The sequence below is a fragment of the Streptomyces sp. NPDC023541 genome, from assembly GCF_055559995.1.
The window spans coordinates 27,457-82,658 of sequence record NZ_JBVHJO010000011.1; the positions used below are offsets into that span (position 1 = coordinate 27,457).

At 71.4% G+C, this 55,202-nt stretch carries 52 protein-coding genes and 1 tRNA gene (1 of these 53 running past the window's edge); 29 read left to right on the plus strand and 24 right to left on the minus strand.

Features of this window, described 5'->3' with window-relative positions; genetic code table 11:
• Window positions 1–413 precede the first annotated feature (413 nt).
• Window positions 414–1,259 (plus strand): helix-turn-helix domain-containing protein, encoded by an 846-nt coding sequence (locus tag ACZ3X1_RS25405; RefSeq protein ID WP_390074996.1) that lies wholly within the window; start codon window positions 414–416, stop codon window positions 1,257–1,259.
• Complete coding sequence (locus ACZ3X1_RS25410; RefSeq protein ID WP_467281075.1) at window positions 1,235–1,447, plus strand: DUF397 domain-containing protein; 213 nt, start codon at window positions 1,235–1,237, stop codon at window positions 1,445–1,447. The genes ACZ3X1_RS25405 and ACZ3X1_RS25410 overlap by 25 nt, the downstream gene beginning before the upstream one ends.
• A gap of 337 nt (window positions 1,448–1,784) precedes the next feature.
• Here ACZ3X1_RS25410 and ACZ3X1_RS25415 read toward each other — a convergent pair whose 3' ends face one another.
• Genes ACZ3X1_RS25415 through ACZ3X1_RS25425 form a run of 3 tightly spaced genes read right to left on the minus strand, consistent with a single transcriptional unit; the run spans window position 1,785 to window position 4,538 of the window.
• Complete coding sequence (locus ACZ3X1_RS25415) at window positions 1,785–2,336, minus strand: pyridoxamine 5'-phosphate oxidase family protein (RefSeq protein WP_356812085.1); 552 nt, start codon at window positions 2,334–2,336, stop codon at window positions 1,785–1,787.
• Between the two features lie 35 nt (window positions 2,337–2,371).
• Window positions 2,372–3,100: a vWA domain-containing protein gene (locus ACZ3X1_RS25420; protein ID WP_467281076.1), complete on the minus strand. Its 729-nt coding sequence runs from the start codon at window positions 3,098–3,100 to the stop codon at window positions 2,372–2,374.
• Between the two features lie 34 nt (window positions 3,101–3,134).
• Window positions 3,135–4,538 carry a hypothetical protein gene (locus ACZ3X1_RS25425; protein WP_467281077.1) on the minus strand — a complete coding sequence of 468 codons (1,404 nt, stop codon included), beginning with the start codon at window positions 4,536–4,538 and terminating at the stop codon, window positions 3,135–3,137.
• A 179-nt stretch (window positions 4,539–4,717) separates the two neighbouring features.
• Here ACZ3X1_RS25425 and ACZ3X1_RS25430 point away from each other — a divergent pair, with 179 nt between their 5' ends.
• From ACZ3X1_RS25430 to ACZ3X1_RS25440, 3 genes are all read left to right on the plus strand, one after another.
• Window positions 4,718–4,918, plus strand: a complete 201-nt coding sequence (locus tag ACZ3X1_RS25430; RefSeq protein WP_467281078.1) for a hypothetical protein — start codon at window positions 4,718–4,720, stop codon at window positions 4,916–4,918.
• A gap of 116 nt (window positions 4,919–5,034) precedes the next feature.
• On the plus strand, window positions 5,035–5,769 hold the full coding sequence (locus ACZ3X1_RS25435) for a glucose 1-dehydrogenase (protein WP_467281079.1): 735 nt from the start codon (window positions 5,035–5,037) through the stop codon (window positions 5,767–5,769).
• Window positions 5,770–5,811: 42 nt separating this feature from the next.
• Window positions 5,812–6,363, plus strand: coding sequence for a hypothetical protein (locus ACZ3X1_RS25440; RefSeq protein WP_467281080.1), 552 nt, complete (start codon window positions 5,812–5,814; stop codon window positions 6,361–6,363).
• A gap of 42 nt (window positions 6,364–6,405) precedes the next feature.
• Here the strand turns inward: ACZ3X1_RS25440 and ACZ3X1_RS25445 are convergent, their stop codons facing one another.
• A complete protein-coding gene (locus ACZ3X1_RS25445) occupies window positions 6,406–6,867 on the minus strand; it encodes a hypothetical protein (protein WP_467281081.1) in 462 nt (153 codons plus the stop codon).
• A 54-nt stretch (window positions 6,868–6,921) separates the two neighbouring features.
• On the opposite strand from ACZ3X1_RS25445, the gene ACZ3X1_RS25450 reads away from it, so the two are divergent.
• Window positions 6,922–7,650 carry a class I SAM-dependent methyltransferase gene (locus ACZ3X1_RS25450; RefSeq protein ID WP_467281082.1) on the plus strand — a complete coding sequence of 243 codons (729 nt, stop codon included), beginning with the start codon at window positions 6,922–6,924 and terminating at the stop codon, window positions 7,648–7,650.
• On the opposite strand, the gene ACZ3X1_RS25455 is transcribed toward ACZ3X1_RS25450, so the two are convergent.
• Together ACZ3X1_RS25455 and ACZ3X1_RS25460 are read right to left on the minus strand one after the other, a co-directional pair.
• The gene (locus ACZ3X1_RS25455) at window positions 7,631–8,632 is read right to left on the minus strand and encodes an acyl-CoA dehydrogenase family protein (RefSeq protein WP_356812095.1); all 1,002 of its coding nucleotides are present in this window, start codon (window positions 8,630–8,632) and stop codon (window positions 7,631–7,633) included. The genes ACZ3X1_RS25450 and ACZ3X1_RS25455 overlap by 20 nt on opposite strands.
• Window positions 8,632–9,777: an acyl-CoA dehydrogenase family protein gene (locus tag ACZ3X1_RS25460; RefSeq protein WP_356812096.1), complete on the minus strand. Its 1,146-nt coding sequence runs from the start codon at window positions 9,775–9,777 to the stop codon at window positions 8,632–8,634. Before ACZ3X1_RS25460 ends, ACZ3X1_RS25455 begins: the two co-directional genes overlap by 1 nt.
• 95 nt (window positions 9,778–9,872) lie before the next feature.
• On the opposite strand from ACZ3X1_RS25460, the gene ACZ3X1_RS25465 reads away from it, so the two are divergent.
• The 5 genes from ACZ3X1_RS25465 to ACZ3X1_RS25485 all read left to right on the plus strand — a co-directional run bounded on the left by ACZ3X1_RS25465 (window position 9,873) and on the right by ACZ3X1_RS25485 (window position 14,793).
• On the plus strand, window positions 9,873–10,655 hold the full coding sequence (locus ACZ3X1_RS25465; protein ID WP_467281083.1) for an SDR family oxidoreductase: 783 nt from the start codon (window positions 9,873–9,875) through the stop codon (window positions 10,653–10,655).
• A 22-nt stretch (window positions 10,656–10,677) separates the two neighbouring features.
• Window positions 10,678–11,343: a TetR/AcrR family transcriptional regulator gene (locus tag ACZ3X1_RS25470; RefSeq protein WP_467281084.1), complete on the plus strand. Its 666-nt coding sequence runs from the start codon at window positions 10,678–10,680 to the stop codon at window positions 11,341–11,343.
• Window positions 11,344–11,371: 28 nt separating this feature from the next.
• Complete coding sequence (locus ACZ3X1_RS25475) at window positions 11,372–12,529, plus strand: acetyl-CoA C-acetyltransferase (protein WP_467281085.1); 1,158 nt, start codon at window positions 11,372–11,374, stop codon at window positions 12,527–12,529.
• Between the two features lie 261 nt (window positions 12,530–12,790).
• The gene (locus tag ACZ3X1_RS25480; RefSeq protein ID WP_030028954.1) at window positions 12,791–12,994 is read left to right on the plus strand and encodes a cold-shock protein; all 204 of its coding nucleotides are present in this window, start codon (window positions 12,791–12,793) and stop codon (window positions 12,992–12,994) included.
• Between the two features lie 101 nt (window positions 12,995–13,095).
• A complete protein-coding gene (locus ACZ3X1_RS25485; RefSeq protein WP_467281086.1) occupies window positions 13,096–14,793 on the plus strand; it encodes a DEAD/DEAH box helicase in 1,698 nt (565 codons plus the stop codon).
• Window positions 14,794–14,894: 101 nt separating this feature from the next.
• Here ACZ3X1_RS25485 and ACZ3X1_RS25490 read toward each other — a convergent pair whose 3' ends face one another.
• From ACZ3X1_RS25490 to ACZ3X1_RS25510, 5 genes are read right to left on the minus strand one after another with little or no spacing between them, the layout of a single operon-like run.
• Window positions 14,895–15,830, minus strand: coding sequence for a tyrosine-protein phosphatase (locus ACZ3X1_RS25490; RefSeq protein ID WP_467281087.1), 936 nt, complete (start codon window positions 15,828–15,830; stop codon window positions 14,895–14,897).
• Between the two features lie 30 nt (window positions 15,831–15,860).
• Entirely contained in the window at window positions 15,861–16,952 is a 1,092-nt protein-coding gene (locus tag ACZ3X1_RS25495) for an NAD(P)H-dependent flavin oxidoreductase (RefSeq protein WP_467281088.1), read from the minus strand.
• Between the two features lie 4 nt (window positions 16,953–16,956).
• Entirely contained in the window at window positions 16,957–17,709 is a 753-nt protein-coding gene (locus ACZ3X1_RS25500) for a CoA-transferase subunit beta (protein ID WP_467281089.1), read from the minus strand.
• Window positions 17,706–18,557 (minus strand): CoA transferase subunit A, encoded by an 852-nt coding sequence (locus ACZ3X1_RS25505; RefSeq protein WP_467281090.1) that lies wholly within the window; start codon window positions 18,555–18,557, stop codon window positions 17,706–17,708. The genes ACZ3X1_RS25500 and ACZ3X1_RS25505 overlap by 4 nt, the downstream gene beginning before the upstream one ends.
• A complete protein-coding gene (locus ACZ3X1_RS25510) occupies window positions 18,554–19,303 on the minus strand; it encodes an enoyl-CoA hydratase family protein (RefSeq protein ID WP_356812104.1) in 750 nt (249 codons plus the stop codon). Before ACZ3X1_RS25510 ends, ACZ3X1_RS25505 begins: the two co-directional genes overlap by 4 nt.
• 56 nt (window positions 19,304–19,359) lie before the next feature.
• Here ACZ3X1_RS25510 and ACZ3X1_RS25515 point away from each other — a divergent pair, with 56 nt between their 5' ends.
• Together ACZ3X1_RS25515 and ACZ3X1_RS25520 are read left to right on the plus strand one after the other, a co-directional pair.
• Window positions 19,360–20,124: an SDR family oxidoreductase gene (locus ACZ3X1_RS25515; protein WP_390075026.1), complete on the plus strand. Its 765-nt coding sequence runs from the start codon at window positions 19,360–19,362 to the stop codon at window positions 20,122–20,124.
• 1 nt (window position 20,125) lies between these two features.
• The gene (locus tag ACZ3X1_RS25520) at window positions 20,126–21,037 is read left to right on the plus strand and encodes an SDR family oxidoreductase (protein ID WP_467281092.1); all 912 of its coding nucleotides are present in this window, start codon (window positions 20,126–20,128) and stop codon (window positions 21,035–21,037) included.
• An 887-nt stretch (window positions 21,038–21,924) separates the two neighbouring features.
• Here ACZ3X1_RS25520 and ACZ3X1_RS25525 read toward each other — a convergent pair.
• Both ACZ3X1_RS25525 and ACZ3X1_RS25530 read right to left on the minus strand, forming a co-directional pair.
• Entirely contained in the window at window positions 21,925–22,626 is a 702-nt protein-coding gene (locus ACZ3X1_RS25525; protein ID WP_467281094.1) for an HAD family acid phosphatase, read from the minus strand.
• Window positions 22,627–22,761: 135 nt separating this feature from the next.
• A complete protein-coding gene (locus ACZ3X1_RS25530) occupies window positions 22,762–23,658 on the minus strand; it encodes a hypothetical protein (protein ID WP_467281095.1) in 897 nt (298 codons plus the stop codon).
• 171 nt (window positions 23,659–23,829) lie between these two features.
• Here ACZ3X1_RS25530 and ACZ3X1_RS25535 point away from each other — a divergent pair, with 171 nt between their 5' ends.
• From ACZ3X1_RS25535 to ACZ3X1_RS25570, 8 genes are all read left to right on the plus strand, one after another.
• Complete coding sequence (locus tag ACZ3X1_RS25535; protein ID WP_356812109.1) at window positions 23,830–24,582, plus strand: S1 family peptidase; 753 nt, start codon at window positions 23,830–23,832, stop codon at window positions 24,580–24,582.
• A 235-nt stretch (window positions 24,583–24,817) separates the two neighbouring features.
• On the plus strand, window positions 24,818–25,117 hold the full coding sequence (locus ACZ3X1_RS25540; protein WP_467281096.1) for a response regulator: 300 nt from the start codon (window positions 24,818–24,820) through the stop codon (window positions 25,115–25,117).
• 460 nt (window positions 25,118–25,577) lie between these two features.
• The gene (locus ACZ3X1_RS25545) at window positions 25,578–25,799 is read left to right on the plus strand and encodes a hypothetical protein (protein ID WP_467281097.1); all 222 of its coding nucleotides are present in this window, start codon (window positions 25,578–25,580) and stop codon (window positions 25,797–25,799) included.
• On the plus strand, window positions 25,796–26,152 hold the full coding sequence (locus ACZ3X1_RS25550) for a chorismate mutase (RefSeq protein WP_356812111.1): 357 nt from the start codon (window positions 25,796–25,798) through the stop codon (window positions 26,150–26,152). Before ACZ3X1_RS25545 ends, ACZ3X1_RS25550 begins: the two co-directional genes overlap by 4 nt.
• A gap of 32 nt (window positions 26,153–26,184) precedes the next feature.
• The gene (gene pepN / locus ACZ3X1_RS25555; protein ID WP_356812112.1) at window positions 26,185–28,698 is read left to right on the plus strand and encodes an aminopeptidase N; all 2,514 of its coding nucleotides are present in this window, start codon (window positions 26,185–26,187) and stop codon (window positions 28,696–28,698) included.
• Between the two features lie 411 nt (window positions 28,699–29,109).
• On the plus strand, window positions 29,110–30,492 hold the full coding sequence (locus tag ACZ3X1_RS25560; RefSeq protein WP_467281098.1) for a pyridoxal phosphate-dependent decarboxylase family protein: 1,383 nt from the start codon (window positions 29,110–29,112) through the stop codon (window positions 30,490–30,492).
• The gene (locus ACZ3X1_RS25565) at window positions 30,489–31,898 is read left to right on the plus strand and encodes a lysine N(6)-hydroxylase/L-ornithine N(5)-oxygenase family protein (RefSeq protein ID WP_356812114.1); all 1,410 of its coding nucleotides are present in this window, start codon (window positions 30,489–30,491) and stop codon (window positions 31,896–31,898) included. Before ACZ3X1_RS25560 ends, ACZ3X1_RS25565 begins: the two co-directional genes overlap by 4 nt.
• Window positions 31,899–32,000: 102 nt before the next feature.
• Window positions 32,001–33,500 carry a peptidase M16 family protein gene (locus ACZ3X1_RS25570; RefSeq protein ID WP_467281099.1) on the plus strand — a complete coding sequence of 500 codons (1,500 nt, stop codon included), beginning with the start codon at window positions 32,001–32,003 and terminating at the stop codon, window positions 33,498–33,500.
• A gap of 63 nt (window positions 33,501–33,563) precedes the next feature.
• Here the strand turns inward: ACZ3X1_RS25570 and ACZ3X1_RS25575 are convergent, their stop codons facing one another.
• The gene (locus ACZ3X1_RS25575; protein ID WP_356812116.1) at window positions 33,564–35,366 is read right to left on the minus strand and encodes a bifunctional metallophosphatase/5'-nucleotidase; all 1,803 of its coding nucleotides are present in this window, start codon (window positions 35,364–35,366) and stop codon (window positions 33,564–33,566) included.
• A 128-nt stretch (window positions 35,367–35,494) separates the two neighbouring features.
• Here ACZ3X1_RS25575 and ACZ3X1_RS25580 point away from each other — a divergent pair, with 128 nt between their 5' ends.
• The 5 genes from ACZ3X1_RS25580 to ACZ3X1_RS25600 all read left to right on the plus strand — a co-directional run bounded on the left by ACZ3X1_RS25580 (window position 35,495) and on the right by ACZ3X1_RS25600 (window position 39,712).
• On the plus strand, window positions 35,495–36,199 hold the full coding sequence (locus ACZ3X1_RS25580; RefSeq protein WP_467281100.1) for an SIMPL domain-containing protein: 705 nt from the start codon (window positions 35,495–35,497) through the stop codon (window positions 36,197–36,199).
• A 146-nt stretch (window positions 36,200–36,345) separates the two neighbouring features.
• Complete coding sequence (gene pyk / locus ACZ3X1_RS25585; RefSeq protein ID WP_356812118.1) at window positions 36,346–37,773, plus strand: pyruvate kinase; 1,428 nt, start codon at window positions 36,346–36,348, stop codon at window positions 37,771–37,773.
• 65 nt (window positions 37,774–37,838) lie between these two features.
• Window positions 37,839–38,423: a hypothetical protein gene (locus tag ACZ3X1_RS25590; RefSeq protein ID WP_467281101.1), complete on the plus strand. Its 585-nt coding sequence runs from the start codon at window positions 37,839–37,841 to the stop codon at window positions 38,421–38,423.
• 192 nt (window positions 38,424–38,615) lie between these two features.
• Window positions 38,616–39,074: a MarR family winged helix-turn-helix transcriptional regulator gene (locus ACZ3X1_RS25595; RefSeq protein ID WP_356812122.1), complete on the plus strand. Its 459-nt coding sequence runs from the start codon at window positions 38,616–38,618 to the stop codon at window positions 39,072–39,074.
• A 50-nt stretch (window positions 39,075–39,124) separates the two neighbouring features.
• Complete coding sequence (locus ACZ3X1_RS25600; RefSeq protein WP_356812123.1) at window positions 39,125–39,712, plus strand: GNAT family N-acetyltransferase; 588 nt, start codon at window positions 39,125–39,127, stop codon at window positions 39,710–39,712.
• Between the two features lie 119 nt (window positions 39,713–39,831).
• Here the strand turns inward: ACZ3X1_RS25600 and ACZ3X1_RS25605 are convergent.
• Window positions 39,832–39,904: transfer RNA gene (locus ACZ3X1_RS25605), tRNA-Leu, on the minus strand.
• A 99-nt stretch (window positions 39,905–40,003) separates the two neighbouring features.
• Here ACZ3X1_RS25605 and ACZ3X1_RS25610 point away from each other — a divergent pair.
• Window positions 40,004–40,657, plus strand: coding sequence for an ANTAR domain-containing response regulator (locus ACZ3X1_RS25610; protein WP_356812124.1), 654 nt, complete (start codon window positions 40,004–40,006; stop codon window positions 40,655–40,657).
• Between the two features lie 72 nt (window positions 40,658–40,729).
• Here the strand turns inward: ACZ3X1_RS25610 and ACZ3X1_RS25615 are convergent, their stop codons facing one another.
• From ACZ3X1_RS25615 to ACZ3X1_RS25650, 8 genes are all read right to left on the minus strand, one after another.
• Entirely contained in the window at window positions 40,730–41,446 is a 717-nt protein-coding gene (locus ACZ3X1_RS25615) for an ABC transporter ATP-binding protein (protein ID WP_046775340.1), read from the minus strand.
• A complete protein-coding gene (locus ACZ3X1_RS25620) occupies window positions 41,443–42,507 on the minus strand; it encodes an ABC transporter ATP-binding protein (protein ID WP_390075189.1) in 1,065 nt (354 codons plus the stop codon). Before ACZ3X1_RS25620 ends, ACZ3X1_RS25615 begins: the two co-directional genes overlap by 4 nt.
• 5 nt (window positions 42,508–42,512) lie before the next feature.
• Window positions 42,513–44,237 (minus strand): branched-chain amino acid ABC transporter permease, encoded by a 1,725-nt coding sequence (locus ACZ3X1_RS25625; RefSeq protein WP_362632794.1) that lies wholly within the window; start codon window positions 44,235–44,237, stop codon window positions 42,513–42,515.
• Window positions 44,238–44,242: 5 nt separating this feature from the next.
• Window positions 44,243–45,175, minus strand: coding sequence for a branched-chain amino acid ABC transporter permease (locus ACZ3X1_RS25630; RefSeq protein ID WP_030846419.1), 933 nt, complete (start codon window positions 45,173–45,175; stop codon window positions 44,243–44,245).
• A 108-nt stretch (window positions 45,176–45,283) separates the two neighbouring features.
• Window positions 45,284–46,516, minus strand: coding sequence for a branched-chain amino acid ABC transporter substrate-binding protein (locus ACZ3X1_RS25635; RefSeq protein WP_136234319.1), 1,233 nt, complete (start codon window positions 46,514–46,516; stop codon window positions 45,284–45,286).
• Window positions 46,517–47,058: 542 nt separating this feature from the next.
• Window positions 47,059–47,460, minus strand: a complete 402-nt coding sequence (locus ACZ3X1_RS25640) for a hypothetical protein (RefSeq protein ID WP_467281102.1) — start codon at window positions 47,458–47,460, stop codon at window positions 47,059–47,061.
• Window positions 47,461–47,677: 217 nt separating this feature from the next.
• Window positions 47,678–48,169 carry a PaaI family thioesterase gene (locus ACZ3X1_RS25645; protein ID WP_467281103.1) on the minus strand — a complete coding sequence of 164 codons (492 nt, stop codon included), beginning with the start codon at window positions 48,167–48,169 and terminating at the stop codon, window positions 47,678–47,680.
• 54 nt (window positions 48,170–48,223) lie between these two features.
• Window positions 48,224–50,494 (minus strand): FdhF/YdeP family oxidoreductase, encoded by a 2,271-nt coding sequence (locus ACZ3X1_RS25650; RefSeq protein WP_467281104.1) that lies wholly within the window; start codon window positions 50,492–50,494, stop codon window positions 48,224–48,226.
• A 197-nt stretch (window positions 50,495–50,691) separates the two neighbouring features.
• On the opposite strand from ACZ3X1_RS25650, the gene polA reads away from it, so the two are divergent.
• The gene (gene polA, locus ACZ3X1_RS25655; protein ID WP_467281105.1) at window positions 50,692–53,415 is read left to right on the plus strand and encodes a DNA polymerase I; all 2,724 of its coding nucleotides are present in this window, start codon (window positions 50,692–50,694) and stop codon (window positions 53,413–53,415) included.
• A 40-nt stretch (window positions 53,416–53,455) separates the two neighbouring features.
• Here the strand turns inward: polA and ACZ3X1_RS25660 are convergent, their stop codons facing one another.
• Window positions 53,456–54,337, minus strand: a complete 882-nt coding sequence (locus tag ACZ3X1_RS25660) for a DUF4184 family protein (protein ID WP_467281106.1) — start codon at window positions 54,335–54,337, stop codon at window positions 53,456–53,458.
• Between the two features lie 184 nt (window positions 54,338–54,521).
• On the opposite strand from ACZ3X1_RS25660, the gene ACZ3X1_RS25665 reads away from it, so the two are divergent.
• Window positions 54,522–55,202 carry the 5' portion of a lytic transglycosylase domain-containing protein gene (locus tag ACZ3X1_RS25665; RefSeq protein WP_467281107.1) on the plus strand. It continues 588 nt past the right edge of the window, so the window shows 681 of its 1,269 coding nt (coding positions 1–681); its start codon is at window positions 54,522–54,524; the stop codon falls past the right edge of the window.

Sequence of the window (55,202 nt, forward strand, 5' to 3'; positions counted from 1 at the left end):
GGGCCGCCGGGAAGCACCCCCGCTCCGCGAAGGGCGGGACCCCTCATACGGTCCGTACAACGGCGTACGGAACACCCGACACGGCGCCCGCCACGACTCCTTCTTGACGCCGTGCTCGCACCGCTCGGCCGCAGGCGGCCTCCCGGGCTTCGCCCGGCTGCGCCGGCCTCCGACCGGCGGTGGGGAGGCCGGGCCGCCGGGAAGCACCCCCGCTCCGCGAAGGGCGGGACCCCTCATACGGTCCGTACAACGGCGTACGGAACACCCGACACGGCGCCCGCCACGTCCCCGACCAGGGGTGGCGGGCGTCGTGGCGTTGTGTAGTCGTATCAATGCGTTCCGCTGAACCGCCGGTGCGGCCGGGACTACGCTTGTCGCGGAGCGAGGGCACTGCGGAAGCGGGGAGTTGGCTCATGGCCAGGCCGAATGACGAGGGTGGGGCGCAGACGCCGGAGGAGTTCGCCCGTGAGGAACTGCGGGGGAAGCGCGAGGCGGCGGGGTTGACCCAGGAGGGGCTGGGCGAGCGGATCTTCGCCACGGGGGCGTACGTGGGGATGATGGAGAGCGGGCGCCGTCGACTGCGCCCGGAGATCGCCAAGCTCATCGACAGGGAGCTCAACACGGGAGACTACTTCTTCCGTCTGGCCAGGGCGTTCAAGTCCAAGCACAGCGAGTACTTCGCCGACGCGGCCGAGTTGGAGGGGCTGGCGACGGCGATCTACGAGTACGCTCCCACTCTGGTTCCCGGGTTGCTCCAGACCGAGGCCTACGCCCGAGCGGTGATCCGGGCCACGAGCCCCACCGCACTCGCCGAGCGTGTTGATGCCCTGGTTGCGGCACGCACTGAACGGGCGCGACTCCTCGGCGATCCCGAGGCCCCTGAGATGTGGGTGGTCCTCCACGAGACGGTCCTGCGGACGGCAGTCGGGGGCCCTGCAGTGATGGCAGCTCAGCTACGGCACATTGCTTCCTACGCCCGTGCACACCGGATCATGGTGCAGGTCGTGCCGTTCGCTGCCGGGGCTCACGGGGCAGTGGGCTCGATGATGACCCTCATGCAGTTTGCCGAAGCGCCGGACGTGGCGTACACCGAGGGCCCTTACGCGGGCCAGTTGCTCGACTATCCGGCCCTGGTTCAGCGCCACTGGAAGTCGTACGATCTTGCCAGGGCTGCTGCGCTGTCGCCGGAGGTGTCCCTGAGCCTGGTCGAGTCGGTGGCGGAGGAGTACGCGACATGCGCGCAGACGCGGACGGTCTGACCTGGCGCAAGTCCTCGTACAGCAACGGGGACGGCGGCAGCTGCGTAGAGGTGTCCGATGATCTCCTCCCCGGCCTGGTCCCCGTCCGCGACAGCAAGCAGGCCGGCATCGGCCCGGTCCTGGTGTTCCCGGCCGGCGTGTGGTCCTCGTTCATCCTGGGCGTGAAGTTTGAGAAGACCGCGACCTAGTCCTCGTTGACGGCCTCAGGCCGGCGTCCCAGTCGGTGCCGCTGAAGGGGCGTCGCTCCGGGAGGGCTGTCGGTAGAAGCAGAGCACCCGTGGTCGCCGGCCGCTGGTCAAGCTCGGGGCCGGCGGCCTGATCGCCGTCGCCGTGACCGGGCTGCTCGGCCTCATGGTGACCTGGTGGGCGCCTCCCATCGACCGCGTCAACCGGGGCCGGTTCACCCCGCTCATGTTCAGCGGCCCGGCCGGCGCCCGCGCCTGGTGGCTGCGCCGCCGGACGGTGAGGGCGGCCGAAGCCAACGCAACCGGCTTCGGCCGCTTCTTCGGCCCTACTCGCCCGGCCCTACTCGCCCGCGGCGGGGACCCCGCCGCCTCCGGGCTCGTCCTCCGGCGCCGGGTCCTCGCGCGGCGGTTCGTCGTCGTTGCCCCGGCGCTGGGTGCGCAGGCCGTGGTCCGGTGCCCACGACCGCACCACCAGGTCGTCGCCCTCGATGCCGATGTGGACGACCTCGGTCAGGTCGGCGTAGAAGAGGTGGAAGGGGTGCGGGGTCTCCGTCTCCTCCGCGTAGCGGTGGAGTTCGGGCGGGTCCACGAGCTCCACCGCACGCCCGGAGATCCGTACGTCGCCGTCCGGCATGGTCTCGCCCTCGCCCGGATTGGTGTGCAGGGCGAAGCGCGGGTCGCGCTGGAGGTCCTTGGCCTTCATCGAGCCGGCCATCATGCCGAGCCACAGCTCCCCGCCCCGGATGTCGACGTTCAGCCCGGCCACCCGGGGGGAGCCGTCCTTGCGGAGGGTGGCCAGGACGTGGTGGGGGTACTGCGCGAAGCGGGCCTGGACGGTCGCCGCGAAATCGGGTTCCGCCTTCTCGAAGACTGCCCAACTGGTGTGCGTCATACGTCCATAAAAGCGCGGGCACAGGCGGGCCGGGCTCAGGCGCGCACGATGCCCGCACCGCGTGCCGCCGCCAGCCAGGCGGGGAACTCCCCGACGAGGCGGTCGTACAGTTCGCCGTCGGGTACGGTGCGCGGGTCGAGGCCCGCGTGGAAGTAGCCCGCGTTGTCCACGGGCCGTTTCGCCGGGACCGGCAGCTCGTCCAGCCGGCGCAGGAAGTCGAACTGCGTGCTGCGGGTGTTGCCGAAGCCCACGAACTGCCAGAAGAGCGGCAGGCGGGCCGCCTTGCACAAGTACTTCTCGGCCGCGAGCTTGTTGATCGGGCCGCCGTCGGTCTGGAAGACGACCAGGGCGGGGGTCGTCGAGCCCGAGTCCAGGTAGTGGTCGATGACCGCGTCCATCGCCGCGTGGTAGGCGGTCTTGCCCATGTGGCCCAGGCGGGAGGCGATCTCGGTGACCCGCCCCTCGTGCCCGGCCAGGGAGATCTCCTCCACCGCGTCGACCTCGGTGGAGAAGAAGACCACCGGCACGCGGGCGTCGTCGTCGAGGTGCGCGGACAGGCCGAGCACCCGGTCCGCGAGGGCCTGCACGCTGCCGTCCCGGTAGTAGGGGCGCATCGATCCGGAGTGGTCCAGGACCAGGTAGACGGCGGCGCGTCCGCCCTCCATGCCGTGCTTGCGCAGGGATATCCCGGCGCTCTTGTAGAGGTTCACGAGGGCCGGAGCCGACTCCTCGACCTTGCGGAGGCTGATGGCGCTGCTCGTCATGGGGCGAGGGTATGTCGAAGGCCGCGGGCCCCGGTCACTTCGGGCGTCGTACCTGGGCCTCCCTGAGGAGTTGCGGGTACGGCGTCTGGGCCATGGAGCCGCGTACGAATGCCAGACCGTACCGATCCGCAGCCCGCCTCTGTTCGGTGGGCGTGTTCAGATTGAAGACCTTCTTCTTGTCCGGGCTTGCGACATCCACGTAGACGACCGGCCTGCTGCGGTACAACCACCAAACGGTCACACGCTCCCGGCCGCGAGTCATGTTCAGGAGCTCGCTGCTCTGGGATATTTTCGACTGGTATCGGAAGTAGTCCTTGTTGGTCGGCTCGGGCCCTGGGGGCTCGTCGTCCTTTCCCTCCTTCTTCAGCTTTCCCCGCCACTTCCCGGACCTGCCGTAATCGGCGTCCATGGTCATTCTGTCCTGCCTGAACGCGTAGGCCGATATCTGGGCCGTGACCGCCTCGTAGTTGAGCTTCAGGGGATTCTTTATTTCGACGACCACGTCCTCCATGATTTCTTCCTCGGGGTTCAGCTCCCGCCCGGGCGGTTTGATCAGCTCGCCGGGTTTGATCAGTTTGAACTTGTCCTTCGGGTCACTCGCGAGCTTGACATGGATCCAATAGATGCTGCCGAGGATGTGAACCGGAACCTCGCCGGAGTTCTTGAGGCGCATACGGACCCGCACGAACATTTTCGTCCCGTCCCGGTTCAGGCTCGGCAGGCCGATCTCGGACACACCCTGTACCAGGGGGCGCGATACGGAGGGAAGGTAGACCTGGGTGTACGCCAGGTTGGTGACGACGAGAAGAGTGGAAACGATCGCCCCGATGGCGATGCGGCCGGGGTTGCGCAGCACCTTCCAGACCCGGCGGCGGCAGAGCACCCACAGACTCCACGAGGAACAGAGCACGAGTCCTATGTAGAGCGCCAGGCACTGGGGGTCCGACGGCGTTTCCCTGTTGGCCGCGTACATCAGGAGCAGCACCGCTCCGACGAAGAACTCGACCAGTGCGCCGAACAGCAGAGCCGGACCCGAGTGCCTCGTCCTCTGCTTGCGCCAATAGTCGAAAACCGCCACGAAGGCGATCAGTTCCACGATGGCCATGAAGAGGAAGAAGAATCCCGTCACCCGGCCTGCGAAGGTCAGGGCATCGAACGAGTCTTTAAAGCCTATCCAGGTGCATATTGCGGCGGTGGCCAGGAAACCGACGGCCATGACGGCGCCGGTGATCCGGCGACCCCAATTCTGAGCCGGCCAGACAGTGCCGTCTCCGCCGCGCCATTCGATGTCGTACTCGGAGGTCACGCCGGCGCGACGCAGGACCTTCTGCAGTTCGCGGGGGCTCCACACCTGGCCTGCGGGCTTGCCGTCCACCACGACCTTCCGCAGGCCGACATCATCCGGTGGTCTTACGACCACATTGGGTTTGTTCTCCATGGCGCCAGCCTGCGCCCGCATTCGGCCGAACGCCGCTGGGGCACGTTTCCCAGGAGTGCCTCCCGTGCAACGCAGGGGGCACAGCCGTCACCCGAATGGAGTAGCGAGGTGCTCACCCGGACCCGTGCGGGGCGAGGCTGGAGGTGACCGTGTCGCTCGTCCCTGTATCGGAGATTCTGATGCGTACACGACTTCCAGAGATCATCGCCACCGTGATCCTGACCGTGTTCGGAGCCCTGGCTCCTGCGGCGCAGGCTGCCGCCGTGCCCGCCATAGACGGCGACACGTGCATGCGAGGCAAGGGGACTGTGGAGTACGAATCCACCAGGGATTCGTGGATCTGCGTCGACGGCACGTACGACGGCGAGCCGATCGACTGACCCGCCCCGCTCCGACGCTGCCCGCGCCCGACGCTCACGGCAGCCCGTGGCGCCCTTCCACCCGAGGGATACGACTGCTAGAGATATGACTGGTAGTCATACAGGGGAGGGCTTCCATGGCGCGCACCGGGCTCGACGGGAAGGTCGTCATCGTCACCGGCGCCGGGCGCGGCCAGGGCGCCGCCGGGGCCCGGCTCTTCGCCGGGGCCGGGGCGCGGGTCGTGGTCACCGACATACGGGAGGACGAGGGCCGGGACGTCGCAGCCGAGCTGGGCGGCCAGGGGTTGTACGTCCGCCACGACGTGGCCGACCCGGCGAGCTGGGCGACGGTGGTCGCCCAGGCGGTCCGCGCCTTCGGCACGGTGTCGGCGCTGGTCAACAACGCCGCCCTGTGGCGCACGGCCCATGTGGAGGAGCAGCGGCTCGACGACTTCGAGGCCCTCCTGCGGGTCAACCTGCTGGGGCCCTTCCTCGGCATCCAGGCCGTGGCCCCGGTGCTGCGGGCGGGCGGGGGAGGCTCCGTCGTCAACGTCTCCTCCACCGCCGGACTGGTCGGGGTACCGGGCCACGCGGCCTACGGCTCCACCAAGTTCGGGCTGCGCGGGCTGACCCGGTCCGCGGCGCTGGACCTCGCCGGGGACCGGATCCGGGTGAACTCGGTGCACCCGGGGGCCATCGACACCCCGATGGTGGCCGGTGCGGTCGAGGACCGGGACTGGTCGCACCTGCCCCTGGGGCGGATCGGGAGGCCGGAGGAGGTCGCCGAACTCGTCCTCTTCCTCTGCTCGGACGCGTCCTCGTACGTCACGGGCGCCGAGTTCACGGTCGACGGTGGGATGACGACGGCCTGACCCGCAGGACACCACACAGCCCCGCCCCGGCATGATGTGGCCATGGCTGATCGGATACGGAGACTGCCCGGAGCGGTCCTGCGCAACTGCCTGCTCCTGGCAGTGGAGTTCGGTGCGATCTGGCTGCTGCGCGGTCCGGAGGGCCCCTGGGTCCCGGTCCTGCTGGCCGTCTTCGTCGCCGGCGCGGCCGTACCGCACGGCACGGACGCCGAATTCGTCGCCCGCACCGCCGTGGCGCTCACCGCGGTCGGGGTGGCGGTCCTCGGCGGGATCACCTGGGACCGGCACGTCCTCCACGACCGCGGCCGGGAGGAGGTGGCGGTGGTCGCGCAGCGGACGATGGCGGAGGGCGGCTCGGCCACGTCCCCGTCGCTGCGCCTGCGCACCGAGGCGGGCCGCGACCTGCCCGGCCCGGTGACGATGGACCTCGCGGTCGGCGCACGGCTGACGGTCACGGTGGACCCCGGCGGCCCCGCGTGGTCCCCGGGCGGCCGCCCGGACCGGCCGCTGTGGCAGGCGGCCGGCACCGGCGCGCTCCTCCTGATCCAGGCCGCCCTCCTGCTCCGGATCTCCCTGCGCCGCTCCCCGGGCTGACAGCGACGCGGGAAGAGCCGTCGAGACGGCCCGTCGAGGCGGCTACTTGATCTTGTAGGAGCAGCCCTTCGTGTTCGTGACGCCGTCGCTCTCCGCGACCACCTTGCCGTCGACCTTGATCGTGCAGGGGGCCTGCTGGAGCTTGCCGTCGGCGCCCGTGATCGTGCCCGGGACCACGTTCACCAGGTAGCCCACCTTCTGCTCCGCGGCGGTGAGTTCGGCGGTGCCGGACTTCGACCACGGCAGCGTCTGCTGCTCGAAGCCGCTGCCGATGCCGCTGTACATGACGGCCGTCCTGCCCGTACCGCCGACCTCCAGGGTCACCTCGTGCTTCGCGCCACCACCGGCCGCCGGGGCCGGCGCGGGGCCCTGGCCCTCGCCCCGCGAGGCGGCAGGCTGCTGCTTGCCGCCCTCGGGGGCCGGCTTCGGCTCCGCGCTCCCGCAGCCGGTGAGCAGCAGCGCCGCCCCGGCGCACAGCGTCATGGCGGTGATGGTCCTGCGCATGTCCTGATACCTCGATCTCGTTGCTTTGTACGTGTGATCGAAAACAATGGACGCATGACGACACGCGCCCGTTCCTTCGACGCCGCAGCCGCCTCCTACGCTGCCCACCGCCCCGGATACCCGCCGGCCCTCTTCGACGCCGTAGAGGAGCTCGCCGGGCGCCCGCTCGCCGGGGCAGACGTGGCCGACGTGGGGGCGGGAACCGGCATCGCCACCGCCCTGCTGCACGAGCGCGGAGCCGAGGTCGTCGCCGTGGAACCCGGGGACGGGATGGCCGCGCAGCTGCGCCGGGCGCACCCCGGCATCCCGGTCGTGCGCGGCGACGGGAACCGACTGCCGCTGGCCACCGGCGCGTTCGACCTCCTCACCTACGCCCAGGCCTGGCACTGGACCGACCCGGCCCGCTCCGTCCCCGAGGCCCGCCGCGTGCTGCGCCCCGGCGGTGCGCTCGCCATCTGGTGGAACGACGCGGACCTCACCGTCCCCTGGATCGCCGAGCAGGAGGCCCGCCTGGCGGAGTTCTTCGGGGCGGCCGAGGGCAACGGCTTCCGTACGCTGCCCCAGGGGCTCGGCGGTTTCACCACCCGCTCCGTGCGCTGGTCGCGGCGCGTTCCGCTGGACGCGCACCTCGCCAACCTCGCCAGCCACTCCGCCTTCCTGACGCTGGGCGAGGCCGGCACCCGCGAGTACTTCGCCGCGGAACGGGAGCGGCTGGCCCCGCGCTTCCCCGACGGCACCGTCGAGGAGCGTTACGTGGTCAGCCTCAACGTCGCCCGGGTGTGAGCGACCGCAGGACCTCTGCCCGGCACGCCGACGGCGTGCCCCACGCGTCCCGCAGCGGGCGTGCCTTGCGCAGCCACAGCGACAGGTCCAGCTCCTCGGTGTAGCCGACCGCGCCGTGGAGCTGGAGCGCCGTCATGGCCGCGCGGTACGCCGCCTCCCCGCAGCGCAGCTTCGCCGCCGCCACTTCGCCCGGGGCCAGTGACAGCGCCGCCGCCCACACCAGCGGCCGCGCGAACTCCAGGGCCACGAGGGTGTCCGCCAGCCGGTGCTTGACCGCCTGGAAGGAGCCGATCGGCGCCCCGAACTGCGTGCGCTGCTTCACGTATCCGACCGTCCGCTCCAGCAGTGCCTCGGCCACGCCCAGGCACTGGGCCGCCGTCAGCAGCCGCGCCCAGAGCCCGGCCGCCCGGGCCGCCCGCGCCACCGCCGGTCCCGCCGCGAGCGGCTCGCCCCCGGCGGCCGCGAGGCGCGACAGGCGCCGGGCCGGATCCGTCGACCGCAGGGTGGCGCCCGCGGCGGCCGGCCGCAGCTCGGCCGCCCCCGACACGGTGAAGCAGTACGTCGCCGCGTCCGCGTCCAGGGCGTACGGCCCCCCGCCGCTCCCGCCCGGCAGCGTCAGCGTGGCCCACGCCTCGCCCGCGGCCAGGCCAGGCAGGAACCGCTTGGCGAGCGCCTCGTCCCCCAGCTCCGACAGCAGTACCGATACGGCGGCGCTCTCCACCACCGGCCCCGGCACCCCCGCCCGGCCCAGCTCCACGAACCCCAGCGACAGCTCCAGCGGGAGCAGGCCGGCCCCCTCGTACGCCTCGGGCGCGGCCAGCGCGAACAGGCCCGTCCCCGCGAGCCGGGACCGCAGTGCCAGCCCGGGCCGGCAGTCCCCGTCCGCCCAGGCCCGTACGGCCGCCGGGACCTGCGCCGCGCCCAGCAGGGAGCGCAGCGTACGGGCGAAGTCCGACTGCTCGTCGGTCGGCAGGAAGCGCATCAGCGGCGGCCCTTCGGGAGGCCGAGCAGCCGCTCGGCGATGATGTCGCGCTGGATCTCGTTCGTCCCCGCGTAGATCGGTCCGGCCAGCGAGAAGATCCACGGCTCGGCCCACTCCCCGTCCGCGAGTTCGGCGTCCGCGCCCAGCAGGTCCAGCGCCGTCTCGTGCAGGGCGATGTCGTACTCCGACCAGAACACCTTGTTCAGGCTGGACTCCGCGCCGAGGGCCCCGCCCGCGGCGAACCGGGAGGCGCCGGCCCAGGTGAACAGCTCGTAGGCGCGCGCCCCCACCACCGCGTCGGCCACCCGGTCGCGCAGTGCGGTGTCGGCCGGATCCCCCCGCTCCCGCCACAGGGCGGTCAGCCGGTCCGCCGCCGCCAGGAACCGGCCGGGGGAGCGCAGGGTCAGGCCCCGCTCGTTGCCCGTGGTCGACATCGCGATCCGCCAGCCCTGCCCCGGCTCCCCGATCACGTCCTCGTCGGGCACGAAGACCTCGTCCAGGAAGAGCTCCGCGAAGGCCGGCTTGCCGTCGAGGCGGCCGATGGGCCGCACCGTGACGCCGGGCGCCCGCAGGTCGAACATCAGGTACGTGAGCCCCTGGTGCGGTGCGGGGGCGTCCGGGTCGGTGCGGAAGATGCCGAAGGCCCGGTCCGCGAAGGCCGCCCGTGAGGACCAGGTCTTCTGCCCGGACAGCAGCCAGCCGCCCTCCGTGCGGACCGCCCGCGACGTCAGCGAGGCCAGGTCGGAGCCCGACTCCGGCTCCGACCAGGCCTGCGCCCAGACCACCTCGCCGCCGGCCATCGGCGGCAGCACGCGCGCCCGCTGCTCGGGCGTCGCGTGGTCGAAGAGCGTCGGTGCGAGGAGGCTGATGCCGTTCTGCGAGACCCGGCCGGGCGCGCCGGCCGCCCAGTACTCCTCCTCGAAGACCAGCCACCGCACGATGTCGACGCCCCGGCCGCCGTACTCCTCGGGCCAGGACACCACCGACCAGCGGTCCGCGTGCAGCCGCGCCTCCCATGCGCGGTGCGCGGCGAAGCCCTCCCGCGTCTCCAGGGAGGGCAGGGGGGAGGCGGGTACGTGGTCGGCCAGCCAGGCGCGCGCCGCGGCCCGGAAGGCCTCCACCTCCGCCGTCTGGGTCAGGTCCATCAGGTGCCCGCCTCCTGGAACGCCGTACGCCGCCACTTCCCTAACAAGTGTTTGGTAGGTTAACGTACGGCGATGAGCAGCGTCGAGGAGTTCGCATGAACGAGCCCCGGTACACCGCCGGCCACCACCTGCTGCAGGACCGCACCGCCGTCATCACCGCCGCCGCGGGCGCCGGGATCGGCGGGGCCACCGCCCGCCGCTTCCTGGAAGAGGGCGCCCGCATCGTCATCGGCGACGCGCACGCCCGCCGGCTGAAGGAGACCGAGGACGCGCTCACGGCCGAGTTCGGGGCCGACCGCGTCACCTCCCTGCCCTGCGACGTCACCGACGAGGCCCAGGTGAGGGCCCTTTTCGCGCTCGCCGAGCAGACCCACGGCAGTCTCGACATCGTCGTCAACAACGCCGGACTCGGCGGCACCGCCGCCCTCGTCGACATGACCGACGAACAGTGGACCCGCGTCCTCGACGTCACCCTGAACGGCACCTTCCGCTGCACCCGCGCCGCACTGCGCTCCTTCACGGCCTCCGGGGCGGGCGGAGTCGTCGTCAACAACGCCTCCGTCATCGGCTGGCGCGCCCAGACCGGCCAGGCCCACTACGCCGCGGCCAAGGCCGGCGTCATGGCGCTCACCCGCTGCGCGGCCCTGGAGGCCGCGGACTTCGGCGTACGGGTCAACGCGGTGGCGCCGAGCCTGGCCATGCACCCCCACCTGGTGAAGGTCACCAGCGAGGAACTCCTGGCCGAACTCACCGCCCGCGAGGCCTTCGGCCGGCACGCCGAGCCCTGGGAGGTCGCCAACGTCATCGTCTTCCTGGCCAGCGGCTATTCGTCGTACATGACCGGCGAGACGGTGTCCGTCAGCAGTCAGCACCCGTGAGGGGGTGTCCGACAATGGGCGCGTGCCCACGAACAAGCCGGACACCGAGCCGGAAGCCCATCGCGAAGCCAAGCCGACAGCGAAGAAGAAGCCGCAGGTGACGTCCTCGCCCGAGCGGCGCCGCGAGCTCCTCGACACCGCGGCCGAGGTCTTCGCCGCGCAGGGCTACAACGCCACCACGGTCCGCAAGATCGCCGACGCGGCCGGGATGCTCGCCGGCAGCCTCTACTACCACTTCGATTCCAAGGAATCGATGCTCGACGAGATCCTCTCCGCCTTCCTGACCGAGCTGTGGGAGGGCTACGACGCCGTCCTCGCCGCCGGACTCGGCCCCAGGGAAACCATCGAGGCCCTCGTCACCGAGTCCTTCCGCGAGATCGACCGGCACCGCGCCGCCGTCGCGATCTACCAGAAGGAATCCCGCACCCTCTCCGCCCAGCCCCGCTTCCACTACCTGTCCGACTCGCAGCAGAAGTTCGAGAAGGCCTGGCTGGGGACGCTGGAACGGGGGGTCGCCGCCAAGGCCTTCCGGGCCGACCTCGACATCCGCCTCACCTACCGCTTCGTGCGCGACACGGTGTGGGTGGCGGCGTCCTGGTACCGGCCGGGCGGACAGCACAGCCCCGACGAGATCGCCCGCCAGTACCTGTCGATGGTCCTGGACGGGATCGCCCTGCGCCCCACATGACAGATCCGACCGTCCGAGGAGTCCCGACATGCCCGAGGCCTACATAGTCGACGCCGTACGCACCCCCGTGGGGCGGCGCGGAGGCGGCCTGTCCGCCGTCCACCCGGCCGACCTCGGCGCGCACGTCCTCAAGGAACTCGTCGAACGGTCCGGTGTGGACCCGGCCGCCGTGGAGGACGTGGTCTTCGGCTGCCTCGACACGGTCGGCCCGCAGGCCGGGGACATCGCACGCACGGCCTGGCTCGCCGCCGGCCTGCCCGAAGAGGTCCCCGGCGTCACCGTCGACCGCCAGTGCGGCTCCTCCCAGCAGGCCGTGCACTTCGCCGCGCAGGGCGTGCTCTCCGGCACCCAGGACCTCGTGGTCGCCGGCGGTACCCAGAACATGTCGATGATCCCGATCGCCTTCGCCTCACGGCAGGCGGCCGAACCCCTCGGCCTCACCGAGGGCCCCTACGCGGGATCCGCCGGCTGGCGCGCCCGGTACGGCGACGCACCGGTCAACCAGTTCCACGGCGCCCAGCTGATCGCCCAGAAGTGGGGGATCTCGCGCCGCGAGATGGAGGAGTTCGCGCTCCGCTCCCACCAGAGGGCGGTACGCGCGATCGACGAGGGCCGCTTCGCCCGCGAGACCGTGGCCTACGGGGACGTGGCCGTGGACGAGGGACCGCGCCGGGACACCACCCTGGAGAAGATGGCGGCGCTGAAGCCCGTCGTGGAGGGCGGCACCATCACCGCCGCGGTCTCCTCCCAGGTGTCCGACGGCGCCGCGGCCCTGCTGATCGCCTCCGAGCGCGCCGTCCACGAGCACGGCCTGCGGCCGCGGGCCCGCATCCACCACCTGTCGGTACGGGGCGAGGACCCCATCCGCATGCTGTCCGCGCCCGTCCCGGCGACGGCGTACGCCCTGAAGAAGACCGGCATGTCCCTGGCCGACATCGACCTGGTGGAGATCAACGAGGCGTTCGCCCCGGTGGTCCTGGCCTGGCTGAAGGAGACCGGCGCCGACCCGGAACGCGTCAACGTCAACGGCGGCGCCATCGCCCTCGGCCACCCGCTCGGCGCGACCGGGGTCAAGCTGATGACGACGCTCCTGCACGAGCTGGAACGCACGGGCGGCCGCTACGGCCTCCAGACGATGTGCGAGGGCGGCGGCCAGGCCAACGTGACGATCATCGAACGCCTGTAGTCCGTGTCCGCGGCGGGTGGCGGACGCGCCGCCCGCCCCGGACACACCGCGCGTTCCGGGGCATTCCCGTAGCGCGGGGGGTGGAGGTCACACCCGCCCGTCTGCACTCCGGGGCCGAGATGTGCTAGCTTAGTGGCCGTTGCAGTTGTGGTACCCATGAACTTTATGTGCGCCTGACGGGAATGTTCCTCAGGCGCTTTTATTGTTTTTTTGCCGGAATCTCCGGATGGGGCCCTTTGCCGCCTATTCAGGAGATTTAAAATGGCACTTGGCACCGTGAAGTGGTTCAACTCGGAAAAGGGCTTCGGCTTCATCGAGCAGGACGGTGGCGGTCCGGACGTCTTCGCCCACTACTCGAACATCGCCACCCAGGGCTTCCGTGAGCTCACCGAGGGCCAGCGCGTGTCCTTCGACGTGACGCAGGGCCAGAAGGGCCCCCAGGCGGAGAACATCATCCCCGCCTAATTCCTTCAGCATGCCGGGGTCCGCACCGAGAGGTGCGGGCCCCGGCTTGTCTGCTGTCTCGAACTTTGTTTTACCTGCCGGTTTCAGGAGGGCTTTCTCGCATGACCAGCTCCAGCTCCGCACGACCCAGCCGCCGCCCCACCCGGGGACGAGGAGCGGCCCAGGGGCGTCCGAAGGCTGGTGCGGGACGGCAGAAGTCCGCCCCCGCCCCCCGGCCCCAGGAATTCACCATGCCCGAGCCGGCCGTCCCGGCGCTGCCGGCGGTCGCCGCGTTCGAGGACATGGGCATGCCCGAGGCGCTGCTGAAGACCCTCGCCGCCCAGGGCGTCACCGAGCCGTTCCCCATCCAGGCCGCGACCCTGCCGAACTCGCTCGCCGGACGCGACCTCCTCGGCCGCGGCCGCACCGGCTCCGGCAAGACGCTGGCCTTCGGCCTGGCGCTGCTGGCCCGTACCGCCGGCCGCCGGGCGCAGCCGAAGGCACCGCTCGCGATGGTCCTCGTACCGACCCGCGAGCTCGCGCAGCAGGTGACCGACTCCCTGGCCCCGTACGCCACGGCCGTCAACCTGCGCATCGCCACCGTCGTCGGCGGCATGTCGATCAACCGGCAGTCGGGCGCCCTGCGCCGCGGCGCCGAGGTGCTCGTCGCCACCCCCGGCCGTCTGAAGGACCTCATCGACCGCGGTGACGCGGACCTCTCGCAGGTGTCGATCACCGTCCTGGACGAGGCCGACCAGATGACCGACATGGGCTTCATGCCGCAGGTCACCGCGCTGCTCAAGCAGGTCGCGCCCGGCGGCCAGACCATGCTCTTCTCGGCCACCCTCGACAAGAACATCGACAAGCTCGTCAAGATGTTCCTGACCGACCCGGTCGGCCACTCCGTCGACCCGTCGGCCGGCGCGGTCACCACCATGGAGCACCACGTCCTGTACGTCATGGACGAGACCGACAAGAAGGCCGTGGCGACGCGTATAGCCGCTCGCGACGGCCGGGTGATCATGTTCGTGGACACCAAGCGCGGTGTGGACCGCATGGTCAAGAAGCTGCTCGCCGACGGCGTGCGCGCCTCCGGCCTGCACGGCGGCCGCTCGCAGCCGCAGCGCAACCGCACCCTGGACTGGTTCAAGACGGGCGAGGTCACCGCGCTGATCGCGACGAACGTCGCCGCGCGCGGCATCCACATCGACGACCTCGACCTGGTCGTCAACATCGACCCGCCCAGCGACCACAAGGACTACCTGCACCGCGGCGGCCGTACCGCCCGGGCCGGCGAGTCCGGCAGCGTGGTCACCCTCGTCCTGCCCGACCAGAAGCGGGACATGACCCGGCTGATGTCGGACGCCGGGATCTCCCCGCGCACCGCGCAGATCAAGTCCTCCGACCAGGAGCTGGCCCGGCTGACCGGCGCCAAGGAGCCCTCGGGCATCCCGGTGGTGCTGGAGGTTCCGCAGCAGCCCGCGCCGAAGGCGCGCAGCGGGTCCGGCTCCGGTTCGGGCTCCGGCTCGCGCCGCCGTTCGGGTTCGGGCGCCGGGCGCGCCACCACCGCCACCGTCACCGCCGGCGCCCCGGCGGCCGGCGGCCGCGGACGCCGTTCCGGCGCCGGATCCGGGCAGGCCCCTGCGGGCTCCGGTTCGGGCCAGGCCCGCCGCGGCGGCCAGGGCGGCCAGGGCGGATCGGCCACCGGATCCGGCGAGCGCGGCCGACGCGGCGCGGTCGGCTCCGGCGGCGGCGCCGCGGCGGCCTCCGCCCGCAGCCGGGTCGGCACCGGCGGCCAGGGCCGCCGCCGCGCGGTCTGACCCGTACCGGCCCCACCCGTACGCACGGCGAAGCCGGGCAGCGCACCACGCGCTGCCCGGCTTCGCCGTTTCCGCCGTTTCCGCTGTTTCCGCTGTTTCCGCTAGCGGACCAGCTTGCTCTGGAGTTTCGCCAGCGTTCGAAGGTCCAGGCCGAGGCCCTGGGTCAGGTAGCCGTAGAAGCTGCCGTAGTCGGCCTCCAGTTGCGCCGTTGCCGAGTCCAGGTAGTCCTGGCGTACCTCTTGGAGCGGGATCAGCAGGTCCGGGTTCTGCATCCGCCCCGACTGCTTCAGGCCCGCCCGCACCCTGGCGTCGTAGGCGGCGCGGAAGGTGTTCGACGCCAGGTAGTCGCGCTCGGCGGTGTCCTCGGGGACGGCGAGGGCGCGCAGCAGCACGTAACTCATCCAGCCCGTCCGGTCCTTGCCGGACGTGCAGTGGTACAGGACCGGACCCTGCCGGCCGTCCGCGAGCTCCCGCAGGGTCGCCGCGAACTGCGCCCGGTTCTCGGGGCTGGTCACGAAGGTGCGGTAGATGTCGCGCATGTAGGCCTCGGCGCGGCCCCCGCCGAGCATCTGCTCCTGCGCGACCGGGTCCCCGCTGCCGATCGCTGCGACGAGCGTCCCGTAGAGGCCGAGGTCGCTGACCGGGCGTGCGGTCGGGGAGAGTCCGGATGGCAGCCGGTCGGCGCCGTCGTACTGGACCTCCGTCGGGATGCGGAAGTCGACGACCTTCGTGAGGCCGAGACCGGAGACGGTGGTGACGTCCGCGTCGGTCAGCTTGCCCAGGGCGTCGGAGCGGTAGACGAGCCCTTGGCGGACCTGGCCACCGGTCCAGGTGGGGTAGCCGCCCAGGTCGCGGACGTTGACCGCGCCCTGGAGGACGATCTGACGAATCGTTTCAGCTTGCTGCTGCTGGTGATGGTGCCGGGCGCTGACCCCGGCTCCGGGTGCCGCCGCCGCGTGCGCGGCGGTCGGCAGGGTGGTGAGGGCGAGGGCGGCGACGGCCGCCGCGGCCGCTCTGCGGATTCTGACACGGCTCATGGGGGCGACTCCTGTGACGGAGAAGGGGGATCACCCTGGTGGTGGCAGGGCGTCGAGCGACTGCGGTCCGTCGGGCCCGAGCAGACGGTCCAGCACGGTGTGGGCCTCGGCCATGACGCGACGGACGAGCTCCGCGCAAGACGGGAGATCGTCGATCACCCCCGCGACCTGGCCCGATGCCATGACGCCGAGGTCCGTACGGCCCTCGACCATGGACGCCTTGAGGAGCATGGGAGTGTTCGCGGCGAGCAGGACCTGGCTCCAGGACAGCTCCTTGCCGTGTTTCATCGCCAGGCCGTCGCGGACCATCTGCGGCCAGCTCAGACCGGACACCTTCCGCAAGCCCGCCGCGTGCCGGACCGCCCGGACCAGCGCCCGGGTACGGCCGGCGCGCTCCAGGGAGTCGACCAGCTCCGTACGGAGCATGCGGTGCGGGAGCCCGTCGACGGCCGTGGTCACGGTGACGTCCCGGACCGTCGCCTTCAGGTACTCGGCCTTCACCGCGTCCGGCACGGTCGAGTCCGAGGTCAGCAGGAACCGGGTGCCCATGGCGATGCCCGCCGCTCCGTACGCCAGGGCCGCGACCAGGCCGCGGCCGTCACTGAAGCCGCCCGCCGCGACGACCGGGATGTCCACCGCGTCCACCACCTGGGGCAGCAGCACCGTCGTGGCCACGTCACCGGTGTGACCGCCGCCCTCGCCGCCCTGCACGATCACCGCATCGGCGCCCCAGGCGGCCACCTTCTCGGCGTGGCGCCGCGCCCCGACCGACGGGATGACGACCACACCCGCGTCCTTCAGCCGGCCGATCAGCTCCCGGGAGGGCGCGAGGGCGAAGGACGCGACCCGGACCCCCTCGTCGATGATCAGCCGGACCCGCTCGGGCGCGTCCCCGGCGTCCGCACGCAGGTTGACGCCGAAGGGGGTCCCCTCCGGGACGCGGGACCTCACCTCGTGGACCGCCGCCCGCAGCTGGCCCGTGGTCATCGTCGCGGAGGCCAGGACGCCCAGGGCGCCGGCGCGCGCCGCGGCCGACACCAGGCGGGGGCCGGCGACCCAGCCCATGCCCGTCTGCACGATGGGGTGCGCGACCCCGACCAGTCTCGTGAACGCCGTCTCCACCGGATCAGCCCCGCACTTCCCGGTCGCGCAGACCCTTGGGGTCGATGACCTCGCGGATCAGCCGCAGTTCCGCCTCGGTCGGCTCCCGCGTGTACGGGACCTCCTCGGGCAGCGCCAGCTCGAAGCCGGTCGCCGCCCGGACCTGCTCGACGGTGACCCCGGGGTGCAGGGAGGCCAGCCGCATCGCGTTCCCGGGGCCGGCGAAGTCGAAGACGCCCAGATCGCTGACCACCCGGGGCAGCCGGTGGAAACGGGTCGCCCCCGCCTCGGCGGCGCGGTCGTAGCCGACGCCGCTGACCATGTCGACGCGCTCGACGAAGACCCGCGTCGAGTGCTTGGGGATCCAGTAACTCACGGGATGGTTGAGGGTGTTGACCGGCGCCCCGCGCACGCCGAGCAGCTGGCGGGCCGGCCGCTCCCAGTCGCCGATGCAGGAGATGTTCTGGTTGCCGAACCGGTCGATCTGGCTCGCGCCCATCATCACGTGCCGCCTGCCGCCGGTGACCATGGTCAGGTGGCGCCGGTAGGGGAGCCAGCCCTCGGGCGTGCCGTCGAGCCCGACGAGCATGGCCTCGCCGTCCGTCAGCAGCAGGTCGGGGGAGAAGGTCCGCTTCGCGAGCCGGGCCCCGAAGGAGGGGACCAGGCCCATCGGGCTGGCGAGCACCTCGCCGTCGCCGCGCCAGGCCTCGGCGCACGCGATCACGCAGTACTCGGCACGGGTGGCGGATGTGGCGGAGCCGGCGGTCGTCGTGGTCACTGCTGCTCCTCGTGCCAGGCCCGGACGGTCGACTGGTAGTCGTGCTCGCCCGCCCCGGACAGGAACCGTTCCGAGAACTCGGGCCAGGGCGTGCTCGCGTAGAGCTTCTGGAAGGCCTCGTCGCGGTCGTAGTCGGGGGCGCAGGAGGTGAAGTGCGCGCCGTTCGGGGTCTCCACCACTCCGGTGACGGAGTGCCGGCTGACGAGGAGCGACTGCGGGGGCCCGGCCTTGCTGAGCTCGGCGGTCCCCACGAGCTGCTCGCAGGAGACGTAGGCGGCGTCGGCGGCCTCGCAGAACAGGTCGTCGAAGTACGGGTCCGGGCCCAGGTACTGGGCGTTGCCGAGGCGGTCGGCGCGGTTGAGGTGGACGAGGGCGGCGTCCATGCGCAGCGCGGGGACGGCGACGAGCTCCTCGCCGTCGGCGTAGGGCGAGGTGACCGTGCGCAGTTCCGGGTTGACCCGCATCACGTCGGAGCCGAGGCCGGCGCGGACCGGGAGGAAGGGCAGCCGGTTGGCGGCGGCGTGCAGGCCCCACATGAACATGGCCTCGTCGTACTCGGTGAGCGCGAAGGCGGCCCGTTCGCGGGCGGCCCGGAAATGCGGCTCCAGCGCGATGGAGTCGAGGGTGGCGAAGGGGGCGACGAGCCGACGGATCCGGCCCGCGGCCGCCAGCAGGCCGACGTCGGGGCCACCGTACGAGATCACGGTGAGATCGGTGATCTCGGACCGGAGCAGCGCTCTGATCAGGGCCATGGGCTTGCGCCGGGACCCCCAGCCGCCGATCCCGAGGGTCATCCCGCTGCGCAGCTGCCCGACCACCTCTTCGACCGTCATGGTCTTGTCGCTCATGCGCGCTCTCCCTTCCCGAAGGTGTCGCGGACCCGGTCGGCCACCCCGCTGAGGTTGGCCTCGAAGGTGAAGCCCTGCTCGAAGCGGTAGCTGCGGCGCACGTCCACGGGGTCGATCCCGTTGATGGCCGCCTTCGCGAGGCGGATCAGGCAGCCGTCCTTCGTCGCGATCTCGGCGGCCAGCTCCAGGGCGGCGCCGCGCAGCGCCTCGGGCGGGACCACCTTCCAGACCGAGCCGTGGGCGTGCAGTTCGGCGGCGGTCACGGTGCGCGAGGTGTAGTAGAGGGCGCGCATCAGATGCTGGGGGACCAGCCGGGCCAGATGGGTGGCGGCGCCCAGGGCGCCCCGGTCGAGCTCGGGCAGCCCGAAGACGGCGTCGTCGGAGGCGACGATCGCGTCGGCGTTGCCGACCAGGCCGATGCCGCCGCCCAGGCAGAACCCGTTCACGGCCGCGACGACGGGCACCTCGCACTCGTAGACGGCGGCGAACGCCTCGTAGCAGCCCCGGTTGGCGCCGATGAGGGCCGCGTGGCCGGTGTCGCGCTGCATCTCCTTGATGTCGACGCCCGCGTTGAAGCCGCGGCCCTCGGCGGCGAGGACCACGCACCGGACCTCGGGGTCCCGCCCCGCGGTCCGCAGGGCGTCGGCCAGGTCGTACCAGCCCTGCACGGGCAGCGCGTTGACGGGCGGGAAGTCGGCCGTGACCAGTGCGACGCCCTTGTCCGGGCCGGAGGTGGAGACACCCATGAGAGGATCAGCTACCTTTCCACCAAACATTTGTTAGGTGAGGAAGGTAGCAGCCGATGGAGCTCGACGGGAGGGTCGTCGTCGTCACCGGCGGAACCAGGGGCGTCGGCGCCGGGATCGCCCGGTCGTTCCTCGCGGCCGGCGCGGAGGTCGCCGTCTGCGCACGCAGGCCCCCCGACCGGCCGGTGACGGCGGGCGGCCGCGAGGCGTCCTTCACCGCGCTCGACCTGCGCGACACGGGCGCCGTACGGGACTTCTTCGACACGGTCGCCGGGCGGTACGGGCGGCTCGACTGCCTGGTCAACAACGCGGGCGGGACCCCGTACCGCCTCCTCGGCGAAGGCGACGCCGAACGCCACGCACGGGTCGTCGAACTCAACCTCGTCGCCCCGATGACGGCCTCCCTGGCAGCCCGCCCCTGGCTGAAGCGGAGCCGCGGCTCGGTGGTGATGATCGGCAGCGTCAGCGGGACCCGCCCCTCGCCGGGGACGGCGGCGTACGGGGCGGCCAAGGCGGGCCTGGAGAACCTGGCCCGGTCCATGGCCGTCGAGTGGGCACCCGAGATACGGGTGAACTCGCTGGTCCTCGGTATGGTGCGGACCGAACTCGCGCACCTGCACTACGGCGACGCGGCCGGGATCGAAGCGGTCGGCGCGACCGTCCCGCTGGGGCGGCTCGCCGAACCGGCCGACGTGGGCGACGCGGCGGTCTTCCTCGCCTCCGACCGGGCGCGGTACGTGAGCGGGGCCGGCCTGCTGGTGCACGGCGGCGGGGAGCGCCCGGCGTTCCTGGATGCGGCAACTGTCAACAAGGAGGGCTGAGATGGCGGGACTGTGCGAGGGCCGGGTCGTGATCGTGACGGGCGCGGGGCGGGGGCTGGGCCGGGCCCATGCGCTGGGCTTCGCCGCGGAAGGGGCGAAGGTCGTCGTCAACGACCTGGGGGTGGGGCTGGACGGGTTGCCCGGACCGGAGAGCCCGGCGGCGCAGGTGGTCCGGGAGATCGAGGACCTCGGCGGCGAAGCCGTGGCGCACGGCGGGGACATCGCGACCGCGCAGGGTGCGGGCTCCCTGGTGCGGGCCGCCGTCGATGCCTTCGGCCGCCTCGACACGCTGGTCAACAACGCGGGGTTCCTGCGGGACCGGATGCTGGTGAACCTGGACGAGGACGACTGGGACGCGGTCGTGCGGGTCCATCTGAAGGGGCACTTCCTGCCGCTGCGGTCGGCGGCCGCGTGGTGGCGGGCGGAGGCGAAGGCCGGCCGCCCGGTGGCCGCCCGGGTCGTCAACACCTCCTCCGGGGCGGGCCTGCTGGGGTCCGTCGGGCAGGGCAACTACAGCGCCGCCAAGGCGGGCATCCTCGGCCTGACGCTGGTCGCGGCGGCCGAGATGGGCCGGTACGGGGTCCAGGTCAACGCCATCGCCCCGGCCGCGCGGACGCGCATGACGGAACAGGCCTTCGCGCAGACCATGGCCGCTCCCGAGGGCGGCGGCTTCGACGCCATGGCACCCCAGAACGTGTCACCGCTCGTGGTGTGGCTCGGCGCGGACGCCTCGGCCGGGGTCACCGGACGGGTCTTCGAGGCCGAAGGCGGCCGGATCACCGTCATGGAGGGCTGGCGGCCGGGCCCCACGGCGGACCGCGGCGCGAGGTGGACTCCCGCGGAGGCGGGCGAGGCGGCGGTCAAGCTCCTGGCCGCGGCCGAGCCCCCGCTACCGGTGTACGGCTCGCGCTAGCTCGTCTCGTCCAAGTCCCGCCTGGCGGCGGGGCCCGGCAGCGTGCCTTGCCGCGGTGTCGGGCGCGCCGGGGTGGGTCCGGTACTCGGGCGGCCCTCGGCCCTGCGGGGCTTCCCCTCGGCCCTGCGGGCCCGGGGAGAGTCCATGGCACCGGACGCCGGGGCCCGCCCTTCGGGCGGCCGGCGCCACTTTTGCGGACACGCCCTGGGGGTGGCCGGTTGCTCGGGCCGGGCTTCTCCAGGGCCGGGTCCACTGCCGCTGTGCGGTGAGGGTGGGGGAGCCGGCCCCCGGCTCAGGACGCAGCCGGCTGCCGCTCCGGTGCGGCGGGGGCGGCGTCGCCGGGACCGCCCTTCGCGCCGCGCCGGTCGGGCCCGGAGTCCGGTCCGGGAGCAGGGTGAACGGGCCGCGGCCCGGGTGCGGCAGGAGGCAGGCGAACGCCTACTCGGGCGAGCCCGGCGCGCCGCCGAGCCGCCTGCTCGCCCCCGGCAGCCGACCGGCACACCGTGCGTGACCCTGCCCCCGCCCCCCAGGAGCGGAGGAAGGCGCGCAGGACCGGCAGGGCCTGGCCTTCGTCGGCCTCGGCGACCCCTTTCCGGCCGGTCGCTGCAGAAAGGCGGCGCGGGGCGGGTCCGCGACCGGTCGGCACGGGCCGGACGGGCCCGCCGCGCCTGCGGAAGCCGGGAACGGAAGCGGGCCCGGCCCCCTGGCGAGGGGTCGGGCCCGAGTCTTCGTCGGTGCGTTGAGGTATGACTACCCGCTGGGTCCAGCCGCTGAACCGCGGTCGGGCCATCTGTTGTGCGCGAAGTCACGTGACATCACGCGAAGGCCGCTCGAAGGCCGCTCGAAGGCCGCGCGCGAGGGGGAGCCGTACCGTCCCCGCCGGTGCGTCAGGAGAGCTTGCCGTTGTAGTCCGGGAGCTTCACGGTGCGCTCGGCGTGGCCGCCGACCAGGTCGGTCGGGCTGTTCCCGATGTTCGCGATGATCCTGTAGCCGCGCGCCTCGATCTCCGCGCGCTTGGCCGTCTTGTAGGTGCCGACCTCCTCGAAGAGGTCGGGCAGGTCGCGGACGTAGAGCCCGGACACCGGGTAGCCGACGGCCTTGAGGTTGTACTCGGTCAGGGAGTGGATGATCCCCGGGCGGGCCGTGACGAAGAAGACGGCGACGCCGCGCGCGTGGGCGTACTGGGTCAGTGCGCGCACCTTGGTGATCGCGGGGGTCGGGTAGGTCCAGAACCAGTGGAAGTCCGTCTCCAGCGAGGTGTTGTCGATGTCGAGGACGAGGGCCGGCTTTTCGCCGGCGGGCGAGTTCGCGATGCGCTGCTCGATGGCCGGACGCGCCGCGTCGACGACGGCGGCCACCTCCCGCTGCCAGGTGGCGTAGTCGATGCCGAGTATCGCCGCGTTCCCGCCCGGCGCGGAGGCGGACGCGTACGCGGACGCGGTCGTGGTCGCCGGTGCGGAGACGGGCGCGGGCGCGGCGACGGGGGCCGCCTGGGCCGCGGTGGCCGGAACGAGCGTCAGGACGGCGGCCGCTGCGGCCACGCCGACGGCGGCGGTACGGGGCGTGCGGATGCGGCGGGAACTGCGCATGGGGGGCGCTCCTCGGTCACGAATTGGCATGGACGTGACCAGAGTTGGCGAGAACCGCACCCATGTCTACTGGCCGGTAGGAAACTTTTCGCGACCGACCGGTGAATGATCAAGCCATATGCGGGCGGACCGGGACTACGTGTCGCAGTCGAGCAGCGAGCGGCACAGTCCGCATCGCGCCCGCAGCCGTCCGCGCACCGGCACCCGCACCCGCTGCTCGCACACGGGGCACGGGAAACTGACGCGCAGCCCCGCGCCGGACCCTTCGCGCTCGAAGCGGTACGCCGACCCGTCCGCCGGGGTGGCCCCGGTGCGCCGCGCCCTCGCGTACCGCCGCCGCGCCCCCGGGCCGGCGGCGGCGAGCGGAGCCCGGCGGTGGTCCCGGGCCGCCAGCGCGCTCCCGCGCACGTAGGCCTCGTACGCCTGCGGGCTGGTGAACCACGGGGACGGGTCCTCGCCGAACAGCGCCGCCCGCTTGGCGAGGACGTAGCCGAACTCCTCCGGCGTCAGGTAGCCGAACCTCTGGTGGGTGAGCGCGTCCTCCCGGTAGGCGTCGAGCAGCAGCCAGCCCGCCCCCAGGTAGGCGGCGGCGGTGTCGGTGAGGATCTCGTTCTCCGCCGGATCGGGGAAGGCGAGTTCCAGCCGGTGCAGCAGCACATGGGCGACCTCGTGCGACAGGGCCGCCGCCAGGTCCCGCCGGTGGGTGCGGAAACGGTCGTTGACCTCGACGAAGTACTCGGGCCCCGCGGCCAGTTCCACCGTGGCCGCCTCCTCCATCGGCCGGAAGGCGACCACCATCCGCGCATCGGGCAGCCGTAGCGCGCGCACCATCGCCGAGGCCACCCGCTGCGCACCCAGGTGCAGGTCGTCGGAGGCGCCGAAGGCCGCGTCGGCGGGGGAGAAGCTCGTGGCGTAGGCGCGGACCCCGTCGGCCGACAGGCGCCGGAAGAGCGCGGTGATCGAGGCGCGCACGGTCGCGAGGTGCGGAAATCCGTGCTCGATGATCCCGTCCCGCCCGCCGTTCTCCTTCATCGGGTGCTCCTTACCGCAATCCCTGTCGCGCTGCGGGGAGTTGGCCGAAACTGCGTTCTTGTTGGCCGCCGTGCTCCTGTTGTGTCATGGACCCGTCATTCCCCGATGACACGCACGGCCCAACCCCCCACGAAAGGCAGTGTGTTGACTGTGTCCAGCCTCGTGCGATTCATGAAGCGCACCCTCGCCGTCGGCGCCGTCGCCCTCGCGGCCGTCAGCCTCCAGCCCGGCACCGCCACCGCAGGCACCGCACCCGTCGTCGGCGGCACCCGAGCCGCCCAGGGCGAGTTCCCCTTCATGGTGCGCCTCTCCATGGGCTGCGGCGGCGCCCTCTACACCCAGCAGATCGTCCTCACCGCCGCCCACTGCGTGAACGGCTCCGGCAACAACACCTCCATTACCGCCACGGCCGGAGTCGTCGACCTCAACAGCTCCAGCGCCATCAAGGTCAAGTCCACCAAGGTCCTTCGCGCGCCCGGCTACAACGGCACCGGCAAGGACTGGGCCCTGATCAAGCTCGCCAAGCCCATCAACCTGCCCACCCTCAAAATCGCCGAGACCAAGGCCTACGACAACGGCACCTTCACCGTCGCCGGCTGGGGCGCCACCCGCGAGGGCGGCGGGCAGCAGCGCTACCTCATGAAGGCCACCGTCCCCTTCGTCTCCGACGCCGACTGCAACGCCGCCTACAGCGACCTCGTCCCCGGCGAGGAGATCTGCGCCGGCTTCATCGACCAGGGCGGCGTCGACACCTGCCAGGGCGACTCCGGCGGCCCCATGTTCCGCCGTGACAACGCCGGAGCCTGGATCCAGGTCGGCATCGTCAGCTGGGGCATCGGCTGCGCCCGCCCCGACTACCCGGGCGTCTACACCGAGGTCTCCACCTTCGCCGCCCAGATCAAGAGCGCCGCGGCCACCCTGTAGCCCCCACCCGCACCCACCCTCGTCCTCCCGGCCCGGCACGAACCGGCCGGGAGGACGAGGCGCACCCACCACCAGCGCCGCCGCCGCCCGGGCCCCGCGGCACCCTCCCCGGCGGCCCGCCGCGCGGTTGCGGGCCGACCCACGCGCCGGTCCCAGGGGAGGGAACCTGAGGCAGCGGGCGACGCGGGGCAGGCGGCGCACGGCGATCAGCGCGGTCGTCGCGGACGACCGGGAGATGATCGCAACCGGCTTCCGGACGATCCTCGAAAGCCGGCCGGACATCGAGGTCCTCGCCGACGGCGTCGACGGAGAGGCAGCCCCCGCAGCCGTCGCCGAGCACCGCCCCGACGTCCTGCTCCCCGTCATCCGCATGCCGGGACCCGACGGCTCCGAAGCCACCCGGCGCCTGTCCGCCGGCGACCGGCCACGCATCGTCATCGTCACCACCTTCGGCCTCGACGAGTACGTCCGCGCGGCGCTCCACGGCGAAGCAGCCGGCTCCCCTCAAGGACGCAGACCCGGCCACGCTGGTTGAAGCCGTACGGGCGGCAGCCGTCGGCGGATCCCTCCTTCCACCGGCGGATCCCTCCTTCCACCGGCGGACGCGACGTCGTACGCCGCCTCGCCCGCGGCATGACCAACGCCGAGATCGCCGGCGAGCTCTACCTCTCCCTCTCCACGTCCGTCACGACGCACCCGGCGTCGGGATGGCCGCATGGCCTGGGCGAGCGGCCCGGCCGCCACAACGGCGTGACCGCATCCCGCACCACCCCGCGCCGCGCCCGGCCGGAGCCGGCCCCGCCGGCGTTGCCAGGCGCGGAGTCCGGGGCGGGGCCCCGGGCAGCCGCGGCGCAGCGGCCCGCCGCAGGCCGGGCCCGCATGGCCCCGGTACCGCCGCAGGGCGGGCCCGCACGGGCGCCCGCACCGCCGCGACGGTCACCGCACCGGGTCCGGGCCGGAAGCCCGGGGGCCATCGGCAGAGCCGGGAGCGACCGGTGACCCCCTCGACGTTCTGGGCCCGCACCTACCCGCACGCCGCTTCCTGGCTCCGCCTCCTGCTCTCCCGAAAGGCCCGCGGCGGCCACCTCACCGCAGGCCCCGGCCCGGAAGGCGGCCGGCCGCCACCGCGGTCCCACCCCGGTGACGCGGCCGCCGTCTCACAGGCCGACTACCCCCGCGACCTGCGGGCCCGCGCCACGTATTCTCGGGAACCATGAACATCAGCGACCTCGACAACGGCACGGGCAACGGCCAGGGCCCCGCCGCCGACGGCATCGACGAGAGCGTCACCGCCGAGCTCGCCCGCCTGCGGGACAGCATCGACAACATCGACGCGGCCGTGGTCCACATGCTCGCCGAACGCTTCAAGTGCACCCAGCAGGTCGGCCACCTCAAGGCACGCCACCAGCTGCCCCCCGCCGACCCGGGCCGCGAGGCCAGCCAGATCGCCCGGCTCCGCCAGCTCGCCGAGAACGCCAAGCTCGATCCCGCCTTCGCCGAGAAGCTCCTCAACTTCATCATCGCCGAGGTCATCCGCCACCACGAGACGATCGCCGCCGGCGAGGAGTAGACGCTCGGGGTCCGGCCGCCCACTGGGGCAGCATGGGCCCCATGTCCGCACTGACGCGCAACGAAGCGCAGCTCCGAGCCCAGCTCCTCGACGTCCACGACTACGTCGTCGGCCTCGACCTCACCACCGGCGACGACACCTTCGACTCCACCACCACCATCCGGTTCACCGCCCGCTCCGCCGGCGAGACCTTCGTGGAGCTGAAGCCCGAAGAACTGCGCTCCGCCACCCTCGACGGCCACCCCCTCGATCCGGCGACCCTCGACGACAACCGCCTCCCGCTCGCCCTCGCACCGGGCGACCACGAGCTGCGCGTCCACGCCCGCATGCGCTACTCCCGCACCGGCGAAGGCCTGCACCGCTTCACCGACCCCGCCGACGGCGAGACCTACGTCTACAGCCAGATGTTCCTCGACGACGTCCAGCGCGTCCTGGCCGCCTTCGACCAGCCCGACCTCAAGGCCGTCTTCCAGTTCACCGTGACCGTCCCCGCGCACTGGACCGTCCTCGCCAACGGCGTCACCACCCGCCTCGCCGACCGCGACACCGACGGGGCCGGCATCTGGCAGTCCGCCCCCACACCCGTCATCTCCACCTACCTCGCCGCCGTCGCCGCAGGCCCCTGGCACAGCGTGACCACCGAACACGCCGGCCTGCCCTTCGGCATCCACTGCCGCCAGTCCCTCGCGCCCCACATGGACGCCGACGCCGACGAGATCCTCTCCATCACCACGGCCTGTTTCGACCGCTACCAGGTCAAGTTCACCGAGCCCTACCCCTTCGACTCCTACGACCAGGCCTTCGTCCCGGAATTCAACGCCGGCGCCATGGAGAACCCCGGCCTCGTCACCTTCCGCGACGAATTCATCTACCGCTCCGCCGTCACGGACACCGAACGCGAGTCCCGCGCCATGGTCATCGCCCACGAGATGGCCCACATGTGGTTCGGCGACCTCGTCACCCTCGCCTGGTTCGACGACATCTGGCTCAACGAGTCCTTCGCCGAATACATGGGCTACCAGACCCTCACCGAAGCGACCCGCTTCACCGACACCTGGACCGCCTTCGGCGTCACCCGCAAACCCTGGGGCTACGAAGCGGACCAGCGCCCCTCAACCCACCCCGTCGCCCCCGAAGACGTCCCCGACACCGCCTCCGCGCTCCTCAACTTCGACGGCATCTCCTACGCCAAGGGCGCCTCCGCCCTGCGCCAACTCGTCGCCTGGCTCGGCGAGAAGGACTTCCTGGCCGGCATCAACACCCACTTCGCCCGCCACAGGTTCGCCAACGCCTCCCTCGCCGACTTCATCGACTCCCTCGCCGCCCACACCGAACGCGACGTCCGCGGCTGGGCCGACGCATGGCTGCGCACCACCGGCATCGACACCCTCACCCCGCGCATCGAGGACGCCCCCGAAGGCACCGCCGGCTGGACCCTCACCGTCGACCGCGACGGCAGCCGCCCCCACCACATCGCCGTCGGCGTCTACGACCGCGACCCCGTGGACAGCCGCAATCTGGAACTGCGCGAACTCTTCGACCTCGACGTCCCCTCCGACGAGGTGGTCTCGACGAGCGGCGCACGCCCCGCACTGCTCCTCCTCAACGACGCCGACCTCACCTACGCCAAGATCCGCCTCGACGAGACCTCCCTCGAAACGGTCCTGCGCGGCCTCTCCGGCATCCCCGAAGCCCTCACCCGCGCCGTCGTCTGGAACTGCCTGCGCGACATGGTCCGCGACGGCGAACTCGCCCCGCAGGACTACCTGAACGCCGCCGAAGCGCACCTGTCCGCCGAACGCGACCTCGCCATCGTCCAGGGCGTCCTCGCGTTCGCCCGCACCGAGATCGCCGTCCGCTACCTCGCCCCCGAGAACCGCACGGCCGCGCTCGCCACCCTCACCGCCATCGCCCGCGACCTCCTGCGGCGCACCGAGGACGGCTCGGAGCCCGGCATGCGGCTGACCGCCGTACGCACTCTCGTGGGCAGCGCCACCCAGCCCGACACCATCGCCGCCTGGCTCGCCGACGACACCGTCCCCGGGGGCCCCGCACTCGACCCCGAACTGCGCTGGCGCATCCTCGGCCGCCTCGCCGTCCTCGGCGCCGTCGGTGAGACCGACATCGACGCCGCCCTCGCCGCCGACCCCAGCGCCACCGGAGAAGAAGGCGCCGCACGCTGCCGCGCCGCCCTCCCCACCCCGGAGGCCAAGGCCGCCGCCTGGAACCGCCTCTTCAACGACGACAGCCTGTCCAACTACCTGTTCAGCGCCACCGCCCAGGGCTTCTGGCAGCCCGAACAGAGCGACCTCACCGCCGAGTACGTGACCCGCTACTACCCCGACGCCGTCGCCCTCGGCGCCCGCCGCGGCCCCGCCATCGGCGAAGCCGCGGGCCGCTACGCCTTCCCCGTCTACGCGGTCGACGAGGCCAACCTCAAGGCCGGCCAGGCCTGCCTCGCCGACCCTGACATCATCCCGCTCCTGCGCCGCAAGCTCGTCGACCAACTGGACGACCTGTCGCGCGCGATCCGCATCCGCCGTTAGCCCTGCGTGGCGGCTCGGCGGAACGGGGGGCCGGGCCCAGCCCCGACCCCGGCGGGGGCGTCGGGGGCGCGCGGCCGGTGACGGGGGCGGGGGGTGCTGTCCGGGACGTAGAACGTGATGTGTTGGGCGGTAGGAGCCCGTACGGGCCACTCGGCCCGGGGCGCCATTCATCATGCAGTCCCGGACGGCGCCCCACCCCGCCCCCGGCACCGGCCCCCAGGCCTCGGCGATTCGGACAAACCCCGGCGGTTACCCCATTCGGGTCTGATCGTTGTACTGGCAGGGTGCCCCCCCGCCGCACCCAGGCCCGCACCGGGACGACAGCGCCGCCAGGCACACCCCGGCCAGCCCCCGGAGGTCCCGTTGACAGCGCCGCACGGCACCCGGCATCCCGGCCGGCCGGAAGCACCCATGACAGCGCCGCACGGCACCGCGCTCGCCGGCGGAGCGCACGGCTCCCACGCCCTGCGCCCCCTCCTCGACACCGTCCTCGACGCCCTCCGCACCGGCGCCGCCGAACGCCGCGGCCCCCTCCCCGCCGGCGGCCCCGACGCCGTCACCGCCCGCGTCAGAGCCGCACTGGGCGACGTACTGCCCGACCACGGAACCGGCGACCACGAAGCCCTGCGCACCCTCGTCCACGCCCTCGCCGCCGGCGCCGCGGACCCCGCCCACCCCCTCTGCGCCGCCCACCTGCACTGCCCGCCGCTCGCCGTCGCCGCCGCCGCGGACCTCGCCGCCAGCGCCCTCAACCCCTCCCTCGACTCCTGGGACCAGGCCCCCGCCGCCTCCACCCTCGAAGCCGAACTCACCCGTACCCTGGCCGCCGAGTTCTACGACACCCCCCACCCCGACGCCCTCGTCACCACCGGCGGCACCGAAGCCAACCAACTCGCCCTGCTCCTCGCCCGCGAACGCCACGGCCCCCGCCTCACCGTGCTGCACGGAGCCAACGCCCACCACTCCGTTCCCCGCGCCGCCTGGCTCCTCGGCCTGCCCCCGGCCACAGAACTCCCCACGCCCACCGGCGTCCTCGACCCCGCCCGCCTCGCCGAAGCCCTCGCCGCCACCCCCGGCCCCACCCTCGTCACCGCCACCGCCGGCACCACCGACGCCGGACTCATCGACCCCCTCCCCGCCATCGCCGACCTCTGCGACCACCACCGCGCCGACCTCCACGTCGACGCCGCCTACGGCGGACTCCTCGCCCTCAGCCCCCGCCACCGGCACAAACTCGCAGGCCTCGGCCGCGCCCACTCCCTCACCGTCGACCTGCACAAACTCGGCTGGCAGCCCGTCGCCGCAGGACTCCTCACCGTCCCCGACACCGCGCTCCTGGCCCCCCTCGCCCACCAGGCCGACTACCTCAACGCCCCCGACGACACCGGAGCCGGACTGCCCGACCTCCTCGGCCGCTCCCTGCGCACCACCCGCCGCCCCGACGCCCTCAAGATCGCCGCAACCCTGCGCTCACTCGGCCGTGACGGCCTCACCCACCTCATCGACCGCACCTGCGAACTCGCACACCACCTCGCCCAGCGGCTCGACGCCCACCCCGGCTTCGAACTCCACTCGGCACCCACCATCAGCACCGTCCTCTTCCGGCCCACCCACGCCACCGACGACGAACTCGCCACCCAGCGCCGTGCCCTCCTCCACCAAGGCCGCGCCGTCCTCGGCCGCACCCACGCCGACGGCCGCCTGTGGCTCAAAGCCACCCTGCTCAACCCGCACACCACGGCGGGAGACCTGGACACCCTCATCGCCCACCTGGAAGGCAGCACCCACCGATGACCGCCCAGCTCGATGCACCCCACGACCTCGTCGGAATCGGCATCGGACCGTCCAACCTGTCCCTCGCCGCCCTCGCCCACGGCCTCCCCCACCAAGGAGCGGGCGAACTCGCCACCGTCTTCTACGAGCAGCGCCGCGACTTCCGCTGGCACCCCGGACTCCTCATCGAAGGCGCCACCCTCCAAGTCCCCTTCCTCGCCGACCTCGTCACCCTCGCCGACCCCGCCAGCCCCTGGAGCTTCCTCAGCTACCTCAAGCACAAGGAACGGCTCTACCCCTTCTACTTCGCCGAGCAGTTCCACATCCACCGCGCCGAATACGACGCCTACTGCCGCTGGGTCGCCGGCCGCCTCCCCGGCCTCCATTTCGGCCACCAGGTCGACGCCGTCCGCTGGAACCCCGAACGCGACCTCTTCGAAGTCGACTTCACCCAACTCGACCCCGCAGGCGAAGCCGAAGCCCTCGGCCGCACCTACACCCGCAACCTCGCCCTCGGCATCGGCACCGCCCCCCACATCCCCGAACCCCTGCGCCCCCTCGCCGAAGCCCCCACCGTCCCCGTCATCCACTCGGCCGACTACCTGGACAACCGCCAGCGCATCCTCGGCGCCGAACACGTCACCGTCATCGGCTCGGGGCAGTCCGGGGCCGAAGTCTTCCTCGACCTGCTCCGCGCCCGCCCCACCGGCCGCGAACGGCTCACCTGGCTCGCCCGCACCCCCTCCTTCGCCCCCATGGAGTACTCGAAGCTCGGCCTCGAACACTTCACCCCCGACTACACCCGCTACTTCCACTCCCTCCCCGAACCCGTACGCGACCACCTCGTCCCCGCCCAATGGCAGCTCCACAAGGGCATCGACACCGCCACCATCGCCGCCATCCACGACGAGCTCTACCGCCGCACCCTCCACGGCGGCTGGCCCGACGCCGTCCTCACCCCCGGAGTCACCGTCCGCACCGCCGGACGCGTCGCCACCACCAAGGTCGAGCTCCACCTCGAACACGCCGAACAGGGCGCCCGCTCCCGCCTCACCACCGACGCCGTCGTCCTCGCCACCGGCTACAAGGAACGATCCCTCACCCGCCTCCTCGCAGGCCTCGACCCCTACCTGCGCAAGGACTCCTCCGGCCGCCCCCGCATCGACGACCGCTACCGGATGATCCTCGACCCCTCCGTCAGCGGCAGCATCTTCGTCCAGAACGGCGAACGCCACACCCACGGCGTCGGCGCCCCCGACCTGGGCCTCGCCGCCTGGCGCAGCGCCGCCATCCTCAACACCCTCACCGGCAAAGAGGCCTACCCCCAACCCCCGCGCACCGCCTTCACCACCTTCGGCCTCGAACAGCGCGAGCACACCCGCCCCCGCCCCGCGGTCGAACTGCTCCCGCTCGTCGACCACCCCTAGGGGGCGTCTTGTCGATCAGGCCGGATCGACGGGAGACCCCCCGGGCCCCTTCCGGCGGCCCCCTCGGCCAACCGCACCTGAGCTGCGGCTATCGTCGCCGTCATGCAGCGCACCAGTGCCGACGGGGTCACCGTCCTGTGGCAGGCCGCCCCAGCCCCGGGCCCCCTCACCGCGGTCCTCTCCTTCGGCACCGGGCTGCGGGACGAAACCGCCCCCACCCTCGGCGCCGCCCACCTCGTCGAAGCCCTCGTGACGACGCACCTCGGCAGGCGGCCCCACGAGTTCACCAGCTCCGTCGAGGGGGAGGCGACCCACTTCGTGGTCAAAGGCACCCCCCAAGAGGTCACCGGCTTCCTCCACACCGTCTGCAGCGCCCTCCGTGACCTGCCGACCCAGTACATGGAGCACGCCACCCGCCTCCTCGGCCTCCACCCGCCCCGCACCTGCGACCACCGCGGCGCCGAACCCCTCAGCGCACGCTACGGGCCCCACGGCCTCGGCCTCGTCCTGCACCACGACCCCGACATGTACGCCCGGCTCACCTCCGACGCCGTCCGCACCCACGCCGCCGCCCACTTCACCCGCGGCAACGCCGTCCTCGCCCTCGACGGCCCCCCACCCGCCGGACTCACCCTCCCGCTGCCCGACGGCCCCCGCCCCGACCGATCCGCTCCCCGCCTGCGCGCCGGCGTACCGGGAACCTGGCAGCACCGCCTGGTCGACACCGTCTCCCTCCTCCTGACCTCACGGGCCCACGAACCCGCCGCCGTCGCCGCCTGCCACGTCCTGAGCCAACGCGTCGAGCACCTCACGCACCACACACGCGGCATCTCCGACGGCGTCACCCTCCACCGGTTCCTCCGCGACCGACTGACCCTCGACCGCGTCCTCGTCCTGCGCCCCGCCGACGGCCACGCCGAAGAAGCCGCCGACACCCTGTGGAACGAAACCCTGCGCCTCGCCCGAGGAGGCCCCACCCGGCACGAGCTCGACACCTTCACCGAGCACGCGCGCGCCGAACTGCGCTGCCACGACGGACACTGCGGCCACGACCGCTGGACGTCCCTCCAACGCGCCCTCGAAAGCGAACACTTCGGCATCCCCTACCACGACCCCGGCACCCTCCTCGCGCAGCACGCCGCCGTCACCCCGCAGGACGTCGCCGACCACCTGCAACGCGCCCTCACCGACGCCGTCCTCGTCGTGCCACCCCAGGTCTTCCCCCGGCCCGCCACCCCCGGCGGCACCCCGCTGCCCAACTCCACCTGCTGGCGCGTCCACGGTGAGCACCCCGGCACCCCCAGCGCCCCCGGCACCCGCTTCCGCAAGACCCCCCTCCGTCGCCTCATCACCCCCCGCCACGAAAGCGGCGAATACCTCCTCGCCCCCTGGGGCCTGGTCGTCCGCGACGGCAACCGCGACGAACACGACATCCGCTTCGACGAGATCGCCGTCATGCGACACGAAGGCCCCGGCCGCATCGTCCTCACCGGCTGCGGCTGCCACCTGCACATCCACCCGGACCACGTCGCACGCGGCGAACGCGTCATCGCCGCCCTCGACGCCGCCGTCCCGGCGCACCTCGTCCGCACCGACCCCTGAGAACACCGACGGGGCCGGCGCCCGCCGCCGCGGACACCGACCCCCGTCGAAAACGGCCGCCGACTAGAACACCGGCACGCCCGCCCGCGTCAGCCGCCAGTCCACCGAGGCGAACTGCGCCGGGTCGATCGTCCCCTTCGCCTGCACCCACTGGATGATCGTGTTGCGGATCTCGTCCGAGTTCGACCACAGCTGCTTGGCCTGCGGCACGTGCGGGAAGTTCCCGCCACCCGACGCCCGGTAGTTGTTGACCGCCAGCACGAACTGCGCCGCCGGATCCACCGGCTTCCCCTGGAACGACAACCCCGAGATCCGCGAACCCGCCGGCTGCGCGATGTCGATGTCGTACGCCAGCCCGTACACCGCGTCGTAGTTGTAGTCCGGGATCGCATCGGCGTTCGTCAGCTTCGCCGGATCCACCGCATCACCCGGCGCCGTCCGCACGAAGTACCGCGCGGAGAACTCCAGGTAGTCCTTCAGCTGCGCACCCGTCAGCAGCCGGGCCTCCATCGTGTTCTCGAACGGGTACAGACCCGCCGCGTCCCGGATCGTCACCTGCCCGGCCGGGATCGCCGCCGTCCGCGAGAAGCACGAAGCCTGCGACAGCACCGGCAGCGCCGCCCACTGCGTACCCGCCAGAGCCGCCTTCACCGTCTCCGCCTGCACGTGGTTGATCAGATCGATGATCGCCACGTCCTTGACCGGACCCTCCGCGGACGACATCGCCTGCGTCGAGGTGCCGATCACCTGGTTCACGTACGCCACGACCTTGCGGTGCTCGTCCGACAGCAGCCGCGTGATCTTCGCGTCCTCCGCCACCGTGTTGGAGTTCAGCACCTTCGCCGCGACCTTCGCCACCGACCAGCGGCCCTTCTCCCACGCCAGCTCGAAGTCGAACAGCGTCAGGCGCTGCCCCCACTTCAGCGGCTCCGACAGCACCACGTCCTTGCCGGTCGCCTTGTTCTTCACCCGGTACTCCGGGATCTCCGTGTGCGCGTGACCCACCAGGATCGCGTCGATCCCCGGCACCTGCTCCGCCACCAGCGCCGCCGCGTTCTCGATGTACGGCAGCTGGTCACCGTACGACGACGTACCGCTCGACCCCGAATGCGCCGACACGATCACCACGTCCGCACCCATCGAACGCAGCCGCGGCACGTACTTCGCCGCCTGCTCCTCCAGGCCCGGGAACGTCATCTTCCCCTGCACGTTCGCCTTGTCCCACAGCGCGATACCGGGATTCGTCAGCCCCAGCACCGCCACCTTCACGTCGCGCCCGTGCGGGGTCCGCAACCGGTGCATGCTGTACGGCGCGAACGCCGGCCGCAGCGTCTTCGCATCCAGCGCGTTCGCCCCCAGCAGCGGGAAGTCGCACTGCTCCTCGAACTTCCGCAACACCGGAATGCCGTAATTGAACTCGTGGTTCCCCAGCGCCGCCGCGTCATAACCGATCGCGTTCATCGCCTGCGCCATCGGATGCACCGGACCACGCCGCGCCGTGATCGGATCGACCTTCGCGTAGTAGTACGACAACTGCGTGCCCTGGATGGTGTCACCCGCGTCGATGAGCAGCGTGTTGCACCGCCCCTTCTCCGCCCGCACCTGGTCCACCAGGGTCGAGATCTTCGCCAGACCGACGTCGTTGTGCGCCTTGTCGTCGAACTCCTTGTCCGTGAAGTAGTCCCAGTTGAAGACGTTCCCGTGCAGGTCCGTCGTCCCCATCACCGTGAACGCGTACGTCCGCGGCCCCTGCTTCTTCGCATCCTGCTGCGCGGCGGCGGCCGGGGTGCTCGTGGCCCCCGCCAACGCCACGGCCGCACCGGTCGCGGCCGTGGTCCCTATGAATGTCCTGCGGTCGAACGCCATGCCGTCTCCCCTTTTGAGGCGTGAACAACGCGCGTAGATTCTGACCCACTGGTAACAAGCCGCAACACCCCCGTCAGGTTTCGATCCGATGACCACACCCGAACGGGCGACAGTGCGAGAGTGAAACCATGACCCAGGACGCATCGCACCAGCCCTACGGCACCCCCGAAGTACCCCGCGTCGCCGTCCGCGGCGAAGCCCGCCTCGAAGTCGACCCCGAGATCGCCCGCATCGGCATCACCGTCAACGCCCGCGGCACCGACCGCCGCACCGCACTCGAAGACCTCACCCGACGCAACAACACCGTCCTCGACCTCATCAAGAGCTACGGCGACCCCGTCGAAAAACTCGAAACCGGCGCCCTCTCCATCACCCCCGAACTCACCCGCCACGGCCGCGCCGAACGCGTCCGCGCCTACCACGGCCGCGTCCACATCACCGCCGAACTCAGCGACTTCACCACCCTCGGCGAACTCACCACCCGCCTCGCCGACCTCGAACTCACCCAGGTCGACGGCCCCTGGTGGGCCCTGCGCCCCACCTCGCCCGCCCACGGCCAGGCCCGCCGCCAGGCCGTCCTCGAAGCCGTCCAGCGCGCCCGCGAATACGCCGAAGCGCTCGGCGCCCGCCTCGCCGCCCTCGTCGAACTCGCCGACCTCGGAGCCGAGAACGCCGCCCCCTTCGCCGCCGCCCCCGGCGCCGGCATGCGCACCATGGCCTTCAGCGCCGCCGAGGACGCGGGCGGCCCCCCGCCGCTCGACCTCGAACCCCAGCGCCAGACCGTCCACGCCCAGGTGAACGCCCGCTTCACGATGACCCCGCCCCAACTCTGAAACGCGTACGAAACGGGCCCCCGGGGGTGCTCATCGGAGCACCCCCATGCACATTCAACAGTTGTCAACAACCTTTTGCGCAAAGGTTGTTGAGTGGACACCCGGAAGCGATTACCTACCCGTTGGTAGGGGAATACGCTCGCCTTATGCGCCGAGCGAAAATCGTATGTACCCTGGGCCCCGCCACCGACTCATACGACCAGATCAAAGCACTGGTCGAAGCCGGAATGGACATCGCCCGCTTCAACCTCAGCCACGGCACCTACGCCGAACACGAGGAGCGCTACCAGCGTGTGCGCAAGGCCTCCGACGAGACCGGCCGCAGCGTCGGCGTCCTCGCCGACCTTCAAGGCCCGAAGATCCGCCTCGGCCGCTTCCGCGAAGGACCCGTACTCCTTGAACGCGGCGACGACTTCACCATCACCGTCGAAGACCACGAAGGCGACCGCCACGCCTGCGGCACCACCTACAAGGGACTCGCCGCAGACGTCACCACCGGCGAACGCATCCTCGTCGACGACGGCCGCGTCACCCTCGAAGTCACCGCCGTGGACGGACCCCGCGTCCACACCCGCGTCATCGAAGGCGGCATGGTCTCCGACCACAAGGGCCTCAACCTCCCCGGCGTAGCCGTCTCCGTTCCCGCCCTCTCCGACAAGGACATCGAAGACCTCCGCTGGGCCCTGCGCACCGGCGCCGACGTCATCGCCCTCTCCTTCGTCCGCAGCGGCCGCGACATCGAGGACGTCCACCGCGTCATGGACGAAGAGGGCCGCCGCCTCCCCGTCATCGCCAAAATCGAAAAGCCCCAGGCCGTCGACAACATCGACGACATCGTCGCCGCCTTCGACGGCATCATGGTCGCCCGCGGCGACCTCGGCGTCGAAATGCCCCTGGAGCAAGTCCCCATCGTCCAAAAGCGCGCCGTCAAACTCGCCAAGCGCAACGCCAAACCCGTCATCGTCGCCACCCAGATGCTCGACTCGATGATCGACAACTCCCGGCCCACCCGCGCCGAGGCCTCCGACGTCGCCAACGCCGTCATCGACGGTACCGACGCAGTCATGCTCTCCGGCGAGACCAGTGTCGGCAAACACCCCGTCGAAACCGTCCGCACCATGTCCCGCATCGTCGAAGCCGCCGAAGAGGACATCCTCGCCAAGGGCCTCCCGCCCCTCACCGACCGCAACAAGCCCCGCACCCAAGGCGGAGCCGTCGCCCGCGCAGCCGCCGAAATGGGCGACTTCCTCGACGCCAAATTCCTCGTCGCCTTCACCCAGAGCGGCGACACCGTCCGCCGCCTCTCCCGCTACCGCTCACCCATCCCCCTCCTCGCCTTCACCCCCGACCCGGCCACCCGCTCGCAGCTCAACCTCACCTGGGGCGTCGAAACCTTCCTCGGCCCCCACGTCGACTCCACCGACGCCATGGTCGCCCAGGTCGAAGAAGAACTCCTGCGCATCGGCCGCTGCGTGAGCGGCGACGTCGTCGTCATCACCGCCGGCTCACCCCCCGGCGTCACCGGCTCCACCAACCTCGTCCGCATCCACCACATCGGCGACGCCGTCCGCTGACCCGCTCCACCCCCCATCCCACCCCACCGCGCCGGAGCGCCCGGCGCGGTGCGGACAATCACCCCATGGACGTCATCGAGCTGCTCGAATCAGCCGCCCTCCTCACCCCCGAGGAGAAGGCCACCGACAACGACCTCACGGCGCGGGACGTCTGGGACCACCTCGCCCACGACGAGTGGGAAACCGCCCTCAACCTCCTGGAAGAACTCGGGAACACGCCGCCCCGATCCCGGCACTTCTGGGAACAACTCGCCCAAGCCGCCGAGCAACTCCACCTCGCCCACAGCACGGCCTGGTGCCACTGGCGATCCGCCGAACTCCGCAACGGCACGATCCGGATCGACCTCACCCTCGGCGCACGCAGGGCACCGATCCCCGGACACGGCGTCCTACGCCCCGTATGGAACATCGGCAACCTCTCACCCACCGGCGAGCCGGCCGTGAACATCGCCGCCCTCTGGCTCGAAAACACCCCTTCCCTGGAACCCGGCGACCGCACCACCGCCCGCCTCGTCCCCCTCGCCCCCGCCCACTGGAACCACGTCCGACCCGGCCAACGCATCACCATGCACGAAGGCCGTCCCGCGACCGCCACCGCAGTCGTACGGGAGGTCCACCCCCCTGGATCGTGTCGTCAAAGTCCCGCCTGACCGGCGGGGCCTGGCACGCACGCTCGCCGCGTTGTCGTCGGTCACCGACGCTCCGCGTCGATTCCCTCCTCCGCCTTGCGATCGCGCGCACCAGGCCCCGCCGGCCCCGCCCTTCGGGCGGCCGACGCCACTTTGACGACACTCCCTACCGCCCTTGACCCCAAGCCCACTTGAGGTCCTACGGTCACCCGCATGACCACCGCCAAGCAGTACTCCCCGGCACAGCTCGCCGCCCAGCCCATCGGCTACTGGAGCCGCGAAGTCGCCAACCTGGCCGTCGGAGCCCTCCGCACCGCCCTCGCCGAGGAGGACCTCACCCAGCCCCACTGGTGGACCCTCAACCACGTCGCCGGCGCCCCCGGCGCATGGACCCGCCCCACCCTCACCACGAAGCTCGCCCCGTACGACGACCAGCACACCGACTTCGACACCGTCTACGACGACCTCACCGCCCGCGGCTGGCTCACCGAGACCACCGACGGCATGACGCTGACGGAGGCGGGCGAGGCGGGCCGCCTCCGCGCCCACGCCCGCAACGCCGAGGTCCACACCGCGATGCGGCAGGGCATCGACGACGCCGAATACGCGGCCACCATCGACGTACTGCGCCGCATGGCCGGCAACCTCGGAGGTGACGGCGACCTGCCGTAACGTCCGAAAAGGGCTGGCGACAGGACCGGCGGCCGAGTAGGAAGGGCGCCATGAGCACTTCCATGAGGACGTTCGTCCGCACCACACTCGACCTGGGCGACGCGACTCTCCACCCGTGGGGCCGCGATCCCGCCGGACCGGAGCGCCTGGACGACCTCGTCGCCGCCGCGGCCGACCCGACGATCGCCCTCTGGAACCCCCTCGCCGCGACCGACCGCAAAGCCGCCCAGACCTGGCTCGAAGCCCGCGAGGACGGCTGGGACCGGGGCGCGGGCGCCGCCTTCGCCGCCCTGGCCGCGACCGACGGCGCCCTGCTCGGCACCGTCAACCTCCGCTGGGTCGACCGGGCGGACGGCCTCGCCATGATCGGCTACTGGCTCCTCCCGGACGCGCGCGGCCGCGGCCTGGCCACCCGCGCCACCAGGGCCGTCACCACCTGGGGCTTCCACACGGCCGGTGCCCGCCGCATCGAACTCGCCCACGCCACCGGGAACGAGGCATCCTGCCGCGTCGCCCACCGCTGCGGCTACCTCCCCGAAGGCACCCTGCGCGAGTCCCACCTCTTCGGAGACGGCCTCCACCACGACGAACACCTGCACGCCCGCCTGTCCACCGACCCGGAAGACAACGAGGGATAGTGCTCCGCGATCGGGAGCCTCGCCGGCCTTCGCCCGGTTGGCCGCAATTCGAAGTTTCGTTCACCGGGACGAGTGAAGATCGCTGAATTATCCTCGCGACCTTGAAATTGAAGGAGAAGTACCCCGGGTCGGATTCGAACCGACGCTGAATGGGTTTTGAATCCATTGCCTCTACCGCTGGGCTACCGGGGCCCCTTCGAAATGAAGGATACAGAAGACCCTCCGTGTCACAAACATACAGGAGCTAGGTAGGCTCGGGGGAGCTGAATCGCCTTGCAACAAGGAGCCCCCGTGACCGCCGAGCACGAGTCGACGCCCACGCCCGACGCCGACCAGTCGCACGTTCCGCCGTTGACGACCCGGGTCGTCATCGCCGAGGACGAGGCGCTCATCCGTCTCGACCTCAAAGAGATGCTCGAAGAAGAGGGCTACTCCGTCGTCGGCGAGGCCGGCGACGGGCAGACGGCCGTCGAGCTCGCCCGCGAGCACCGGCCCGACCTGGTCATCCTCGACGTGAAGATGCCCGTCCTGGACGGGATCTCCGCCGCTGAGAAGATCGCGCAGGAGTCCATCGCGCCCGTCCTGATGCTGACGGCGTTCTCGCAGCGCGACCTCGTCGAGCGGGCCCGGGACGCCGGGGCCATGGCGTACCTCGTGAAGCCGTTCAGCAAGAGCGACGTGGTGCCGGCCATCGAGATGGCGGTGTCCCGGTTCGCCGAGCTGCGTGCTCTGGAGCAGGAGGTCGCGGACCTCTCGCAGCGGCTGGAGACCCGCAAGCTGGTCGACCGGGCGAAGAGCATCCTGCAGACGCAGTACGGGCTGACCGAGCCCGCGGCCTTCCGCTGGATCCAGAAGTCCTCCATGGACCGCCGGATGTCGATGCAGCAGGTCGCCGAGGTGGTCATCGAGGACGCCGAGGCGAAGAAGAAGGAGAGCGGGAAGTAGTTCCCCTCCCGGGGTCCCCGGAACATGCGTGAGGCCCGCCTCCCCCGAGGGAGGCGGGCCTCACACGTTCTGTCAGTCCTCGCCGAGGTAGGCCTTGCGGACGTCCTCGTTGTGGAGGAGGTCCTGGCCGGTGCCCGAGAGGACGATCTTGCCGATCTCCATGACGTGCGCCTGGTCGGCGAGGGAGAGCGCCGCCTGGGCGTTCTGCTCGACGAGCAGGATCGTCATGCCCGAGGCCTTGAGCTCGGAGATGGTCGACATGATCTTCTGCATCATCAGCGGGGAGAGACCCATGGAGGGCTCGTCCAGCATGAGGAGCTTCGGCTGGCACATGAGCGCGCGCCCCATGGCGAGCATCTGCTGCTCACCGCCCGAGAGGGTGCCGGCGGCCTGCTTGCGACGCTCGCCCAGGATGGGGAAGAGGTCGTAGGCGCGCTGGATGTCCTTCTCGATGCCGTCCTTGTCGCTGCGGAGGAAGGCGCCGAGCTGGAGGTTCTCCTCGATCGTCAGCCGCGGGAAGATGTGGCGGCCCTCGGGGGAGTGAGCCAGCTTCAGGGCGACGATCTTGTGGGCGGGGACGCCGACGAGGGGCTGGCCGTCGAAGGTGACGCTGCCCGCGGTGGGCTTCAGGAGCCCGGAGAGGGTACGCAGGGTGGTCGTCTTGCCGGCGCCGTTGGTGCCGACGAGGCAGACGATTTCGCCTTCGTTGACCTCGAAGGAGATTCCCTTGACGGCTTCGATCTTGCCGTAGGCGACCTTGAGGTCCTCGACCTTGAGCAGTGCGGTCACTTGGCCTCTCCTTCCGTGCTGGTGGTGCTGGTGGTGCTGTCCGCGTCGCCCTCGGCCTCGGCGTCCGTGGCGGGTGCGTCGTCCGAGTCGGCCGCGGGGGCCTCGTCCTCGTCCGCGGCTTCCGCCTCGGTCCCGGCCTCGGCGTCGGCCGCAGCCTCGGGCTCGGCCTCCGCTTCGGCTTCCGCCTCGGCCGCAGCCTCGGTCTGTACCTCGGCGTGGGCTTCTGCCGCCTCGACCGCGGCGACCTCGGCCGCTCCCGGCTCGCCCTCGAAGGGGGTGCCGAGGTAGGCCGCGATGACGCGCTCGTCGCCCTGGACTTCAGAGGCGGTGCCTTCGATGAGCTTCTCGCCCTGGACGAGGCAGGCGACGCGGTCGCACAGGTTGAAGATGAAGCGCATGTCGTGCTCGATGACGAGTACGGCGATGCCCATGTCCCGGATCGCGAAGATGAGCTCTTCGGCGGCGCGGGTCTCCTGCGGGTTCATGCCGGCGGTGGGCTCGTCCAGGAGGATGAGACCGGGGTCGCTGGCGAGGGCGCGGGCGATCTCCAGCTTGCGCTGCTCGCCGTAGGGGAGGTTCTTCGCGAGGTGGTCGGCCTTGTGCTCCAGGCCGATGAACTCGAGGAGTTCCATGGCGCGTGCCTCGCTGGCGGCTTCGGCCTTCTTGAAGCCGGGGCCGCGCAGCAGGGCGGACCAGAGGCCTTCCTTCGTGCGGGTGTGGCGTCCGACGAGGACGTTCTCCATCACCGTCATGTTATGGAAGAGCCGGATGTTCTGGAAGGTGCGGGCGATGCCGGCCTCGGTGACCCGGTGGGGCTTGGGCGGGAGGACCTTGCCCTTGTAGCTGACGGAGCCCTCGGTGGGGACGTACAGCCCGGTGAGGCAGTTGAAGAAGGTGGTCTTGCCGGCGCCGTTGGGGCCGATGAGTCCGACGATCTCGCCCGCGTTGACCTGGAGGTCGACGCCCTTGACGGCGGTGAGGCCGCCGAAGCGCATGGTGACGCCCTTGGCTTCGAGAACCGTGGTCTTGGTCTTGGTGGTGGTGTCCGTGGTGGTCGTCATGTTGTTCACGCCCCCGCCTTGGCGGTGGCCAGGTCCTGGGGGGCCTGGTCAGCGGTGTCGTCGTGGAACTCGAGCTGCGCGCGCTTGTTGGCGATGAGGCCTTCAGGGCGGAAGCGCATGAGCAGGATGAGGGCGATGCCGAAGGCGAGGAGCTGGTAGTCCTGGAGGAAGGCCAGCTTCGCCGGGATCAGGAAGAGGAGTGCGGCGCCGAGGATGGGGCCGCGGATGGTGCCCATGCCGCCGAGGATGACGGCGGCGAGGAGGAACGCGGAGTTCGGCGGGACGGGCCCGGCGAAGACGTAGTTCTCGGGGACGACCGTGGTGTTGACGTGTGCCTGGACGGTGCCGGCGAGGCCGGCGAGGGTGGCGCCGAGGGCGAAGGCGATGAGCTTGACCTTGAAGCCGTTGATGCCCATGGCTTCGGCGGCGGTCTCGTCCTCACGGATGGCGACCCAGGCGCGGCCGATGCGGCTGTTGCCGGCGCGGGCGAAGACCAGGACGACCAGGGCCATCACCAGCAGCATCAGGAAGTAGTAGTTGGCGTAGGCGCCGAGTTCGATGCCGGCGACAATGTGGGACTCGCCGAAGTTCCACCCGAAGATTTCGAGGTGGGGGATGTTCGGGATGCCGTTGGGGCCGTTGGTGACGTCCGGGCCGGAGGTGCCGTCGAGGTTGCCCATGGCGATGCGGAAGATTTCTCCGAAGCCGAGGGTCACGATGGCGAGGTAGTCGCCGCGCAGGCGCAGGGTCGGTGCACCGATGACCACGCCGAAGACGAGCGAGACGATCGCGCCGACGATGACCGCTGCCCAGAAGGGGAGGTGGATGCCGAAGGCGGAGGCGGTGCTGCCGGAGACCAGGGCGGCGGCGTAGGCGCCGACACCGAGGAAGGCGACGTATCCGAGGTCCAGGAGACCGGCGAGGCCGACGACGATGTTGAGGCCGAGGGCGACGGTCGCGAAGATCAGGATGTTGACCGCGATCAGCGTGTAGGTGTCGCCGCTCTGCTGGATGAACGGGAAGGCGATCGCGGCGGCCGCGGTGCCGAGGAGGGTGACCTGGCGGTTGTTCGCGGTGAGCACCGAGAAGCGGGCGAGGAGGCCCGACTTGTTCAGGGCGAGGGCCGCGAGGCCGACCATGATCAGGTAGGCGACGAAGAGCTGCGGTTCCTTGTCATCGGTGTCGATGCCGAAGGTGATGACGAAGAGGCCGAGGGCGAAGACGCCGGTGATGATGAGGATCTCGGCCCAGGAGGGCAGCTTGCTCTTGGCCGGGGCGGCCTTGCGGGTGTCGTCGGGGAGCTTGTACGCGGCGAGGGCCGGGACGAGGGAGCCGACGAGGGCGACGTAGGCGCCGGGTTCGAGGTTGACCACGCCGCCGAGGACGACGGTGATCGAGATGACCGTGAACCAGGTGGCGGCCAGGGTGCCGAGGGCCAGGAACCAGACGGCCTTGCGGGAGCCGGCGGGAGTGAGCCAGCTGAAGCCCTTGACGCCGAGTGCGGCGAGCGCGTGCACCAGGGTGAGGGCGGCGCCGGCCAGGGTGACGTACTGGAGGTCGGCGGGGCTGCCGTAGAAGGTGAGGTCGCCGGGGAAGTCGGCGGTCCACGTCCAGGCGAGGAAGGCGCTGACGATGGTGAGGAGGCTGCCACCGACGATCGCGTAGAGGAGCGCGGCGGGTGCGGGTGCCGTCTTCGCGGTCTGCGTCTGCGGGGTGGTGTTGGTGGTCATGGTTCTCACGCCCGATCCGTGACGCGCTGGCCGAGCAGGCCTTGGGGCCGCACGAGGAGGACGACGATGAGGAGTACGAAGGCCCAGACGTTGGACCAGGCTCCGCCGCCGAGCTGCTGCATGCCGGGGATCTCTTCGATGTAGGCGATCGAGAGGGCTTCGGCGAGTCCGAGGACGACGCCGCCGACCATGGCTCCGTAGATGTTGCCGATGCCGCCGAGGACGGCCGCGGTGAAGGCCTTGAGGCCGAGGATGAAGCCCATCTCGAAGTTGATCTGGCCCTTGTCGACGCCGTAGGCGACGGCTGCGACGGCGGCGAACGCGGCACCGATGGCGAAGGCCATGACGATGATGCGGTCGGTGTTGATGCCCATCAGCTTGGCGGTGTCGGGGTCCTGCGCGGTGGCCTGCATGGCGCGGCCGCTGCGGCTCTTCTGGACGAAGACGCCGAGGGCGAGCATGCAGAGCGGGGCGAGGATGAGGACGAAGAGGTCCGCACGCTGGATCGCGAGGCTGTCGGTGATCTTGAACGCCGGGCCCGTGAACTCGGGGAAGCTGACGGCCTTCTTGGCGTCCGGGTAGAACTGCCAGACGAGCTGCTGGAGCGCGATCGAGAGGCCGATTGCGGTGATGAGGGGTGCGAGCCTTGGAGCGCTGCGCAAGGGGCGGTAGGCGAAGCGTTCGGCTGCGCATGCCACGGCGACGGAGCAGATGGCGCCGCCGACGATCATGACGGGTATCGCGATCAGCAGGGTGGTGCCGGTCGGGAGGATGGCGTAGGCGGTGAGCGCGCCGAAGCCGCCGATCATGAAGATCTCGCCGTGGGCGAAGTTGATGAGCTGGACGATGCCGTAGACCATGGTGTACCCGATGGCGATGAGGCCATAGAGAGCACCGAGGGCCAGGCCGTTGGCCAGCTGTTGCGGCAGTTCGTGCACCGCAGGGCCTCCGATGAGCGTGTCGGATAAGACTCCGCGCGAGGGCACTGTTTGCGCCCTCGCGCGGCGTTGGTTCAGGTGTTACGGGTGGTGCTGGGTGCTACGGGCTTACTGGTTGAAGGTGTCGCTCTTGACGTCGACCCACTTGCCGCCCTCGACCTTGTAGACCGTGAGCTGCTTGTTGGTGGTGTCGCCGTACTGGTCGAAGGCGACCTTGCCGGTCACGCCCTCGAAGGAGACCTTGCCGAGAGCCTCGACGACCTTGGCGCGGGCGTCGTCGGGGAGCTTGCCGCTGTTGGCGGCGACGACGGCCTTGACGGCCTGGATGACGGCCCAGCCGGCGTCGTAGGAGTAGCCACCGTAGGCGGCGTACGGGTCCTTGTAACCCTCGGCCTTGTAGTCCTCGATGAACTTCTTGGCGGTGTCCAGCTTCTCGACCGGGTAGCCGATGGAGGTGGCGAGGTCGCCCTCGTTGGCCTCACCGGAGGCGCTGATGAAGGCGGGGTCCTGGATGCCGTCGCCGCCCATGAGCGGGACGTTGGCGCCGGTCTTCTTGATCTGGTCGGCGAGCAGGCCGCCCTCGGGGTACTGGCCGCCGAAGTAGACGGAGTCGGCGCCGGAGGACTTGACCTTGTCGGCGGTGGAGGAGAAGTCGGTCTCCTTCACGGTGACGTGGTCGGTGCCGGCGACCTCGCCACCGAGCTTCTTGAACTCGTCGGCGAAGATCGCGGCGAGGCCGGCGCCGTAGGTCTGCTTGTCGTCGACGATGAAGACCTTCTTCTTGCCGGCGTCCTTGAAGAGGTACTGGGCGGCGAACTTGCCCTGGACCACGTCGGTGGCGGCGGTGCGGAAGTAGGTGTCGAAGCCGCGCTTGAACTCGCCCTTGCCCCAGTTGTCGCCCTGGCTGAGCGCGGGGTTGGTGTTGGCGGGGGAGACCTGCGCCAGCTTGGCGGAGGCGAAGACACCCTGCATCTGCTGGGCGACGCCCGAGTTCAGCGGGCCGACGACGCCGAGGACGTCCTTGTTGCCGACGAGCTTGGTGGCGTTGGCCTGGCCGGAGGCCGGGACGGCCTGGTCGTCGAGGGCCTCGACCTTGAACTCGATGCCCGGGACCTCGTTGTTCTTGTTGGCCGTCTTGGCCGCGAGGTCGACGGAGTTCTTGATGCCCTGACCGAGAGCGGAGAGGGATCCGGTGAGCGGGGCGTCGACGCCGATGACGACGACGGTCTTCTTGCCGCCGCTGTTGTCCTTGGAGCCTCCGTCGCGCGATCCGCAAGCGGTGAGGGTCAGTGCTCCCGTGGTGATCACGGTGGTGAGGATGAGCAAAGAACGGTGTCGCACGATTCTTCCTTTCCCTGGCGCGGCGCACTCTGTCGAGTTGCCGTTGGGTCGCCGGGCCGCACTGGAGAGGTCCACGGCCGTGCTGATTCGCGCTCTGCGGCGCGGTGACTGGCCGTGACTCTAGGGCCGAGGTGGCGAGCACCGGGAGGCGGGAAAGGAGGATGTGACGCTCTTGTTATGCCAAGGCCAAGAATGTGTGGTGAGAGTTAGAGCAAACCGGACATTTAGGTACCTCTAAGATTGTCCGCATCGTGAGAAATACCTGTTCCCCTAAGGGGCTTGAGGGCTCCATGCACCTGTCTTAGATCAAATTCAGCCGAATGTGGCAGCGTGTGTCCGAAAGAATCCGCGGGGTGGCCATTCTCAAGGGAAAAGACGGATTAAGACCGTCCTGGGCATTACGCAGAGTGATCATTGCGGCGGTGTGTCGGGACTGTGAAGGATCTTGTCCTGGGGATGGCAGGGCCCCTCACCTGCGGTTCGACCCCGCAGGGTCATGTGACCGGAAGCCGGACAGTGTGCTCGGAATGCGGTGACGCCGGTCACATCGGCGGACGCCAGTTCTCCGAACTGCGCGTCGCGCCGTCCTGTTCGGCGCAGCGCTGCGCGACGAGCCGGTCGATCAGCTCAAGTGCCTTGTCCCGCCCGGCAGTTCGTTCCTCGGCGCGCCCCGCGGCCACCGCGTCCTCGTGGATCGCGTACTGGTCGTTGGAAAGTCCCTTCTGTTCCCAGTCCAGGCCGGACCATTGGGTGCCCAGGAGGGTCTCCCTCGCCCAGTAGGACACCAGGCTCGTACACACCTGTACGGGCGAGGCGGGGGTGGGGGCGGAGGAGCTCGGGGAACCCGCCGCGGAGGGTGGTGCGGAGGATGGGCACCCGGTCAGGGCGAGCACCGCGAGGAGGGTGTGGGCGGCGTACCGGGCCGTGCGTGGCATGGTCCCCATGGGGGGACGGTAGGCGGTGGCCCCCTGCGAGACAACAGATGTCGCCGCGAAGCGTGCGGACTGGCGGATTCCGGGCGTTCGCGGGCCGGGGAGGCGTGCCCGGGAGCGCCGGTGCCCGGGAGCGCCGGGACGGCGCAGGCCCGGATCCACCGCCCGTGAGGGTCGGGGTCCGGGCCTGGGGACGCCCTGCGGCAGGGGTGCCGGGCTCTCGGCCGGGTCAGGATCCCGCGTGGGCCTCGGCGCCCCCGGCGACCTGGTCGACGTCGCGCAGCAGGCAGGTCAGGCGGGCGGTGCAGATCCGCTTGTCCTGCTCGTCGGTGATGACGATCTCGAAGGTGGCGGTCGAGCGGCCGCGGTGCACCGGGGTGGCGACGCCGGTGACGATGCCGCTGCGGGCGCCCCGGTGGTGGGTGCAGTTCAGGTCCACGCCGACGGCGATCTTGTTGATGCCGCCGTGCATCATGGCGCCGATCGAGCCGAGGGTTTCGGCCAGTACGGCGGAGGCGCCGCCGTGGAGCAGTCCGTAGGGCTGGGTGTTGCCCTTGACGGGCATGGTGGCGACGACGCGGTCGGCGGAGGCCTCCAGGATGCGGATGTCCATGCGCTCGCCGAGGTCGCCGGCCGAGAACAGCGCGGGCAGGTCGACGCCCAGGGCCGCGTACTCGTCGAGGACCTCCTGCGGGAACTTCACTGCGTGCTGCTCACCCATGGTCAGGCTCCGTTCGTCAACGCTCGTTAACCTTCATGTCCTGAGGTCGTTCTATCAGGCCGGTTCGAAGCGCACGACGACGGACTTGCTCGCCGGGGTATTGCTGGTGTCCGCGGTGGAGTCGAGCGGCACCAGCACGTTCGTCTCGGGGTAGTAGGCGGCGGCGCAGCCGCGGGCGGTCGGGTAGTGCACGACGCGGAATCCCGGTGCGCGCCGCTCCACGCCGTCCTTCCACTCGCTCACCAGGTCGGTGTACGAGCCGTCGGCCAGGCCGAGCTCCGCGGCGTCGGCGGGGTTGACCATGACGACGCGGCGGCCTCCGGTGATGCCGCGGTAGCGGTCGTCGAGGCCGTAGATGGTGGTGTTGTACTGGTCGTGGCTGCGCAGGGTCTGCAGGAGCAGCCGACCCTGCGGGACCCGCGGGTATTCGACGGGCGCCGCGGTGAAATTGGCCTTGCCCGTCTTGGTGGGGAAGCGGCGTTCGTCGCGCGGGGCGTGGGGGAGGCGGAAGCCCTCGGGGCGGGCGGCGCGGGCGCTGAAGTCCTCGAAGCCGGGGACCACGCGGGAGATCCGGTCGCGGATGGCGGCGTAGTCGCGCTCGAACTGCTCCCAGGGGGTTGGGGAGGCGGTGCCGAGGACGGCGCGGGCCATGCGGGCCACGATCGCGGGTTCGGAGAGCAGGTGCGGGGAGGCGGGGGCGAGGTTGCCGCGGGAGGCGTGGACCATGCCCATGGAGTCCTCGACGGTGACGAACTGCCGGCCCGAGGCCTGGACGTCCTTGTCGGTGCGGCCGAGGGTGGGCAGGATCAGGGCGCGCCGGCCGGTGACCGCGTGGGAGCGGTTGAGCTTGGTGGAGACGTGCACGGTCAGGGCGGTGCGGCGGATCGCGGCCTCGGTGACGTCGGTGTCGGGGGTGGCACCGACGAAGTTGCCGCCCATGGCGAAGAGGACCTTGGCCCGGCCGTCGCGCATCGCCTGGATGGAGCGGACCACGTCGTAGCCGTGGCCGCGGGGCGAGGTGATGCCGAATTCCTTGTCGAGGGCGTCGAGGAAGGCGGGCGCGGGCCGTTCGAAGATGCCCATGGTGCGGTCGCCCTGGACGTTGGAGTGCCCGCGGACGGGGCAGACGCCGGCGCCGGGGCGGCCGATGTCCCCGCGCAGCAGGAGGAGGTTGACGACCTCGCGGATGGTGGCGACGGCGTGCTTGTGCTGCGTGAGGCCCATGGCCCAGCAGACGATGGTGCGCTTCGAGGCCAGGACCATGGCCAGCGCGCGCTCGATCTCGGGCCGGGTCAGACCGGTCGCGGTGAGGGTCTCGTCCCAGTCGGCCTCCTTCGCGGCGGCGGCGAGGTCCTCGTAGCCGTGGGTGTGCTCGCGGATGAAGGCCTCGTCGGTGGCGCCCTCGGTCTCGATGACGAGCTTGTTGAGGAGGCGGAAGAGGGCCTGGTCGCCGCCGATGCGGATCTGCAGGAAGAGGTCGTTGAGGGCGGTGCCCTTGAGCATGCCGAGCGGGGTCTGCGGGTTCTTGAACCGCTCCATGCCGGCTTCGGGCAGCGGGTTCACCGAGATGATCTTCGCGCCGGCGGTCTTGGCCCGCTCCAGGGCGGAGAGCATGCGCGGGTGGTTGGTGCCCGGGTTCTGCCCGGCGACGATGATCAGGTCGGCCTGGTGGAGGTCTTCGAGGGAGACGCTGCCCTTGCCGATCCCGATGGTCTCGGTCAGCGCGGAGCCCGAGGACTCGTGGCACATGTTGGAGCAGTCGGGCAGGTTGTTGGTGCCGAACTCGCGCGCGAAGAGCTGGAAGAGGAACGCGGCCTCGTTGCTGGTGCGGCCCGAGGTGTAGAAGAGGGCCTCGTCGGGGGAGCCGAGCGCGGTCAGCTCCTCCGCGATGACGGCGAAGGCGCGCTCCCAGCTGATCGCCTCGTAGCGGTCGCCGCCCTCGGGGAGGTACACGGGCTCGGTGATGCGGCCCTGCTGGCCCAGCCAATAGCCGGAGCGGGTGGCCAGGTCGGCCACGGGATGCGCGGCGAAGAACTCCGGGGTGACCCGGCGCAGGGTCGCCTCCTCCGCGACGGCCTTGGCGCCGTTCTCGCAGAATTCGGCGGTGTGCCGCTTGTCGCCCTCGGGCCAGGCACAGCCCGGGCAGTCGAAGCCGTCCTTCTGGTTGACCTTGAGAAGGGTGCGGGCGGTGCGGGCCAGACCCATCTGCTGGTGCGCGATCCGCAGGGTGTGGCCGATCGCGGGCAGGCCGGCGGCCGCGTGCTTGGGCGGTGTGACCTGCGGTGCGTCCTGTACCGGATCACCTGTGGGCGGCTTGGTCGCCATCGCGCTCCCCTTCGAGCGTACGTACGTCGCAGCACGGGTGGCCGCGTCCTTCGATCCTTGCACGACCCACGGGTACCGGGGGAGGAGGTCCGGTGTTCGCGGCGCCCCGGCCGGTGCGCCGGGGCGTCCGGTGGGGCGGATGCGCAGGGGGAGGCGACGGGCCGGAATTGTCGGTGGGGGCGCCTAGGATCGGGGACGTGGCAGATTCAGCATCGAAGAAGACGGACCAGACGACCGCAGCGAACCGCCCCCGCCTGATGCTCATGGACGGGCACTCCCTGGCGTACCGGGCGTTCTTCGCGCTGCCCGCGGAGAACTTCACGACCGCGACGGGGCAGCCGACCAACGCCATCTACGGCTTCGCGTCGATGCTGGCGAACACCCTGCGCGACGAGGCGCCCACGCACTTCGCGGTGGCGTTCGACGTGTCCCGCAAGACGTGGCGCTCGACGGAGTTCCCCGAGTACAAGGCGAACCGTTCCAAGACGCCCGACGAGTTCAAGGGGCAGGTCGAGCTGATCGGCGAACTCCTCGACGCGATGAAGGTGCCGCGGTTCGCGGTCGACGGCTTCGAGGCCGACGACGTGATCGCGACGCTGGCGACGCAGGCGGAGGCCCTCGGTTTCGAGGTGCTGATCGTCACCGGTGACCGGGACTCCTTCCAGCTCGTGTCCGAGCACACCACCGTGCTCTATCCGACCAAGGGCGTCTCGGAGCTGACGCGCTTCACGCCGGAGAAGGTCGAGGAGAAGTACGGACTCACCCCGCAGCAGTATCCGGACTTCGCGGCGCTGCGCGGCGACCCGTCCGACAACCTCCCCGGCATCCCGGGCGTCGGCGAGAAGACCGCCGCCAAGTGGATCACCCAGTTCGGGTCGTTCGCGGAGCTCGTGGAGCGCGCCGAGGAGGTCAAGGGCAAGGCCGGGCAGAACCTCCGGGACCACCTGGAGGCCGTCAAGCTCAACCGGGTCCTGACCGAGATGGTCAAGGACGTGGAGCTGTCCAAGGCCCCCGCCGACCTGGGCCGCCTGCCCTACGACCGGTCCGCGGTGACCGGTGTGCTGGACGTGCTGGAGATCCGCAACCCGTCGCTGCGCGAGCGGCTGCTGGCCGTGGACCCGGGCGCCGCCGAACAGGACGCCGCCCCGGCGCCCGCGGCCGGCGTGGAGCTCGACGGCTGCGTACTGGGTACGGGCGAGCTGGCGCCGTGGCTGGAGAGCCACGGCGGCGAGCCGCTGGGCGTCTCGACCGTCGACAGCTGGGCGCTGGGCCAGGGCAATGTCAGCGAGGTCGCGCTGGCCGCCGCCGGGGGAGCCGCGGCCTGGTTCACGCCGGCCGAGCTCGACGAGACGGACGAGCGGGCCTTCGCGGCCTGGGCGGCCGACGCGGCCCGGCCCAAGGTCGTGCACAACGCCAAGGGTCTGATGCGGGTCTTCCCCGAGCACGGCTGGAGCCTGGCCGGCATCACCATGGACACCGCGCTCGCCGCCTACCTGGTCAAACCGGGACGGCGCTCCTTCGCACTGGACGCCCTGTCCACGGAGTACCTGCACCGTGAGCTGGCCCCCGCCGCCGCCGATGGGCAGCTGGCCTTCGGCGCCGACGAGACGGCCGAGGCCGAGGCACTGATGGCGCAGGCCCGCGCCGTCCTGGACCTGGGCGGCGCCTTCACCGGCAAGCTCACCGAGGTGGGCGCCGCGGAGCTGCTGCACGACATGGAGCTGCCCACCTCCGAGCTGCTCGCCCGGATGGAGCGCGCCGGCATCGCCGCCGACCGCGATCACCTGGAAGCCATGGAGCAGCAGTTCGCGGGAGCGGTGCAGCAGGCGGTCAAGGAGGCGCACGCGGCGGTCGGGCACGAGTTCAACCTCGGCTCGCCCAAGCAGCTCCAGGAGGTCTTCTTCGGCGAGCTGGACCTGCCGAAGACGAAGAAGACCAAGACCGGCTACACCACGGACGCCGACGCGCTGGCCTGGCTGGCCACGCAGACCGACCACGAACTGCCGGTGATCATGCTCCGCCACCGGGAGCAGGCCAAGCTGCGCGTCACCGTCGAGGGCCTGGTCAAGACCATCGCCGCCGACGGCCGGGTGCACACCAGCTTCAGCCAGACCGTCGCCGCGACCGGCCGCCTGTCCTCCACCGACCCGAACCTGCAGAACGTACCGGTGCGCACCGACGAGGGGCGTGCCATCCGCCGCGGCTTCGTCGTCGGCGAGGGCTTCGAGTCCCTGATGACAGCCGACTACAGCCAGATCGAGCTGCGCGTGATGGCCCACCTCTCCGAGGACGAGGGCCTGATCGAGGCGTTCGCCACCGGCGAGGACCTGCACACCACCGTCGCCTCCCAGGTGTTCGGTGTCGAGCGCGAGCAGGTCGACGCCGAGATGCGCCGCAAGATCAAGGCGATGTCCTACGGCCTGGCCTACGGTCTGTCCGCCTTCGGCCTCTCCCAGCAGCTGGGCATCGAGCCCGCCGAGGCGCGCGGTCTGATGGAGACCTTCTTCGAGCGGTTCGGCGGGGTGCGCGACTACCTCCAGCGCGTCGTGGACGAGGCCCGCGCCACCGGGTACACGGCGACGATCTTCGGCCGCCGCCGCTACCTGCCCGACCTCAACAGCGACAACCGCCAGCGCCGCGAGGCCGCCGAGCGGATGGCGCTCAACGCCCCGATCCAGGGCACCGCCGCCGACATCGTCAAGGTCGCGATGCTGCGCGTGGACAAGGCGATCGCCGAGGCCGGCCTGAGGTCGCGGATGCTGCTCCAGGTCCACGACGAAATCGTGCTGGAGATCGCCCCCGGCGAGCGCGAGCAGGTCGAGGAGCTGGTGCGCCGCGAGATGGGCGCCGCCGTCGAGCTCCGCGCCCCGCTGGACGTGTCGGTCGGTGTCGGCGCGGACTGGGAGTCCGCCGCGCACTGATCGGCGCGAGGCACGGCCGGCGCCCGTCCCCACCGCCCGCTCAGGCGGTGGGGACGGGCGTCCGAGTTTCCTCGCCCCTCTGCTCGTCCGCCGGACGTCCGCCGCGGTCGCGGCCGTCGCGGCGGTGGCGCAGCCGGACCAGCAGCCCGTAGAGCAGCAGGCCGACGGCCAGTCCGCCGCCCGCCCCGAAGCAGATGGTCGGGATGATGTCGAGGGGCGTACGGATCCGGTCGAAGAAGGTGAAGAAGCGGATCACGCGCACCGTGACGCCGGTCGTCACGCACGCCGCGATCAGCGCCAGCCAGCCCCAGTACTCGGCACGGCCGAGCACCGGCACGTCCGCGGGCGCCGGGGACGCGGGCAGCCGGCGCAGCGCCGTCGCCGTGAACCACAGCAGTGCACAGGCCGCGACCGCCGAAGTGCCGTACTGCAGGAAGGTGTAGGGCGGGAAGCCGAAGGCGATGGGTTCGCCGAGCCACGGCAGCGCGTTCGTCCCCCAGCGGTCCATGTGCGTGAAGCTGTCCCACACCACGTGGGTGAGCGACCCGACGACCGCCGAGACGTAGAACCAGGCGGCCAGCGCGGGCAGTCGGCGGCGCACGCGCCACTCCTCGCCCCGTACGAAGGCATGCACCCTGCCCCGCAGACCGCTCGGCAGGAGGGCGACCAGCGGTTCGCGCAGCAGCAGCCAGCAGCCCACGAGCACGGCGGTGAGCAGTGCGTCCACGGTGAGCACGCCGGGCAGCGAGTGCGTGAAGGTGCCGTACGCCATGACGCCCTCGACGATCGCGTCCGTGAAGTAGAAGGTGTCGGGTGCGAAGGAGCCGAGGACGAGCGCCGAGGCCACGAGGGGACCCCGCGCACGCCCCGTCCGGCGGACGGCCGGCAGTACGGCGGCCGCATGGCTGAGAGTGAAGGGCATGGCACCTCTCCTGGACGTTCCGCGCGTGTTCCTCTGCTTCGGGCCAATGCGCCCGAAGGGTCCCGACAGTATGCGTGACCTCTACATGGACGTGGGGATCCGGTGAATTCCGACGCGCTGCCCGTGCCCTCTCAAGGTAGTTGACGTAGGGTCACGCGGACGTCGAGGGGGAGGGGTCCGGCTCATGTCGTCCATATCAGGCGGACGCGGGCGCTACAGGCTGTACAGGGGCGCGACCGCCGCCCTGGTCTGTGCCCTGACGGCCGCGGCGCTGACCGGCTCCCGCGGCCCGTCGCCCGACGGCCCGGCCCCGGTGTCGGCGTCGGGCGCGAACGGTGCCCAGCCCCTTCCGGCGGACCCGGGAGGCGGCGACTCGTCCTACTTCACCGAACTCCCGCCGCTGGTCGGCCCGGAGCCGCCGGCCGTGGTGCTGCCGGACGGGCCGCCCGAGGCCCGGCCGCAGGAACAGGGGGCGCCGCAGCCGGCGACGGCGGTCGCCGTGGGCGGGGCCGCGCAGGGGATACCGGCGAGCGTGCTCGCGGCGTACCAGCGGGCCGAGAAGACGGTGGGGCGGAGCGATCCCGGCTGCGGTCTGCGCTGGCAACTCCTCGCGGCCATCGGCAAGGTGGAGTCCGGACAGGCACGCGGCGGGCAGGTGGACGCGACCGGGACCACGCTGCGGCCGATCCTGGGGCCGGTGCTCGACGGCAACGGCTTCGCGAACATCTCGGACACCGACGGCGGGGCCTACGACGGGGACGCGCGGTACGACCGGGCGGTCGGGCCGATGCAGTTCATCCCCTCCACGTGGGCGGCGTGGGGTCAGGACGCGGACGGCGACGGCCGGCGCAACCCGAACAACGTG

What these genes read in the sequence shown, in the direction of transcription:
- ACZ3X1_RS25405 (WP_390074996.1), top strand. Translation starts at nt 414, where the DNA reads ATGGCCAGGCCGAATGACGAGGGTGGGGCGCAGACGCCGGAGGAGTTC.
- ACZ3X1_RS25410 (WP_467281075.1), top strand. Translation starts at nt 1,235, where the DNA reads ATGCGCGCAGACGCGGACGGTCTGACCTGGCGCAAGTCCTCGTACAGC.
- ACZ3X1_RS25415 (WP_356812085.1), bottom strand. Translation starts at nt 2,336, where the DNA reads ATGACGCACACCAGTTGGGCAGTCTTCGAGAAGGCGGAACCCGATTTC.
- ACZ3X1_RS25420 (WP_467281076.1), bottom strand. Translation starts at nt 3,100, where the DNA reads ATGACGAGCAGCGCCATCAGCCTCCGCAAGGTCGAGGAGTCGGCTCCG.
- ACZ3X1_RS25425 (WP_467281077.1), bottom strand. Translation starts at nt 4,538, where the DNA reads ATGGAGAACAAACCCAATGTGGTCGTAAGACCACCGGATGATGTCGGC.
- ACZ3X1_RS25430 (WP_467281078.1), top strand. Translation starts at nt 4,718, where the DNA reads ATGCGTACACGACTTCCAGAGATCATCGCCACCGTGATCCTGACCGTG.
- ACZ3X1_RS25435 (WP_467281079.1), top strand. Translation starts at nt 5,035, where the DNA reads ATGGCGCGCACCGGGCTCGACGGGAAGGTCGTCATCGTCACCGGCGCC.
- ACZ3X1_RS25440 (WP_467281080.1), top strand. Translation starts at nt 5,812, where the DNA reads ATGGCTGATCGGATACGGAGACTGCCCGGAGCGGTCCTGCGCAACTGC.
- ACZ3X1_RS25445 (WP_467281081.1), bottom strand. Translation starts at nt 6,867, where the DNA reads ATGCGCAGGACCATCACCGCCATGACGCTGTGCGCCGGGGCGGCGCTG.
- ACZ3X1_RS25450 (WP_467281082.1), top strand. Translation starts at nt 6,922, where the DNA reads ATGACGACACGCGCCCGTTCCTTCGACGCCGCAGCCGCCTCCTACGCT.
- ACZ3X1_RS25455 (WP_356812095.1), bottom strand. Translation starts at nt 8,632, where the DNA reads ATGCGCTTCCTGCCGACCGACGAGCAGTCGGACTTCGCCCGTACGCTG.
- ACZ3X1_RS25460 (WP_356812096.1), bottom strand. Translation starts at nt 9,777, where the DNA reads ATGGACCTGACCCAGACGGCGGAGGTGGAGGCCTTCCGGGCCGCGGCG.
- ACZ3X1_RS25465 (WP_467281083.1), top strand. Translation starts at nt 9,873, where the DNA reads ATGAACGAGCCCCGGTACACCGCCGGCCACCACCTGCTGCAGGACCGC.
- ACZ3X1_RS25475 (WP_467281085.1), top strand. Translation starts at nt 11,372, where the DNA reads ATGCCCGAGGCCTACATAGTCGACGCCGTACGCACCCCCGTGGGGCGG.
- ACZ3X1_RS25480 (WP_030028954.1), top strand. Translation starts at nt 12,791, where the DNA reads ATGGCACTTGGCACCGTGAAGTGGTTCAACTCGGAAAAGGGCTTCGGC.
- ACZ3X1_RS25485 (WP_467281086.1), top strand. Translation starts at nt 13,096, where the DNA reads ATGACCAGCTCCAGCTCCGCACGACCCAGCCGCCGCCCCACCCGGGGA.
- ACZ3X1_RS25490 (WP_467281087.1), bottom strand. Translation starts at nt 15,830, where the DNA reads ATGAGCCGTGTCAGAATCCGCAGAGCGGCCGCGGCGGCCGTCGCCGCC.
- ACZ3X1_RS25505 (WP_467281090.1), bottom strand. Translation starts at nt 18,557, where the DNA reads ATGAGCGACAAGACCATGACGGTCGAAGAGGTGGTCGGGCAGCTGCGC.
- ACZ3X1_RS25510 (WP_356812104.1), bottom strand. Translation starts at nt 19,303, where the DNA reads ATGGGTGTCTCCACCTCCGGCCCGGACAAGGGCGTCGCACTGGTCACG.
- ACZ3X1_RS25515 (WP_390075026.1), top strand. Translation starts at nt 19,360, where the DNA reads ATGGAGCTCGACGGGAGGGTCGTCGTCGTCACCGGCGGAACCAGGGGC.
- ACZ3X1_RS25520 (WP_467281092.1), top strand. Translation starts at nt 20,126, where the DNA reads ATGGCGGGACTGTGCGAGGGCCGGGTCGTGATCGTGACGGGCGCGGGG.
- ACZ3X1_RS25525 (WP_467281094.1), bottom strand. Translation starts at nt 22,626, where the DNA reads ATGCGCAGTTCCCGCCGCATCCGCACGCCCCGTACCGCCGCCGTCGGC.
- ACZ3X1_RS25530 (WP_467281095.1), bottom strand. Translation starts at nt 23,658, where the DNA reads ATGAAGGAGAACGGCGGGCGGGACGGGATCATCGAGCACGGATTTCCG.
- ACZ3X1_RS25535 (WP_356812109.1), top strand. Translation starts at nt 23,830, where the DNA reads ATGAAGCGCACCCTCGCCGTCGGCGCCGTCGCCCTCGCGGCCGTCAGC.
- ACZ3X1_RS25540 (WP_467281096.1), top strand. Translation starts at nt 24,818, where the DNA reads ATGATCGCAACCGGCTTCCGGACGATCCTCGAAAGCCGGCCGGACATC.
- ACZ3X1_RS25550 (WP_356812111.1), top strand. Translation starts at nt 25,796, where the DNA reads ATGAACATCAGCGACCTCGACAACGGCACGGGCAACGGCCAGGGCCCC.
- pepN (WP_356812112.1), top strand. Translation starts at nt 26,185, where the DNA reads ATGGGCCCCATGTCCGCACTGACGCGCAACGAAGCGCAGCTCCGAGCC.
- ACZ3X1_RS25560 (WP_467281098.1), top strand. Translation starts at nt 29,110, where the DNA reads ATGACAGCGCCGCACGGCACCGCGCTCGCCGGCGGAGCGCACGGCTCC.
- ACZ3X1_RS25565 (WP_356812114.1), top strand. Translation starts at nt 30,489, where the DNA reads ATGACCGCCCAGCTCGATGCACCCCACGACCTCGTCGGAATCGGCATC.
- ACZ3X1_RS25570 (WP_467281099.1), top strand. Translation starts at nt 32,001, where the DNA reads ATGCAGCGCACCAGTGCCGACGGGGTCACCGTCCTGTGGCAGGCCGCC.
- ACZ3X1_RS25575 (WP_356812116.1), bottom strand. Translation starts at nt 35,366, where the DNA reads ATGGCGTTCGACCGCAGGACATTCATAGGGACCACGGCCGCGACCGGT.
- ACZ3X1_RS25580 (WP_467281100.1), top strand. Translation starts at nt 35,495, where the DNA reads ATGACCCAGGACGCATCGCACCAGCCCTACGGCACCCCCGAAGTACCC.
- pyk (WP_356812118.1), top strand. Translation starts at nt 36,346, where the DNA reads ATGCGCCGAGCGAAAATCGTATGTACCCTGGGCCCCGCCACCGACTCA.
- ACZ3X1_RS25590 (WP_467281101.1), top strand. Translation starts at nt 37,839, where the DNA reads ATGGACGTCATCGAGCTGCTCGAATCAGCCGCCCTCCTCACCCCCGAG.
- ACZ3X1_RS25595 (WP_356812122.1), top strand. Translation starts at nt 38,616, where the DNA reads ATGACCACCGCCAAGCAGTACTCCCCGGCACAGCTCGCCGCCCAGCCC.
- ACZ3X1_RS25600 (WP_356812123.1), top strand. Translation starts at nt 39,125, where the DNA reads ATGAGCACTTCCATGAGGACGTTCGTCCGCACCACACTCGACCTGGGC.
- ACZ3X1_RS25620 (WP_390075189.1), bottom strand. Translation starts at nt 42,507, where the DNA reads ATGACGACCACCACGGACACCACCACCAAGACCAAGACCACGGTTCTC.
- ACZ3X1_RS25625 (WP_362632794.1), bottom strand. Translation starts at nt 44,237, where the DNA reads ATGACCACCAACACCACCCCGCAGACGCAGACCGCGAAGACGGCACCC.
- ACZ3X1_RS25640 (WP_467281102.1), bottom strand. Translation starts at nt 47,460, where the DNA reads ATGGGGACCATGCCACGCACGGCCCGGTACGCCGCCCACACCCTCCTC.
- ACZ3X1_RS25645 (WP_467281103.1), bottom strand. Translation starts at nt 48,169, where the DNA reads ATGGGTGAGCAGCACGCAGTGAAGTTCCCGCAGGAGGTCCTCGACGAG.
- ACZ3X1_RS25650 (WP_467281104.1), bottom strand. Translation starts at nt 50,494, where the DNA reads ATGGCGACCAAGCCGCCCACAGGTGATCCGGTACAGGACGCACCGCAG.
- ACZ3X1_RS25660 (WP_467281106.1), bottom strand. Translation starts at nt 54,337, where the DNA reads ATGCCCTTCACTCTCAGCCATGCGGCCGCCGTACTGCCGGCCGTCCGC.